The 57,671-nt window shown below is 71.5% G+C and carries 49 protein-coding genes (1 of these 49 running past the window's edge); 29 read left to right on the forward strand and 20 right to left on the reverse strand.

The window, feature by feature from the left end; translation table 11 throughout:
• Together RIN75_RS04350 and RIN75_RS04355 are read left to right on the forward strand one after the other, a co-directional pair.
• A partial coding sequence (locus tag RIN75_RS04350) for a hypothetical protein (RefSeq protein WP_309110446.1) occupies positions 1 to 185 on the forward strand: 185 nt, incomplete at its 5' end.
• Between the two features lie 625 nt (positions 186 to 810).
• Positions 811 to 1,266 (forward strand): DinB family protein, encoded by a 456-nt coding sequence (locus RIN75_RS04355; RefSeq protein WP_309110447.1) that lies wholly within the window; start codon positions 811 to 813, stop codon positions 1,264 to 1,266.
• Positions 1,267 to 1,330: 64 nt separating this feature from the next.
• Here the strand turns inward: RIN75_RS04355 and RIN75_RS04360 are convergent, their stop codons facing one another.
• Positions 1,331 to 2,917 (reverse strand): hypothetical protein, encoded by a 1,587-nt coding sequence (locus RIN75_RS04360; protein WP_309110448.1) that lies wholly within the window; start codon positions 2,915 to 2,917, stop codon positions 1,331 to 1,333.
• Positions 2,918 to 3,085: 168 nt separating this feature from the next.
• On the opposite strand from RIN75_RS04360, the gene RIN75_RS04365 reads away from it, so the two are divergent.
• The 3 genes from RIN75_RS04365 (at position 3,086) to RIN75_RS04375 (ending at position 9,395) form a co-directional block, all read left to right on the forward strand.
• The gene (locus RIN75_RS04365; RefSeq protein WP_309110449.1) at positions 3,086 to 4,288 is read left to right on the forward strand and encodes an MFS transporter; all 1,203 of its coding nucleotides are present in this window, start codon (positions 3,086 to 3,088) and stop codon (positions 4,286 to 4,288) included.
• An 861-nt stretch (positions 4,289 to 5,149) separates the two neighbouring features.
• On the forward strand, positions 5,150 to 8,191 hold the full coding sequence (locus RIN75_RS04370; RefSeq protein ID WP_309110450.1) for a discoidin domain-containing protein: 3,042 nt from the start codon (positions 5,150 to 5,152) through the stop codon (positions 8,189 to 8,191).
• A gap of 352 nt (positions 8,192 to 8,543) precedes the next feature.
• Positions 8,544 to 9,395: a class I SAM-dependent methyltransferase gene (locus RIN75_RS04375; protein ID WP_309110451.1), complete on the forward strand. Its 852-nt coding sequence runs from the start codon at positions 8,544 to 8,546 to the stop codon at positions 9,393 to 9,395.
• 13 nt (positions 9,396 to 9,408) lie between these two features.
• Here RIN75_RS04375 and RIN75_RS04380 read toward each other — a convergent pair whose 3' ends face one another.
• Positions 9,409 to 9,825: a DUF3995 domain-containing protein gene (locus RIN75_RS04380; protein WP_309110452.1), complete on the reverse strand. Its 417-nt coding sequence runs from the start codon at positions 9,823 to 9,825 to the stop codon at positions 9,409 to 9,411.
• 130 nt (positions 9,826 to 9,955) lie between these two features.
• On the opposite strand from RIN75_RS04380, the gene RIN75_RS04385 reads away from it, so the two are divergent.
• Positions 9,956 to 10,981, forward strand: a complete 1,026-nt coding sequence (locus tag RIN75_RS04385; protein WP_309110818.1) for an LLM class flavin-dependent oxidoreductase — start codon at positions 9,956 to 9,958, stop codon at positions 10,979 to 10,981.
• Positions 10,982 to 11,069: 88 nt separating this feature from the next.
• Positions 11,070 to 13,448: an excinuclease ABC subunit UvrA gene (locus RIN75_RS04390; protein WP_309110453.1), complete on the forward strand. Its 2,379-nt coding sequence runs from the start codon at positions 11,070 to 11,072 to the stop codon at positions 13,446 to 13,448.
• Positions 13,449 to 13,537: 89 nt separating this feature from the next.
• On the opposite strand, the gene RIN75_RS04395 is transcribed toward RIN75_RS04390, so the two are convergent.
• Complete coding sequence (locus RIN75_RS04395; protein ID WP_309110454.1) at positions 13,538 to 14,101, reverse strand: TetR/AcrR family transcriptional regulator; 564 nt, start codon at positions 14,099 to 14,101, stop codon at positions 13,538 to 13,540.
• 92 nt (positions 14,102 to 14,193) lie between these two features.
• On the opposite strand from RIN75_RS04395, the gene RIN75_RS04400 reads away from it, so the two are divergent.
• Complete coding sequence (locus RIN75_RS04400) at positions 14,194 to 14,679, forward strand: DoxX family protein (protein ID WP_309110455.1); 486 nt, start codon at positions 14,194 to 14,196, stop codon at positions 14,677 to 14,679.
• 291 nt (positions 14,680 to 14,970) lie between these two features.
• Positions 14,971 to 16,005, forward strand: a complete 1,035-nt coding sequence (locus tag RIN75_RS04405; protein ID WP_309110456.1) for a medium chain dehydrogenase/reductase family protein — start codon at positions 14,971 to 14,973, stop codon at positions 16,003 to 16,005.
• Here RIN75_RS04405 and RIN75_RS04410 read toward each other — a convergent pair.
• The 4 genes from RIN75_RS04410 to RIN75_RS04425 all read right to left on the reverse strand — a co-directional run bounded on the left by RIN75_RS04410 (position 15,986) and on the right by RIN75_RS04425 (position 20,397).
• Positions 15,986 to 16,495, reverse strand: a complete 510-nt coding sequence (locus RIN75_RS04410; RefSeq protein WP_309110457.1) for an SMI1/KNR4 family protein — start codon at positions 16,493 to 16,495, stop codon at positions 15,986 to 15,988. The genes RIN75_RS04405 and RIN75_RS04410 overlap by 20 nt on opposite strands.
• Before the next feature lie 117 nt (positions 16,496 to 16,612).
• Positions 16,613 to 17,455 (reverse strand): NAD(P)-dependent oxidoreductase, encoded by an 843-nt coding sequence (locus RIN75_RS04415; protein ID WP_309110458.1) that lies wholly within the window; start codon positions 17,453 to 17,455, stop codon positions 16,613 to 16,615.
• Between the two features lie 43 nt (positions 17,456 to 17,498).
• Positions 17,499 to 18,392 carry a bile acid:sodium symporter family protein gene (locus RIN75_RS04420; RefSeq protein ID WP_309110459.1) on the reverse strand — a complete coding sequence of 298 codons (894 nt, stop codon included), beginning with the start codon at positions 18,390 to 18,392 and terminating at the stop codon, positions 17,499 to 17,501.
• A gap of 118 nt (positions 18,393 to 18,510) precedes the next feature.
• The gene (locus RIN75_RS04425; protein ID WP_309110460.1) at positions 18,511 to 20,397 is read right to left on the reverse strand and encodes a primary-amine oxidase; all 1,887 of its coding nucleotides are present in this window, start codon (positions 20,395 to 20,397) and stop codon (positions 18,511 to 18,513) included.
• Positions 20,398 to 20,539: 142 nt separating this feature from the next.
• On the opposite strand from RIN75_RS04425, the gene RIN75_RS04430 reads away from it, so the two are divergent.
• The 4 genes from RIN75_RS04430 to RIN75_RS04445 all read left to right on the forward strand — a co-directional run bounded on the left by RIN75_RS04430 (position 20,540) and on the right by RIN75_RS04445 (position 25,042).
• Positions 20,540 to 21,646 carry a class II histone deacetylase gene (locus RIN75_RS04430; protein ID WP_309110461.1) on the forward strand — a complete coding sequence of 369 codons (1,107 nt, stop codon included), beginning with the start codon at positions 20,540 to 20,542 and terminating at the stop codon, positions 21,644 to 21,646.
• Positions 21,647 to 21,982: 336 nt separating this feature from the next.
• Positions 21,983 to 23,137, forward strand: a complete 1,155-nt coding sequence (locus tag RIN75_RS04435; RefSeq protein WP_309110462.1) for an ABC transporter substrate-binding protein — start codon at positions 21,983 to 21,985, stop codon at positions 23,135 to 23,137.
• 35 nt (positions 23,138 to 23,172) lie between these two features.
• The gene (locus RIN75_RS04440) at positions 23,173 to 23,919 is read left to right on the forward strand and encodes a dienelactone hydrolase family protein (protein WP_309110463.1); all 747 of its coding nucleotides are present in this window, start codon (positions 23,173 to 23,175) and stop codon (positions 23,917 to 23,919) included.
• A 121-nt stretch (positions 23,920 to 24,040) separates the two neighbouring features.
• On the forward strand, positions 24,041 to 25,042 hold the full coding sequence (locus RIN75_RS04445) for an alpha/beta hydrolase (protein ID WP_309110464.1): 1,002 nt from the start codon (positions 24,041 to 24,043) through the stop codon (positions 25,040 to 25,042).
• Between the two features lie 301 nt (positions 25,043 to 25,343).
• On the opposite strand, the gene RIN75_RS04450 is transcribed toward RIN75_RS04445, so the two are convergent.
• Positions 25,344 to 26,768, reverse strand: a complete 1,425-nt coding sequence (locus RIN75_RS04450; RefSeq protein WP_309110465.1) for an aldehyde dehydrogenase family protein — start codon at positions 26,766 to 26,768, stop codon at positions 25,344 to 25,346.
• A gap of 98 nt (positions 26,769 to 26,866) precedes the next feature.
• Positions 26,867 to 27,832 carry a helix-turn-helix domain-containing protein gene (locus RIN75_RS04455; RefSeq protein ID WP_309110466.1) on the reverse strand — a complete coding sequence of 322 codons (966 nt, stop codon included), beginning with the start codon at positions 27,830 to 27,832 and terminating at the stop codon, positions 26,867 to 26,869.
• Positions 27,833 to 28,089: 257 nt separating this feature from the next.
• Here RIN75_RS04455 and hpaD point away from each other — a divergent pair, with 257 nt between their 5' ends.
• Genes hpaD through RIN75_RS04495 form a run of 8 tightly spaced genes read left to right on the forward strand, consistent with a single transcriptional unit; the run spans position 28,090 to position 35,344 of the window.
• Entirely contained in the window at positions 28,090 to 28,953 is an 864-nt protein-coding gene (gene hpaD / locus RIN75_RS04460; RefSeq protein WP_309110467.1) for a 3,4-dihydroxyphenylacetate 2,3-dioxygenase, read from the forward strand.
• A complete protein-coding gene (locus RIN75_RS04465) occupies positions 28,950 to 30,347 on the forward strand; it encodes a fumarylacetoacetate hydrolase family protein (protein WP_309110468.1) in 1,398 nt (465 codons plus the stop codon). The genes hpaD and RIN75_RS04465 overlap by 4 nt, the downstream gene beginning before the upstream one ends.
• Positions 30,344 to 31,006 carry a GntR family transcriptional regulator gene (locus RIN75_RS04470; protein ID WP_309110469.1) on the forward strand — a complete coding sequence of 221 codons (663 nt, stop codon included), beginning with the start codon at positions 30,344 to 30,346 and terminating at the stop codon, positions 31,004 to 31,006. The genes RIN75_RS04465 and RIN75_RS04470 overlap by 4 nt, the downstream gene beginning before the upstream one ends.
• On the forward strand, positions 31,003 to 31,935 hold the full coding sequence (gene dapA, locus RIN75_RS04475) for a 4-hydroxy-tetrahydrodipicolinate synthase (protein WP_309110470.1): 933 nt from the start codon (positions 31,003 to 31,005) through the stop codon (positions 31,933 to 31,935). Before RIN75_RS04470 ends, dapA begins: the two co-directional genes overlap by 4 nt.
• Positions 31,932 to 33,410 (forward strand): 5-carboxymethyl-2-hydroxymuconate semialdehyde dehydrogenase, encoded by a 1,479-nt coding sequence (hpaE, locus tag RIN75_RS04480; protein WP_309110471.1) that lies wholly within the window; start codon positions 31,932 to 31,934, stop codon positions 33,408 to 33,410. The genes dapA and hpaE overlap by 4 nt, the downstream gene beginning before the upstream one ends.
• On the forward strand, positions 33,407 to 34,201 hold the full coding sequence (locus tag RIN75_RS04485; RefSeq protein ID WP_309110472.1) for an SDR family oxidoreductase: 795 nt from the start codon (positions 33,407 to 33,409) through the stop codon (positions 34,199 to 34,201). The genes hpaE and RIN75_RS04485 overlap by 4 nt, the downstream gene beginning before the upstream one ends.
• 12 nt (positions 34,202 to 34,213) lie before the next feature.
• A complete protein-coding gene (locus RIN75_RS04490) occupies positions 34,214 to 34,951 on the forward strand; it encodes a MoaF C-terminal domain-containing protein (protein ID WP_309110473.1) in 738 nt (245 codons plus the stop codon).
• 6 nt (positions 34,952 to 34,957) lie between these two features.
• Positions 34,958 to 35,344, forward strand: a complete 387-nt coding sequence (locus RIN75_RS04495) for a nuclear transport factor 2 family protein (RefSeq protein ID WP_309110474.1) — start codon at positions 34,958 to 34,960, stop codon at positions 35,342 to 35,344.
• Between the two features lie 38 nt (positions 35,345 to 35,382).
• Here RIN75_RS04495 and RIN75_RS04500 read toward each other — a convergent pair whose 3' ends face one another.
• Entirely contained in the window at positions 35,383 to 37,452 is a 2,070-nt protein-coding gene (locus tag RIN75_RS04500) for an EAL domain-containing protein (protein ID WP_309110475.1), read from the reverse strand.
• A 1-nt stretch (position 37,453) separates the two neighbouring features.
• On the reverse strand, positions 37,454 to 38,308 hold the full coding sequence (locus RIN75_RS04505; protein WP_375295906.1) for an SAM-dependent methyltransferase: 855 nt from the start codon (positions 38,306 to 38,308) through the stop codon (positions 37,454 to 37,456).
• Between the two features lie 120 nt (positions 38,309 to 38,428).
• On the opposite strand from RIN75_RS04505, the gene RIN75_RS04510 reads away from it, so the two are divergent.
• From RIN75_RS04510 to RIN75_RS04525, 4 genes are all read left to right on the forward strand, one after another.
• Positions 38,429 to 39,754: a cytochrome P450 gene (locus RIN75_RS04510; protein WP_309110477.1), complete on the forward strand. Its 1,326-nt coding sequence runs from the start codon at positions 38,429 to 38,431 to the stop codon at positions 39,752 to 39,754.
• 14 nt (positions 39,755 to 39,768) lie between these two features.
• A complete protein-coding gene (locus tag RIN75_RS04515) occupies positions 39,769 to 40,767 on the forward strand; it encodes an alpha/beta hydrolase (RefSeq protein WP_309110478.1) in 999 nt (332 codons plus the stop codon).
• A 273-nt stretch (positions 40,768 to 41,040) separates the two neighbouring features.
• Complete coding sequence (locus RIN75_RS04520; protein WP_309110479.1) at positions 41,041 to 41,940, forward strand: bifunctional DNA primase/polymerase; 900 nt, start codon at positions 41,041 to 41,043, stop codon at positions 41,938 to 41,940.
• A gap of 83 nt (positions 41,941 to 42,023) precedes the next feature.
• Positions 42,024 to 43,205, forward strand: coding sequence for an SGNH/GDSL hydrolase family protein (locus tag RIN75_RS04525; protein ID WP_309110480.1), 1,182 nt, complete (start codon positions 42,024 to 42,026; stop codon positions 43,203 to 43,205).
• Between the two features lie 55 nt (positions 43,206 to 43,260).
• On the opposite strand, the gene RIN75_RS04530 is transcribed toward RIN75_RS04525, so the two are convergent.
• Both RIN75_RS04530 and RIN75_RS04535 read right to left on the reverse strand, forming a co-directional pair.
• Positions 43,261 to 43,641: a hypothetical protein gene (locus tag RIN75_RS04530; protein WP_309110481.1), complete on the reverse strand. Its 381-nt coding sequence runs from the start codon at positions 43,639 to 43,641 to the stop codon at positions 43,261 to 43,263.
• Between the two features lie 142 nt (positions 43,642 to 43,783).
• Positions 43,784 to 44,659: an SDR family NAD(P)-dependent oxidoreductase gene (locus tag RIN75_RS04535; RefSeq protein WP_309110482.1), complete on the reverse strand. Its 876-nt coding sequence runs from the start codon at positions 44,657 to 44,659 to the stop codon at positions 43,784 to 43,786.
• An 80-nt stretch (positions 44,660 to 44,739) separates the two neighbouring features.
• On the opposite strand from RIN75_RS04535, the gene RIN75_RS04540 reads away from it, so the two are divergent.
• From RIN75_RS04540 to RIN75_RS04550, 3 genes are all read left to right on the forward strand, one after another.
• Positions 44,740 to 45,327, forward strand: coding sequence for a TetR family transcriptional regulator (locus tag RIN75_RS04540; RefSeq protein WP_309110483.1), 588 nt, complete (start codon positions 44,740 to 44,742; stop codon positions 45,325 to 45,327).
• Between the two features lie 43 nt (positions 45,328 to 45,370).
• Positions 45,371 to 48,289, forward strand: a complete 2,919-nt coding sequence (locus tag RIN75_RS04545) for an AAA family ATPase (RefSeq protein ID WP_309110484.1) — start codon at positions 45,371 to 45,373, stop codon at positions 48,287 to 48,289.
• 915 nt (positions 48,290 to 49,204) lie between these two features.
• Positions 49,205 to 50,182, forward strand: a complete 978-nt coding sequence (locus RIN75_RS04550) for a 2OG-Fe(II) oxygenase family protein (RefSeq protein ID WP_309110485.1) — start codon at positions 49,205 to 49,207, stop codon at positions 50,180 to 50,182.
• A 43-nt stretch (positions 50,183 to 50,225) separates the two neighbouring features.
• Here RIN75_RS04550 and RIN75_RS04555 read toward each other — a convergent pair whose 3' ends face one another.
• The 6 genes from RIN75_RS04555 to RIN75_RS04580 form a co-directional block, all read right to left on the reverse strand.
• The gene (locus RIN75_RS04555) at positions 50,226 to 51,068 is read right to left on the reverse strand and encodes an ABC transporter permease (protein WP_375295907.1); all 843 of its coding nucleotides are present in this window, start codon (positions 51,066 to 51,068) and stop codon (positions 50,226 to 50,228) included.
• Entirely contained in the window at positions 51,065 to 52,012 is a 948-nt protein-coding gene (locus RIN75_RS04560) for an ATP-binding cassette domain-containing protein (RefSeq protein WP_309110486.1), read from the reverse strand. Before RIN75_RS04560 ends, RIN75_RS04555 begins: the two co-directional genes overlap by 4 nt.
• Positions 52,013 to 52,026: 14 nt before the next feature.
• Entirely contained in the window at positions 52,027 to 52,575 is a 549-nt protein-coding gene (locus RIN75_RS04565; protein ID WP_309110487.1) for an NADPH-dependent FMN reductase, read from the reverse strand.
• Between the two features lie 117 nt (positions 52,576 to 52,692).
• The gene (hisG, locus tag RIN75_RS04570) at positions 52,693 to 53,556 is read right to left on the reverse strand and encodes an ATP phosphoribosyltransferase (protein ID WP_309110488.1); all 864 of its coding nucleotides are present in this window, start codon (positions 53,554 to 53,556) and stop codon (positions 52,693 to 52,695) included.
• A gap of 96 nt (positions 53,557 to 53,652) precedes the next feature.
• A complete protein-coding gene (locus tag RIN75_RS04575) occupies positions 53,653 to 54,780 on the reverse strand; it encodes an acyltransferase (RefSeq protein WP_309110489.1) in 1,128 nt (375 codons plus the stop codon).
• 40 nt (positions 54,781 to 54,820) lie between these two features.
• On the reverse strand, positions 54,821 to 55,600 hold the full coding sequence (locus RIN75_RS04580; RefSeq protein WP_309110490.1) for an alpha/beta fold hydrolase: 780 nt from the start codon (positions 55,598 to 55,600) through the stop codon (positions 54,821 to 54,823).
• Positions 55,601 to 55,738: 138 nt separating this feature from the next.
• On the opposite strand from RIN75_RS04580, the gene RIN75_RS04585 reads away from it, so the two are divergent.
• Complete coding sequence (locus RIN75_RS04585) at positions 55,739 to 57,013, forward strand: hypothetical protein (protein ID WP_309110491.1); 1,275 nt, start codon at positions 55,739 to 55,741, stop codon at positions 57,011 to 57,013.
• Between the two features lie 5 nt (positions 57,014 to 57,018).
• Here RIN75_RS04585 and RIN75_RS04590 read toward each other — a convergent pair whose 3' ends face one another.
• Positions 57,019 to 57,671 carry the 3' portion of a response regulator transcription factor gene (locus tag RIN75_RS04590; RefSeq protein ID WP_309110492.1) on the reverse strand. Its footprint extends 10 nt past the window's final position, so only the last 653 of its 663 coding nucleotides appear in the window; its start codon lies beyond the right edge, outside the window; its stop codon occupies positions 57,019 to 57,021.

Raw genomic sequence — 57,671 nt, forward strand, 5'->3', positions numbered from 1 at the left:
CCAGGTGCTACGGGAAAGCCACACCCGCCGCGCAGGGCATCAGCCTCAACCTCCACCGCGACAGCAAGAACGAAAGGTGTGGCACCGAGCGGGGGTCCAATCTCTTCGCCGCGCCGTCCAAGGACCGGAAGACGTTGGACATCGTCATCGCCGGCCGCGGGCACACGTTGGTGCGGGAGTCCTGAGAACCCCGAAGTGACAACGGCCCGCACCGAGAGCGGCACGCGGGTGCGGGACGGCGAAGTTCGTGCGCTCAAAGGACGTGGTGGCACCACAAGAGCGGTTCGGGGACGCGAGCGTGCACTACGGAGAGCGCACGGCGCAAGATTGTCTTCGGTCACATTCCCACCTCGGGGCGGGCCGGCCGGCGGGACACCCGGAGGGCCGACTGGGACGTCCGGAGGGCCGACTGGAGGGGCTCCGATGGGCTGCCGACGGGGCGGTCTGGAGGGCGAGGCGTCTGGAGGTCTGGCCAGCGGGGCGTCCACGGGGTCCGGCGGGGCATCCGCTAGGCGGGGCTCGCGGGTCATCCACTGGGTCGGCCGATGGAGACTTCCGCGCGACGTCGGGGTGGGGCATGCGCTCGGGGTCGAGAAGCGGCACATCGCGGGATCGAGGGAAAGCGCACCGGTGGGCCGCCCGGTTCGCGGCGGGTGCGGCCGTGGTGGAACTTGTTGACGGGGCGAGGTGGTGGGTCTTGGGCTGCGATGATCTGGGGTTGTGAGCGGTTTGCGGCGTCGGGCTGAGATGTTTGTCGGTGGCGGGAGCGACTCGCGGTGTGCGGGGCCGACTACGGGGGATGAAAGGGCGGTGTTGGAGGGGTTTCTTGCTGATCAGCGGGCGACGCTGGAACTGAAGTGTTCCGGGTTGGGCAGCGAGCTGGTGGTGCGGGCGGTTGAGCCGTCTTCGTTGTCGTTGTTGGGGCTTGTGCGGCATCTGGCCGATGTTGAGCGGCGGTGGTTTCGGTGTGTGTTGGCCGGGGAGGATTCGCCGGCGCGGTTTTCGTCCGTCGACGAGCCCGATGGGGATTTTGACGGGGCTCGGGTCGAGGTGATTGAGGAGGCGTGGGCGGCTTGGCGGGAGGAGGTTGCGTTTGCCGAGAAGTTCGTGCGGGAGGCGGCTGATCTCGACGTCCAAGGGGTGGACGGGTGGCGTGGGACGGTGTCGTTGCGGTGGGTGATGGTGCACATGATCGAGGAGTACGCGCGGCACAACGGACACGCCGATCTGCTGCGGGAGCGGATCGACGGGGCGGTTGGGCTCTGATGGTTCGGGGTCAGCGGGTAGTGGGCACCTAGTCGGGCGGGAAGGGGTCGGTTCAGCAGGAGGGTCAGTCGCGTACCAGGCGGGGGGTTGGGCCGAACGTCAAGGACAAGTGCAGCGGGTGGACGCCCCAGTGGTCCATCGCGTACATCGCCAGCAGGCCGCCGGCCTCGATCGTCTCGGGCGACGCCGGGCTGTTCATCGACGGGTTCCCCGCCCACACCGGCACCTCCGGACCCGGCACGGGCGCCGTCTGCACCACGGAGATCCGCTGCCCCTCGAACTCCTGCACCACCATCAGCACGTACGGCTCACTGAGGACGTCGGTGTTCGCTGCCCGCTCGAGCGCAACGTACTCACCACGCTCCGCCGCCGCCGCGTTCACCCGCCCGACCCAGCGGAACGCCTCGGTCAACGTCTCCGCCGTCAACGCCTCGTGCACCTCCTGCCCACCAACGGGCTCCAGCTGCACGACGTCCGCGGGGACACCACCGTCGCCCCCGCGGAACCGGGAGAACAGGGTCAGCGTCCCGGACTCCCGGTCCAGCCCCACCACGTCCCGGAATCTGTTCTCCGCCAACGGAGTCCGCGCGAGGACGCCGTGTGAGAGCTTGCCCAGCACCGCCCCGGGATCGGTCATCCGCCAGAACGTGCACTCGCCGTCGACCCACAGCGGCAGGTAGCCGGCCATCGGAATACCGGGCACGACCGTCGTGATCGTCGACCCGACGGATGGGACCGGCTTGGACAGCACCGTCGTCACGGACTGGTCCGCGGTCGGCACGGGGGTCGCCGGGGGTGCGTCGGGGCCTGACGGGGCGAAGCCGGCCGGGGCCTCCTTCATGTGCACGGTCGGTGATTCGGTTGGTCGGCTGGTGATCACTCTGGTGGGGCCTTCGGAGGCCCGTGCCGTGGGCGCTTCCGAGGACGAGAGGAGCACGGTCGTCGAGTCGCTCGGCACCCGGTTCCCGGGCGAGGCCGGGGGCGGGGCCGGCGTCGAGGTTGGGGTCGGCGTTGGGGTTGGGGTTGGGGTTGGGGTTGGGGTTGGGGTTGGGGTTGGGGTTGGGGTTGGTTGGAACGGTGGCAGGGCGGCGAAGCGCGGGTCGACCTGGGCCGTGCGGATGATGTGGTGCGCCCACGCCCGGACCCTCGTCAGCGGGTGGTCGGCGAACTCGGCGTCCCAGCGCGGGTCGTCCCCGACGTGGAACGGCAACCTGCCCTTCAACTGCGGCGCGTAGGGGTGCGGCTGCACCCACCGGTCGAACCCGACGCGCGCCATCAACACCGCCTCGCGGGCCCCTGTCATGCCCCGCTCGGCCGCCTGCAGCTTCAGCACGGCGCTGCACGTCGCCCGCGGCACGGTCAGCGACGCGATGAACGCCTGCCCGGTCGGCTGGTTCGGCAACGGCACCTTCACCACCTGGAACACCGCCGGCACCCCGCCCAGCGGCACGACGTGCGCCTCGATCAGGCAGCCCACCTCACCGGTGGTCACGGCCAGGTCGTGCCGCAGCCGCGCCAGGTCCTCCAGCGGGGCGGGCAGGTCTGGCACCAGGTCGAAGTACGTGAGGCTCACCTGGTCCCCGGTCGCCGGGTGGAACCAGGTGCTCTGGTCGTGCTGCAGGAAGCCGGTCGTGTCGAATGCGATGGGCACGGGCAAACCCTATTGCCCTTCCCCCTCCAGAGCGTGGATCAACGCCCACGCGGCTGTGAGTGACTGCACGTCGGGATGCGGCCGAACGGCCTATAGGATCGTTTCAGTAGCTAACCATCGGTCGCGGTCAGCGTGGACGCGGGACACCCTGGCGAGGAGCGCAACCGCATGACTGTCACGGCCACCCGGGTTCACGGCACCACCGCCGCGATGGGCGCGCTGGCGCTGGGCGGGTTCGGGATCGGTACCACCGAGTTCGCCACGATGGGTCTTCTGCCGCAGATGGCGGAGACCTTCCAGATCTCCATCCCGACCGCTGGACACGCCATCTCGTTGTATGCGCTCGGGGTCGTGGTCGGTGCGCCGGTGATCGCCGGTCTGGCCGCACGCCTGCCGCGCAAGGGTCTGCTCATCGGGCTCACCATCGCGTTGGCGGTCGGTAACGGTTTGTCGGCGATCGCACCGTCTGCGACGGCGCTGATGGTGGCCCGGTTCGTGGCCGGGTTGCCGCATGGCGCGTACTTCGGGATCGCCGCCGTGGTGGCTGCGGCGCTGGTCCCGCCGGAACGTCGCGGCACGGCTGTGGCTCGGTTGATGGTGGGGTTGACCGTGGCGAACCTGGTGGGTGTGCCGCTGGCGACCGCTGCGGGGCAGCAGATCGGGTGGCGGACGGCGTACCTGGCGGTGGCGGTGATCGCGGGTGTCACGGCGCTGGCTCTGTCCAGGTGGCTGCCGCACATGGCGGCACCGCAGGGTGCGGGCGTTGGGGCGGAACTCCGGGCGTTCCGGCGTCCGCAGGTGTGGTTTGCGCTGGTGACGGGCATGGTCGGGTTTGGTGGGATGTTCGCGGTGTACTCGTACATCTCCCCCATCACGACCGAGGTCGCCGGGTTGCCTGCGGGGGCGGTGCCGTGGATGCTCGCCGCGTTCGGGCTGGGGATGACGCTCGGGGCGACGCTGGGTGGGCGTTTCGTGGACCGTTCGGTGACGGGTTCGGTGTTCGGGTCGTTGGTGGCGGTGACCGGGGTGCTGGCATTGTTCGGTCTGACGGCGCGGGTGGCGGTGGCGGCGTTCGGGACGGTGTTGCTGCTCGGGTTCGTGGCGCAGGTGTTGGCGTCGGCTTTGCAGGTGCGGTTGATGGACGCTTCGCCGGACGCGCCGTCGCTGGCGTCGTCGTCGAACCACTCGGCGTTGAACATCGCGAACGGGGCGGGGGCGTGGCTGGGCGGGTTGGCGATCGCTTGGGGGTGGGGGTACACGTCGACGGCTTGGGTGGGGGTGGGGTTGAGCTTGGCGGGGCTGGTGGTGGCGGGGGTGTCGACGGTGGTGTCGGGTGGATCTTTTCGGGGCCGGGTGGGTGGAGTCGGGTAAGATCGAGTTGGTGGGGTGACTGGTTGGCGCAGGTCGGGTGTGGTGTCCGGCGGATCACCCCATCGAGTGACATGCGGGATCTGCGACCTTTCGGCGGCTCGCGCGTCCCGTAAACAAGGAGCGCGGACAACGGCCCCGACCTGTCGGTCACGGCCACCCCTGGGGCGGCTGGTGGTGCCCTGGGGCGGGCTGCGGTCCGGGCGGACAGCGGCTCCTCAGCGATGGCCTTCTGCGACGGCCTGCGGCGACGACAGCGCGGTGGCTGGCCGCTGCGGCGAAGCCCGGCGGCCTGCCTCGGTGGCCGGCGGCGACGAGAGGCGGTCGGCCAGCGGCGGCGAGGGTCCGGCGGCCGGCAGAAGTGGCGACGACGCGCGGCGGTTCAGCTGGCCCAGGGGTAGGCCCTGAGCGACGGGTCGGGGCGGGCTCAGCGGTGAGGCGCACGGGCAGTCGGCAGTGGGCGGCGGGCGTGCGGCGCGGCGGCGGCCGGGTGGCGCGGCGGCCGGGTGGCGCGGCGGCGGCCGGGTGGCGCGGCGGCGGCCGGGTGGGTGGTGTGGTGGTGGTGGGAAAACGTTGCAGCACAGGGGGTTGCGGCATCTGTGGGCAGCCGGGTGTCGACGGCGGTGTTGGCCGGACGGGGCCGATGGGATGCGGTGTGGGTGAGGGGTGACCGGGATTTGTGGTGGTCGGCGGGTGCGCGGTTAGAACTGCGGAGAACGCCGGGTTGCGGGAACCGGCGCACATGGCCGGAACAGTGCGGCGGATGCTCGGAAACCGGTTTCCCACAGCCTTGACGTTGCCCGGCGACCGGCGGTTCGCTGAGTGGGAGAGCGCTCCCACCTGCCATTCCTGCCTGGAGTCGCCATGCCGCGCCCGCGAACTCTCCTGACCGCCCTCCTCGCCGCACTCCTGCTCGCCACCCTCCTCACCGCGACCGCCGCCCAAGGCCAGGCGGAAGTGCTGCTCTCGCAAGGGAAACCGACCACCGCCTCCTCCGTGGAGAACGCGAGCACCCCTGCCTCGGCGGCCACCGACGGCGATCCGGGCACGCGGTGGTCCAGTGCGTTCAGCGATCCGCAGTGGCTCCAGGTCGACCTCGGCGCACCGGCCGTGCTCAGCCGGGTGAACCTCCAGTGGGAAAGCGCTTTCGCGAGCGCGTTCTGGATCGAGACCTCGCCGGATGCCACCAGTTGGACCACCGTTCACACCACGACCAGCGGCACTGGCGGCGTGCAGGATCTGGCCGTGTCGGGCACGGGGCGGTACGTCCGGATGGTCGGCACCACGCGAGGTACCGGCTGGGGCTACTCGTTGTGGGAGTTCCGCGTCTACGGCACCACCGCCCCGGACGCCGGCACCCCGATCTCCCAGTACAAGCACGTCACCGCCTCGACGTGGGAAGGCGGCAACGCCCCCGCCGCCGCGCTCGACGGCCGCACCACCACGCGCTGGTCCAGCCAATTCACCGACAACCAGTGGCTCCGCATCGACTTCGGCGGTGTCGCCACCGTGCGCGAGGTGCTGCTGGTGTGGGAAAGCGCTTTCGCGTCGGCATATCGCATTGAGTTGTCGGCCGATGGCAACGCGTGGAGCACTGCCTACAGCACGACCACGGGGCGGGGTGGCGCGGAACGGCTGACCGTGCAAGGTACCGGGCGCTACCTGCGGCTGTTCGGGGTCACGCGGGCCACCGGATACGGGATTTCGCTGTGGGAACTGCAAGTCCTCGGCACGGTCGACACCTCGGCCACCACTCCCCCGCTGCTGTCGCCGCCGACCAAGGCCCCGGCCAACCCCGGCCGGTTCGCGCTCACGGCACCCGCCGACAACGCGATGGTCACCTCCACCCGCCGCCCGGCGTTCTCCTGGGCCGCCGTGCCGGGCGCGACCCGCTACGAGCTGTGGCTCAACCTCAGCCGCACCGACTACGACTTCACCGCCTCGGGCAACCTGATCGACCTCTACACGAAGGTCGCAGAACCCACGGGCACCACTTACACGCCCACATGGGACATCGCTGATAGGTGGACATACAAGTGGTTCGTCGTCGCAGTAGACGGATCGGGAGCCACACAAGTGTCTGCGATCCGCACGTTCAGCCTGTACCTGCCGCAACTGTCGACGGTCGAGGACGGCATCAGGATCGTCAACGGCAGCCGTGACCTGAACAAGAACGGCACCATCGAGGCGTATGAAGACTGGCGGAGGCCCGTTGAGGCGCGCGTAGAAGACCTGCTCGGGCGTATGACGGCCGAGGAAAAGGCCTTCCAGATGTTCTACAACGCGCAGGCGTTCCCGAGGGCGGGCTGGCACTTCGGGCCGGCAGACGCGCAGGACCTGCACAACGCGTTGCTGGCGTCGTCGGGCACGCGGTTGGGCATCCCGTTCGTGTCGGCGGGCGACACCATCGCGGGGTACAAGACCACCTACCCGTTGCAGAGCGCGCTCGCGGCGGCCAAGAACTACCCGTTGGACTACCGGCTGGGCGACATGCAGCGCCGTGAGCAGCTGGAGGTCGGGACGCGCGGTGTGCTGGGTCCGCTGGCCGAGGTGGGCACGAAGGTGATCTACCCGCGCATCCAGGAGGGCAACGGCGAGAACGCCGACGTGGCCGCCGCGCAGGTCCGGGCGCTGGTCGCCGGGTTGCAGGGCGGGCCGGAGCTGAACCCGGCGTCCGTGCTGGCGACGGTGAAGCACTGGCCCGGCGAGGGCGCGGGCGGTGAGGCGCTGATCGTGTTCGACGAGGTGACGATCAAGTACCACCTGCTGCCGTTCCGGGCGGCGATGGAGGCGGGCGCGGTCAACATCATGCCGGGGTACGCGGGCAGTTCGCTGCTCGACCCGGGCGGTCCGGGCGCGGGTGACAGCCCGAAGATCCTGGCCTACCTGCGGCAGAACCTCGGCTACACCGGGCTGATCACGACCGACTGGCTGCCGTCGGGGTCGTGGATCGGCGCGGCCAACGCCGGTTCCGACGTGATGGGCGGTGCGGACCCGGGTGCGGCCGGGTTCTCGTTGGCGCAGTTCACGGCCGGGGTGCCGGCGGCGCGGATCGACGACGCCGTCCGGCGGGTGCTGCGGTTGAAGTTCAAGCTCGGGATCTTCGAGAACCCTTACGGGGACCCGGTGAACGGGCCGTACCGGTTCCACAAGCCGGAGTACGCGGCGCTGGCGAACCAGGCGTCGCGCGAGGCGATGACGTTGCTGAAGAACAACGGGGTGCTGCCGGTGCGGCTGGGTGTCGGGGACAACATCGTGGTCACCGGGCCGCGGGCGGCGGACACGGCCGGGTGTTGCATCTGGACCAGCTACTTCCACCAGGAGTACGGGTCGCAGACGATCTTGGACGCGGTGCGGTCGCGGGCGGCCCGGGCGGGGGTGAACGTGTACCGGGACAGCGGGCCTTCGCCGAAGTTGGCGGTGGTGGCGGTCGGGGAGGCGTCTTACACGCACGCGACGAACTGGGTGAAGGAGCAGCCTTACCTGCCGGCGGACCAGTTGGCGCTGATCCGGGGGTTCCGGGAGCAGGGGGTGCCGGTGGTGGTCCTGCTGGTGATGCCGCGGCCGTACGTGATCACGGAGTGGCACGACCTCGCGAGCGCGATCGTGGTGACGTACCGGGGTGGGGAGGAGATGGGGCCGGCGGCGGCTTCGCTGCTGTTCGGGGATTACGCGCCCGGCGGGGAGTTGCCTTGGCAGTTGCCGCGGGCGTTGGGCGATGTGTTGCGGCCGGGTGGGACGGATGTGCCCGGGGATGCGGTGGAGCACTGGGACTTGCCGTACGACTTGGGGGCCACGGCGGGGCAGCGGGCGGAGATCCGGGGGCACATCGAGGCGGGGCGGGCGGTGCCCACGGGGTACGGGAGTCCGCTGTACGGGTATGGGGCCGGGCTGACCGGGTGGTGAGGCTGGGGCTCGCGCGGGTCTCCGGGTTTCGGGGGCTCGCGCGGGCCTCGCTCGTTGGCGGGTTGGGCGGCTTCCGGTTTGCCGGGGCTTGGCGCGGGCCTCGGGGGCTCGGAGGCCCTGGGCTCGGGTGCGCCTCGGCCGACCGGGGACTCGGGGCTCGGGCGGGCCGCGGCGGATCGGGTATCTAAAGGACTGGGGCTCGGGTCGACGGGCGGCCCTGGTGGCTCTGCCTGCGGTTTTGTGGCCCGGCAGCGAGTGGTGGCGGCCTCCGGCCCCCGGTTTCCATTGTCCCATGGGGGTACGACAGTTGTCCGGGTGCGACGGGTGGAGGGGCGCGTGTCAAGCTGGGGGTGTGACGATCATCGACGCTTTGCGCGCGCTGACCCGGGGGGAACGGGAGCGGGCGCGGGAGGTGGCTGCGGCCGGGAGTGGGGAGTTGGACCGGGCGTTGGCGGCTTACCTCGGCAGTGATGCCGACGGGACCGTGTACGACCAACCCGCCGCGTTCACCGCGTTCATCGACGGGGGCGGCAACGTCGGGCTCTACAAGGCGGTGACCCGGGCGTTGGCGCGGATCTACGACGAAGAGCGGCCCGTGCGGGTGTTGGACGTCGGGTGTGGGGACGGGCGGGCGTTGGTGCCGTCGTTGGTGAAGGCCGAGCATCCGCCGCGGCACGTGACGGTGGTCGACCCCTCGGAAGCCCTGTTGAGCGGTGCGGTGAAAGCGCTTGAGGGGGTGAAGAACCTTGCGGTGGACGCGCGGAACACGCGGGTTGAGGAGTTCCTGGCGCGGGACGACTCTCGGTTCGACGTTGCCCAGTCGACGTTCGCGTTGCACGCCATTCCGCACGAGGAGCGGGATGGGGTGTTGGCCGGGCTGGCGCCGCGGGTGAAATCGTTGGCGGTGGTGGAGTTCGACGTGCCGGATCTCGACGACGAGGAGCGGCTGGAGTTCCTGGCGGAGACCTACGAGCGGGGGCTGGCCGAGTACGACGAGGACCGCGAGCTGGTGGCCCAAGGGTTTCTGATGCCGGTGCTGACCGGGCAACTGCTGCCGGGGGCGAAGCGGTCGACCTGGGAGCAGCCGGCCACCTCGTGGGCGGCGCAGGTGGGGCGGGCGGGGTTCGGTGACGTCCGGCTGACGCCGTTGTTCGACTACTGGTCCTCGCCCGCGTTCCTGCTCACGGCGTCGGGCACCGCCTGACCCGCCGACCACCTCAGCCGCTGAAGGCGACCAGTGCGGTCGACGCGGCCAGGGCCAGGCACAGCGGCGAGTAGACGCGGACGTCCAAGCGGGCGTACGCGGTGTTCTGGCGCGTCGACGACACCAAGCCGCCCGCGCCGCGCAGGAGGAACACCGCGGCGACACCGGCCGTGCCGACCACCGGAACCCAACCGGGGCCGGGCACGCCCAGCCACCCCGCGCGCCCGGCGACCAGGTAGGCCGCCAGGCCGAGCGCGACCGCCACGGCGGCGGTCAAGGGCTTGGACGGCAGGCGGTCCACCGACACGTTCACCACCCGGGCGGCGAACTCCTCGCGCGTCTTCAGCGGCCACGGGGAGAACATCCACACCACGTGCAGAACGCCGACCGCGACCAGCACCAGCGCCGTGACCAGGGCCAACACCGTCATGCCACACCTCGCTCAACCTCTCCGTACGCCACCGTACGGAAACTGACCGTACGCTAGCGCACGGTTCCTGAGAGCACTCTTAGCTGAACTCTCAACTATCTCGTGTTAGAATGTTCTCGTGTCAAACAGCATGCAGCTCGGCGTCTACAGCTTCGCCGACCGCACCCCGGACCCGGCCACCGGCGAACAGGTGTCCGTCGCCGACGCCCTGGCCAACCAGCTGGAGCGGATCAGGCTCGCCGACGAGCTGGGCCTGGGCTTCTACGGCCTGGGCGAGCACCACCTGCCGCAGTACGCGATCTCCAACCCCGGCACCGTCCTCGCCGCCGCCGCGAGCGTGACCTCGAACATCACGCTCAGCAGCGCGGTCACCGTGCTCAGCACCGAGGACCCGGTGCGGGTCTACCAGCAGTTCACCACCCTCGACCAGCTCAGCCGGGGCCGTGCCGAACTGCTGGCCGGGCGCGGGTCGTTCACCGAGTCCTTCCCGCTGTTCGGCGCGAACCTGGAGGACTACGACGAGCTGTTCGAGGAGAAGCTGGCCCTGCTGCTGCGGCTGGACCGGGAGAACCCGATCACCTGGTCGGGCCGCTTCCGCGCGCCGCTGGAGGACGCCCACGTCTACCCGCGCCCGTACCGGGACCGGCTGCGGATCTCGGTCGGCACGGGCGGCAACCCCGAGTCGTCGGTGCGCGCGGGCCTGCTCGGGCTGCCCGTGGTGTACGCGATCATCGGCGGCATGCCCGAGCGGTTCGCGCCGCTGGTGGACCTGTACCGGCAGGCGGGCGAGGCCGGCGGGCACACCGGCCTGGAAGTCACCATGAGCGCGATCGGGCTGATCGCGCGCCGCTCGCAGGACGCCAAGGACTCCTTCTACCCGTACTGGCTGGAGACCATGAAGTACGGGGCACGGGCACGCGGCTGGACCGTGCCGTCGCGGGCCGAGTACGACGCGTGGACGGCCGGCGCGCAGTCGATCTTCGCGGGCAGTCCGCAGGAGGTCGCCGAGCGGCTGATCTCGGTGGGCCGGCTGGTCGGCGCCGACCGGTACGCCATGCAGATGGACTGGTCGGGCGTGCCGCACAAGCTGGTCATGGAGTCCATCGAACTGCTGGGCACCGAGGTGCTGCCGCTGGTGCGGGCCGAGCTGGGCTGACCGATCAGGATTCGAGAAGCGTCCCCATCTGCGCGTATATAGCCTGGCGTCCGCGAGCGCGACGCGAGCCGGAGCAGATGGAGACACGATGGGCAAGCCCAAGGGGAAGACCGAACCGCACCCCGCCGACAGCCACGAGATGATCCGCGTGCACGGCGCGCGCGTGAACAACCTCAAGGACGTCAGCCTGGAAATCCCCAAGCGGCGGCTGACCGTGTTCACCGGCGTCTCCGGCTCGGGCAAGTCGTCCCTGGTCTTCGACACCATCGCGGCCGAGTCCCAGCGGCTGATCAACGAGACCTACAGCACCTTCGTGCAGGGCTTCATGCCGACGCTCGCGCGGCCGGACGTGGACGTGCTCGACGGGCTGACCACCGCGATCATCGTGGACCAGCAGCGGCTGGGCGCCGACCCGCGCTCCACCGTGGGCACCGCCACCGACGCGAACGCCATGCTGCGCATCCTGTTCAGCAGGCTGGGCAAGCCGCACATCGGCTCGCCCGCCGCGTACTCGTTCAACGTCCCGTCGGTCAAGGCCAGCGGCGCCATCACGGTCGAGCGCGGCGGCAAGACCAAGGCGGAGAAGGCGACGTTCTCCCGGCTGGGCGGCATGTGCCCGCGGTGCGAGGGCACGGGCGCGGTCACCGACTTCGACCTGACCGCGCTCTACGACGACGCCAAGTCACTCAACGAGGGCGCGCTGACCGTCCCCGGCTACAGCATGGAGGGCTGGTACGGCCGCATCTTCCGCGGCTGCGGGTTCTTCGACCCGGACAAGCCGATCCGCAAGTACAACAAGCGCGAACTGCACGACCTCCTCTACAAGGAGGCGACGAAGATCAAGGTCGACGGGGTCAACCTGACCTACCTGGGCCTGATCCCGCAGATCCAGAAGTCGATGCTGGCCAAGGACAAGGAGGCGATGCAGCCCCACATCCGCGCGTTCGTCGACCGCGCCATCACCTTCGCCACCTGCCCCGACTGCGACGGCACCCGGCTGAGCGAGCACGCCCGGAAGTCCAAGATCGCCGGGATCAGCATCGCCGACGCGTGCGCCATGCAGATCTCCGACCTGGTCAAGTGGGTCAACGGGCTGTCCGAGCCGTCGGTCGCGCCGCTGCTGGCCGCGCTGCGGCACGCGCTCGACTCGTTCGACGAGATCGGGCTGGGCTACCTGTCGCTGGACCGGCCGGCGGGGACGCTGTCGGGCGGCGAGGCGCAGCGGGTCAAGATGATCCGGCACCTCGGGTCGTCGCTCACCGACGTCACCTACGTGTTCGACGAGCCGACCATCGGCCTGCACCCGCACGACATCCAGCGGATGAACGACCTGCTGCTGCGCCTGCGGGACAAGGGAAACACCGTGCTGGTGGTCGAGCACAAGCCGGACGCGATCGCGATCGCCGACCACGTCGTGGACCTCGGTCCGGGCGCGGGCGGGGCGGGCGGCACGGTGTGCTTCGAGGGCACTGTGGAGGGTTTGCGCGCCAGCGGCACGACCACCGGCCGTCACCTGGACGACCGGGCGCGGCTCAAGGACACCGTCCGCGAGCGCACCGGCGTGCTGGAGATCCGGGGCGCGACCCGGCACAACCTGCGGAACGTGGACGTGGACATCCCGCTCGGCGTGCTGGTCGTGGTGACCGGCGTGGCCGGGTCGGGCAAGAGTTCGCTGGTGCACGGGTCGATCCCGGCCGGGCACGGCGTGGTGTCGGTGGACCAGACCGCGATCCGCGGCTCGCGGCGCAGCAACCCCGCCACCTACACCGGGCTGCTGGACCCGATCCGCAAGGCGTTCGCCAAGGCCAACGGCGTGAAGCCGGCCCTGTTCAGCGCCAACTCCGAGGGCGCGTGCCCGACGTGCAACGGCGCGGGCGTCACGTACATGGACCTGGCGATCATGGCCGGGGTGGCGATCACGTGCGAGGAGTGCGAGGGGAAGCGCTTCCAGGCGTCGGTGCTCAAGTACCACCTCGGCGGGCGGGACATCAGCGAAGTGCTCGCCATGCCGGTGACCGAGGCGGAGGAGTTCTTCGGCTCCGGACCCGCCCAAACCCCCGCCGCGCACGCGATCCTGCGGCGGCTGGCGGACGTCGGCCTCGGGTACCTGTCGCTGGGGCAGCCGCTGACCACGCTGTCCGGCGGTGAGCGGCAGCGGCTCAAGCTGGCCACGCACATGGCCGACAAGGGCGGGGTCTACGTGCTGGACGAGCCGACCACCGGTCTGCACCTGGCGGACGTGGAGCAGTTGCTGGGGTTGCTGGACCGGCTCGTGGAGTCGGGCAAGTCGGTCATCGTCATCGAGCACCACCAGGCGGTCATGGCGCACGCGGACTGGATCATCGACCTCGGTCCGGGCGCGGGCCACGACGGCGGCAAGGTCGTCTTCGAGGGGACGCCGGCGGAGCTGGTCGCCGCGCGCTCGACGTTGACCGGCGAACACCTCGCGGACTACGTCGGCGCCTGACCCGGGTTGACCACCTGGGGCGCCTGACCCGGGTTGTTGACCACCTGGACGCCTGAGCTGGGTTGACCGCCTGGGCGCCTGACCCGCGCCTACTGCGCCCGACCCGCGCCGAAGAGGGTCCGGGCGACGGACCTGGCCAGCTCGACCGGCTCGACACCGGGCCGGTCGAGCGCGCCGGTGTTCCACAGGGTCGCGAAGCCGTGCACGAACGACCACGCCGCGACCAGCGCCAGCTCCGGGTCCGGCTGCCCGGACGACCCGGCCCGCAACGCGTTCCCCGCACGGGTGTTCGCCGCCTCCACCACCGGGTCGTCCTGGTGGTAGAGGTCGGGGCGGAACATCACCTCGAAGTGCGCGCGGTGCTCGATCGCGAAGCGCACGTAGGTCATGCCGAGGTCGACGAAGTCCCCGCCGGCGGCTTTGGTCTCGTCCAGCCGGTCGGCCAGCAGGGTGAAGCCCTCGGCGGCTATCGCGGTCAGCAGGCCGGCCTTGTCCTTGAAGTGGTGGACCGGTCCGGCGTGTGACACCCCGACCCGGCGGGCGAGGTCGCGCAGTCCCACGCCGCCGGGGCCGTGCTCGGCGATGACGTCGAGGGCGGCGTTGAGGACGGCTCGGCGCAGGTCGCCGTGGTGGTACGGGCGGTCCGTGGTCACGGGGGGAGGGTAGCGGATCTAGACATTGACAAGTTGGTGGGGCGCGAGCAATCTTGACAGTGTCAAGTTTGCGTTGCCGAAGGAGTTCTTTCATGGCCCCGCTCGTGATCCTTGTGCTCGTGACCCTTGTGCTTCTTGGCCTGCGCGCGGTCGGTGTCGTGCGGATACCGGCTTGGCCGTTCGCGGTGCAGGGTGGGGTCGCGGCGATGTTCGTGGCGACCGGGATGGCGCACTTCATCGGGATGCGGGAGCAGTTGATCGCGATGGTGCCGCCGGCGATCCCCGCTCCCGGGCTGGTGATCACGGTGACCGGGGTGCTGGAGATCGCGGGCGCGGTGGGGGTGTTGTGGCGGCGGACCGCGATGTGGGCGGCGGCCGGGTTGACGGCGATGCTGGTGGGGATGTTCCCGGCGAACGTCTACGCGGCGATCAAGGGCATCTCGCCGTCGTTCGGGGATGCGTTGTTGCCGCGGACGCTCATGCAGATCGTCTTCCTCGCCGCCACCGTGACCATCCTGGTGCACTACGCCCGAGCCCGCCGCGTAGCCACCCACTCCGCCACCACCATCGCCGCATAGCACCACCGCCCACACCGCCACCGCAGAGCACCACCGCCAACACCGCCACTGCCACCCCCAGCGCCCTCATCACCGACGCCACCCCCACCGGCACCGCCGCCACCCCCCACCACCGCCGCCACCCCCACCGGCACCGCCCACCGCCGCCACCACCGCGCCCAACCACACCCGCCGCTTGACCGAACCCAAAGTGTGAGTGTTTAATCACTTACACCTCCCTCAACCTGACTACTCAAAGGCCAGGTCGCGAGGTGAAGAGTGATTGATTGACCACACACTTGGAGTCCCGGGATGCGTGCGCTGGAAGTCGTTCTGCCAGGGATCGTCGAGCCGGACGGGCTCGAATTGCGGCACCGCGAACTGCCCTCCCCCGCTGCCGGGCACGTCGTGGTGCGGGTCGAGGCCAGTGGGGTGTCGTTCGCGGAGCAGCAGATGCGGCGGGCCAAGTACTACGACCAGCCGGCGTTCCCGTTCGTCCCCGGTTACGACCTGGTCGGGACGGTGGTGGAGACCGGGCCGGGTACCGAGGACCTCGCCGGCCGCAGGTTCGCGGCGTTGACCAAGATCGGTGGGTGGGCGGACCACGTGCTGCTCGACGCGGCGGATCTCGTACCCGTCCCGGACGGCGTCGACCCGGCGGAGGCGGAGGTGTTCGTCGTCAACGGGATCACGGCGTGGCGGATGTTGCACCACATCGCGCGTGTCCGGAAAGGACAGACCGTCCTGGTGCACGGCGCCAACGGCGGGGTTGGGTCGACGCTGGTCCAACTCGCGCGGCTCGCTGGGGCCACCGTCATCGGCACCGCCTCGACGCGGCACCACGACGCCGTCCGTCGGCTGGGCGCGACGCCGGTCGACTACCGCGACCCCGACCTCCCCGCGCGGGTCAGGGAACTCGCGCCGAGCGGGGTGGACGCGGTGTTCGACCACGTCGGTGGTCCCGGCATCGTCGACTCCTACCGGCTGCTCGCCCCGCGCGGCACGCTCGTCGCCTACGGCACGGCGTCCACCCGCGACCAACCCGGCTCGTCACGCCTGCCGGTGCTCAAGCTGTTCGCCCGGCTGATGCTGTGGAACGCCCTGCCCAACGGCCACCGCGCCACGTTCTTCAACATCTGGGCGGGCAAGCGGCGGCCGGACGCCTTCCGCGCGGCCCTGCGGCGCGACCTCGGCGAGGTGTTCGCCCTGGTGGCACAAGGGAAGCTCCGGGCACAGGTCGCGGCACGGGTCCCGCTCGACCAGGTGGGTCGCGCGGTGGCGTTGGCCGAGTCCGGGACGGTCACCGGGAAGGTGGTGCTGGTGCCCGCTAACGGCACCACGCGGTGACGGTGGACTCGAAGTCCGGGAACTCGCGGCGCACGTCGGCCAGGACGTCCACGCCGGACTGCCGGCGGTCGGCCGCGAACTTCTCCGCGACCTCCCGCAGCTCCTCGCTCGGGTCGCCGTCGTGGTCGGCGTACTCGACGACCTCCATCGGCCCGAGCCCGTCCGCCAGCAGCCACAGGAACGCCGCCAGGTCGCGCGCGACCACGCCCACCGCGCCCTCGGACCCGAAGAACACCACCGGCTGGTCGACCAGGTCGGCGCCCTCGCGGACGGTCCAGAACATGGCCAGCCCGCCCGTGCCGTCCTGCCCGAAGACGCGGAACTCGGACCCGTCCAGCTGCTGGTTGCCGGTCCACGCCCGGATCCAGGACCGGGTCTCCTCGGCGGAGGAGAACTCGGTGAACGGCTCGAAGTCGATGCCGTCGTCGTAGTCGAAGGCGCACTCCGCCACGGCGGCGAGGGCGGGCGGGAACCGGCGGTCTTCCGTCACCGCCCAAGGTTAACCGCCCGCAACGCCACCACCCGTGATCAGGTCCCGGAAGGCCGCCGCCGCCCCGGATCAGGTCCCGGACGCGCGCCTGTGGTCAGGTCCCGGACGCGCCTGTGGTCAGGTGCCGAAGGCGCGGACGACGGCGGCCATGTCCTCGGCGCCGCGGTGGTCTGCGGCCACCCGGTACTGCTCGTGAAGTGCGCGCATGACCCGGTCGTCGGTGCCCGCCGCGCGCATGGCCTCCAGGATCAGGTCCGCGTCCTTCACCGCCCCGTCGATGCCGAACGACGGCGTGAAGTCGCCCGCGATCATCGCCCGCCCCTTGACCTGCGCGTACGTGCTGTCCGTCGGCCCACCGGCGATGACGTCCAGGAACGCCTCCGGCTCCAGCCCCAACCCGCGCGTCAACGCCACGGCCTGCGCGGTCGCCGCAGTGATCGACAGCACCCACGAGTTGGCCGCCAGCTTCAGCCGGTGCCCGTCGCCGGGCCGCTCCCCCGCCCACACCGTCCGCGACCCGATCGCCTCGAACACCGGCGCCACCCGGTCCCGCAGCGCCAACGGCCCCGCGGCCAGCACGGTCAGCTTGCCCTCCTCGGCGGGCTTGCGGGTGCCCAGGACAGGCGCGTCCACGAACGGCGTCGAACCGGCCAGCTCGACCAGCCGCTCCGTGCCCTCCAGGCCGACCGTGCCCGACTGCACCCACACCGCGTCGGACAGGTCCAGCCCGCGCACCACCTCAGCCGTCGAGTCGGCGTCGAACAGCACGGTCAGCACGACGTCGACGCCGGCCACCGCCTCCTCCGGCGTGTCCGCGACGCGCGCCCCGTCCTCGCCCAGCGGCCGGGCCTTGTCGGCGCTGCGGTTCCACACCGCCACGTCCAGCCCCGCCCGCAGGAGGTTGCGCGCCATGCCCGCGCCCATGATCCCCGTGCCCAGCACCGCCACAGACTTCGTCACCGTGGAAACCCCTATCCCTTGTCCGGCAACGACGAATCTGCCATCAGGACACGGAATCCGCATCTTTCGCGGTCGCCGGGGCCTGCGCCCGGGTGAACAGCCACCCGGCGACGGCCGCGATCGGGAACATGATCACCCCGTACACCGCCGCCGGCACGGCCAGCCGCTCGCTGCCCATCACGGTCACCGCGATGGTGATCGCCAACGTGCTGTTGTGGATGCCGACCTCGAACGCCGACGCCACCGCCTGCCGGGAGGACACCCGCGCGAGCCGCGGCAGGAAGTACCCGGCGGTCAGGCTGCACGCGCAGAACAGCGCCGCGATCAGCCCCACGTCGGCCAGGTAGCCGGCCAGGTTCTCCCGCTCGGCCAGCAGCGCGCCCGCGATCACCGCGACCAGCACCACGGCCGAGATGATCCGCACGGGCCGGTCGGCGCGGTCGGCGAACGCGGGTGACCAGCGGCGCACCAGCATGCCCAGCACCACCGGGACCAGGACGATCGCGAACACCTGCGCGACCTTGCCGAACTCCAGCCCCACCGAGCCGTCGCCGATCGCGGGCTCGTAGACCGAGATGGCGAGGTTCACCACGATCGGCAGGGTCAGCACGGCGAGCACCGAGTTGACCGCGGTGAGGGTGATGTTGAGCGCCACGTCGCCGCGGAACAGGTGGCTGAACAGGTTCGCCGTGGTGCCGCCGGGCGAGGCCGCGAGCAGCAGCATCCCGACCGCGAGCACCGGGTCCATCCCGAACGCCGAGACCAGCCCGAAGCACACCGCCGGCAGCAGCACCAACTGCGTCGCCAACGCCACCGCGACGGCCTTCGGCTCGCGGACGACACGGGCGAAGTCGGCGACCGTGAGCGACAACCCCAGTCCGAACATCACCACAGCCAGCGCGATCGGGAGTCCGACACTCGTCAACGCTGTGCCCATGAGGAACCACCCTTCTGTGTCGATTGCGCCGCCACCGGCGTCGCGGGCTAGCAGTGATGAGTGGGCGAATCTTCCTCCATGTCCGGTCCGCCGAACAGTGGTCGTTATCGAACAGCCGTCAACGGCCGCAGTGGCACGCCCCCTGCGGGCAGTGGGCGCACCCGGACAGGTCGGGCACGTCCAGGGTCGGGTTGCGGTCGTGGAAGCCGACCGGGCGGAACAGGAAGCCGCTGTAGTCCACCGGCATCACCGGCCAGTCCTCCGGGCGCGGCAGGTGGGTGGGGCCGAAGACGTGCCACAGCACCACGTCCTCGTCCACCAGCGGACGGTCCTGCGCGCTCCACAAGGGCAGGCCCGCGCCGCCGGGGTGCTGGTTCGGGTACTCCCCCGCCGGGTACCGCTCGTCCTCGTGGAACCTGGTCACCCACAGGTGCTTGGACGCGAACGCGGCCCGTGCCGCGACCGTGGCCTCCGGCTGGGCCAGCAACACCGGACCTGGCCTGGGGACCAGCTGGTAGGAACGGCGTTGGCCCAGGCGGTTGGTGTCGGTACCGCGCACCAGCCACGTCCGGCCGCGCAGCGGGTCGGCCAAGCGGGCCGCCGAAGACTCGCGGTCCAGCACGGTGGTCGTGGTGGTGAAGGCGTTGCCGCGGGGGTTGGCCGGACCGGTCGGCACGCCGACGAAGTCGACCTCCTCCACGGTGTTCAACGGCCCGGCGACCTCGGTGTCCAGCCGGGCGCAGAACAGGTGCTGGTGCACGGGTGCGACCAGGCCCGGCGCGACGAGTTCGCCGTAGGGGCCTGGTTCGCCCGCGCCGCAGAACACGACCCCGGTGGCCTTGGCCTCCAGCTCGATCGTCCCGTCGAGGTGGAAGTACCAGAAGAAGCCGTAGTCGTAGTTGCCGATCGTGCTGAACGAGGACACCACCAGCCGCCGCGACCGCCGCACGTCGGACGCCCCGGTGAGGATGTTGGTGTGCTTCCACAGCACCCCGTAGTCCTCCTCGTGCATGCAGACGGCCTGCGGGATGGTCAGCGGGTGGCCGTGGTCGTCGGCCAGGACGGCGTCGAAGTAGTGGATCACGCCCAGGCAATCGCAGCCCAGCCGCAGCGAGTTGGCGTTCTTGCCGAGCAGGTACTCGCCCGCGTCGAAGTAGCTGATCCAGTTGCGCCACGGCGCCGGGTCGCCGTACGGGACGACCATCTCGGCCACCGACGCCCGGTACACCACGGGGTCGCCGCCGAACGCGATCCGGTGCAGCGTCAGGCCTTCGCGGGCGTTGAACCCGATCCGGAACGTCCAGCCCTCCCACGTGACCTCGCTGCCGGAGACGGTGAAGCTCACGCCCTCGGGCTGGGTGATGGAGATCGGCTTCAACGTCGTCCGCGGCTCGACGCCGGTGTAGTTGCCGTGCTCGACCGGGACCGGCACGTCACCGGAGTCGGTCACCGCCAGGACCTCGCCCGCGATCAGGTCCACTTCGCACAGCAGCCCCTCCACGGGGTGCGCCCACGGGCTGTCGTCCACGTGGTCGCGCAGGAACGTCAACGCGCGCAACACCCGCCGCCCGCGCAGCAGCGGCTCGTCGAAGGACCCCGGTGACAGGGGCGCGACGAACGCCGGCGACCAGTCCTCGATACCGCGCCGCCGCATCGCCGCCTGCCAGCGCGGGTCGGCCCGGACCAGGTCGGCGCTGCGGTCGTACTCCTCGAACAGCACCGCGGGCTGCCCGTGCTTCTCCGGGTCCAGCGGCCGGTGGGACTCCTCCACGCCCGCCGTCGCGTCCACCACCGCCTCGGCCACCTCGCCGGTCGCGGTGTCCAGCAGCACCGCCCGCACCCGCCGGGGCGTCGGCAGGCCCAGCCGCACCGCGTCCTTGGGCGGCTCGACGGGCAGCACGCTCGGGAACCGGGTCGTCGGACCCACCCGACCCGCGGCCACGAGCACCGCGCGCACCCGGGCGATCTCGGCCGCGGTCAAGGGGTCGAGGGGATGTGTGGTCATGGCCCGAGTATTCGAGGGACCCGGTCGCGCGGTCTTGCGCCGGCGCGTACGGGAGTTGCGTTGGAGCGCACGTTCGCCGACGGTCAACCGCCGGGCGCTGCGGGACAAGCGCTTTGCCCTTGGCGGGACCAGTATTCGCCGCATGTCGACGGGTTACGTGTACCACGAGCTCTACGGCTGGCACGACACCGGAACGCACGCCGGCCTGCTGCCCGCCGACCCCCGGCGGGGCCTCCAGCCGCACCGCCACTTCGAGAACGCCGAGGCCAAGCGGCGCGTGCACGAACTGGTGGTGGTCAGCGGGCTGGTCGACCGCCTGACCCGGCTGTCCCCGCGACCGGCCACCGACGAGGAGATCCTGCTGGTGCACACGCCCGGCCACCTCGCCCGGCTGGTCGCGGCCAACGGCACCGGCGGCGACGCGGGTGACGGCGGCAGCCCGTTCGGTCCGGGTGCCCTGGACATCGCGCGGCTCGCGGCGGGCGGTGTCGTGCGCGCGGTGGAGGCGGTGGTGGACGGCGAGGTGGACAACGCCTACGCCCTGGTCCGCCCGCCCGGCCACCACGCGCTGGCCGACACCGGCATGGGGTTCTGCCTGCTGGGCAACCTCGCCATCGCGGCGGCCTCGGTGCGGCGATCGCGGGGCGTGGCGCGGATCGCCGTGGTGGACATCGACGTGCACCACGGCAACGGCACCCAGGCCGCGTTCGCCGACGACCCGGACGTGCTGACCATCTCGGTGCACCAGGACCGCGTGTTCCCGCCCGACTCGGGGCACCTGACCGAGCGGGGATCGGGCGCCGGGTTCGGGTACGCGCTGAACGTGCCGCTGCCGCCGGGGACGGGCAACGGGGGTTACCTGGCGGCGATGCGGCGGGTGGTGCTGCCCGCGCTGCGCCGGTTCCGACCGGAGTTGGTGCTGGTGGCGGCCGGGTTCGACGCGAACGCGGTGGACCCGCTGGCGCGGATGATGGTGACCGCCTCGGGGTACCGGGAGATCGGGCGGGTGCTGGTGGACGCGGCGGCCGAGCTGTGCGGGGGTCGGATCGCGTTCGCGCACGAGGGCGGGTACGACCCGGTGTACGTGCCGTTCTGCGCCCACGCGGTGATCGAGGTGCTGGCGGGTGTGGAGGAGCCGCTGGAGGACCCGTTCGCGGTGAACTTCGACAACCAGGGGCAGCAGGAGTTGCAGCCGCACCAGGCCGTTGCGGTGGAGGCGGCGGAGAAACTGGTCGCCGACATCGGGTGAGCCGGGGATGATCGGGGCGTGTCTCGCGCTGAGGGCGACTGCCGCCGCTGCGACCGGCCCGACGCGACCCGTCGGCCTTCGCCGGCTTGCGAGTAGTCCTCACCTGCGTCAACAGCGGACTTCAGTATTTCTACGGACCGCTGAACAGCTCCGCCCCGACCACGCTGTGAGAGTGCTGTCCATTGAGGACGTCTCGGTCGCCGGCAAGACGACGTTGCAGGGGGACGCCGGCGTGTTGAACGGCGCAGCCTCCGGCGTCGCCGCGGGGCCGCCTGGAAGTCGGCTGCCCCGGCGCTTACCCGGGTTCCGCAGCCCACTGAACACCGAGAGGAACACATGAGAAGGCACCGAGCGGTCCTCGTCGCCGCCGCCTTGGCCGCCTCCGCGCTCACGGGCTGCGGCAGCGGCGGCGACGACACGATCAAGATCGGCGCGATCGCGGGGCTGACCGGCCAGTTCGTCACCGCCGAGGTGGTCAAGACCGCGCAGCAGGTGTTCGACGACGCCAACGAGGCCGGCGGCGTCAACGGCCGCAAGATCGAGTACATCGTCAAGGACGACGCGGGCGACCCGCAGCGCACCGCCCAGGTGGCGCGCGAACTGGCCGACGCGGGCGTGGTCGCCATGGCCGGGTCGGCCAGCTTCACCGACTGCGACGTCAACGACGCCTTCTACCGCCAGGCCCGGATCAGCTCGGTCATGGCCGTCGCGGCCACCCCCAAGTGCTTCCAGACCCCCAACATCGCCCCGGTCAACGTCGGCCCGTTCACCCTGATGACCGCCGTGCTCCTGCACGCCTCGCAGAAGCTCAAAGACAAGAAGATCTGCAACTTCACCGTCGTGCTGCCCGGCAGCGAGGAGGCGGTGAAGGTCGCGCTGGAGCGGTGGGAGCAGCTCAGCGGGCAGAAGCTGGTCATCAACGACATGACCGTCCCGCAGAGCGGTGACCTCACCCCCTACCTGCTCAAGGCCAAGCAGGCGGGCTGCGACGCGGTCCTGTTCAACCCGGCCGAGTCGCTGGTGGTGCCGTGGCTGCAGGCGGCCAAGACGCTGGGCATGGACGACGTGGACTTCCTGCTGCTGGCCCCCGCCTACACCGACGGCGTCGCCAAGGCGGTCGGCGGGCTGGGCCTGAACGTCTACGCGGGCAGCGAGTTCGAGCCGTTCACCTCCGACAGCCTGGCCAACAAGGGCTGGCGGGCCACGGTGACCCGGGCCGACGCGCAGGCCACCGCGTTCTCGCAGGGCGGCTACCTGGCGGCGAAGTTCACCCTGGAGGTGCTGGAGACCATCCAGGGCGAGGTCACCCGCGACTCGGTGAACGCGGCGCTGCGCGACATGACCCCGATCGAGGACCCGATGCTGGGCACGCCGTGGGAGTTCGGTCCCGGCGAGAGCCACGCGCCCAACCAGGGCTCCAAGATCGTCCGCCTCACCGGGCTGCGCTGGGTGGTCGTGGACGACACGTTCATCACCGTGCCGGGCGCCTGACCGTGCGCAGCTGTCAACACCGAAGGGGAATTTCCATGTGTCACACCGACGAGTCGCGCCCACCGGCCCCGCCCGAGACCACCAGCGCCGTCGCCGAAGCCGGTGCGCTGCGGCTCACCTCGGCCGACGGGGCCGGATTCCTGGCCTACCAGGCGGTCCCGGAAACGCCGACCGGGGCGGGGGTCGTGCTGCTGCCCGACGTGCGGGGCGCGCACGAGTTCTACCGGGACCTGGCGCGGCGGTTCGCGTCCACCGGCGTCGCCGCGCTGGTCATGGACTACTACGGCCGGATCGCGGCGGACGACGTGCGCGACGCCGACTTCGACGGGTTCGCGCATGTGTCCAAATTGGACCGTGAACGGGCACAGGACGACGTCGTCGCCGCCGTCGACCACCTCGTGTCGGGGGCTATGGGACCGGTGACCTCGGCGTTCACCGTCGGGTTCTGCGTGGGTGGCGCGATGTCGTGGGCTCAGTCGGCGTTGCAGCCCCGGCTTGCCGGGGTCGTCGGCTTCTACGGGCGGCCCGCCGAGTGCCGGGAGCTGATCGACCGGATGACCCGGCCGCTGCTCGTGCTCGCCGCCGGCGCCGACGTGCTCACCACCGTCGAGGACAACCGGGCGTTCGAAATCGAGCTGTCGGAAGCCGGTGTGCCGCACGAGTTCCGGCTCTACCCCGACGCCCCGCACTCCTTCTTCGACGGCGCCCTGCCCGACCAGGCCGACAACGCCGCCGACGCGTGGGCCCGGGTGCTGGCGTTCCTGCGCGCCACGGCGGGCTGAGGTGCGGCCGGGTCGACGCGGGTGGCTGCCGATCGTGCCGGGGCACGAGATGGTGGGGGTGGGTGATGGTGGCGGGGACTGTGCCGCCGATCGGCGGTGGCCAGTTGCTGAGGAACGCGTGATGGGCCTGCACCCCGAAGCCCGCGCGGTGATCGAGGACAGCGCCGCGCGTGGCGGGCTGGGGCCGTTGGACGAGCCGGCCGAGGTGCGGGCGCGGTTCGCCGCGGTGTGGCAGTCGTCGGGGCGGGGCGAGGTCGTGGATTCCGTGGTCGACCGGACCGTCCCGGGGCCGGCGGGGGCGATCCCGGTGCGGGTCTACCGGCCGCACGGCGACGGGCCGTTCCCGGTGCTGCTGTGGTTCCACGGCGGGGGGTGGGTGGTCGGCTCGCTGGACGCGAACGACGCCACCTGCCGCGCCCTGTGCAACGCGGTCGGCATGGTCGTCGTCTCGGTCGCCTACCGGCTGGCGCCCGAACACCGCTACCCCGCCGCCGCCGAGGACGCCTACGCCGCGTTGACCTGGGTGGCCGGGCACGCCGGCGAGATCGGCGCGGACGGGCGGATCGCGGTCGGCGGGGAGGGCGCCGGCGGCAACCTGGCGGCCGTGGTCAGCCTGATGTCCCGCGACCACGACGGACCGCGGATCTCGCTGCAACTGCTGGCCTCGCCCGTGCTGGCCCCGCCCGCCGACCGGCAGTCCTATGTGGACTACGGCGAGGGGCACTTCCTCAGCCGGGCGGACGTGGAGTGGTTCTTCCGCCAGTACCCGCGCGACGAAGGCGACCTCGACGACCCCTACCTGTCCCCGCTGGCAGCGTGCCACCTGCGCGGACTCCCGCCGGCGCTGGTGCTGACCGCCGAGTTCGACCCGCTGCGCGACGAGGGCGAGGAGTACGCGCACCGGCTGCTGGACGCGGGTGTGCCGGTGACGTTGCTGCGTTACGAAGGCCAGATCCACGGGTTCTTCGCCCTGCTGGTCGACCACCTGTCGATCTCCGCCCAGGCCCACGCCCGCGCGGCGGCAGCCCTGCGGGCGGCGTTCGCGCAGGAACCTTCGGCGGACGGCGACGAGGTCGGCCCGCTCGCCCGGTTGACGCGCGGAGCCGACCCTTACTGGATCTAGGTTCGACTGGAACGCGCTTCGCGCTCTTAAGATCAAAGCCAAAAAGCTCAAAAGCGGCGCTCGCCGCGCGGCACGCCCCCGGCGGTGGAAGGGCGTCGGTTCGTCCCCCGTACGGCCTGCCGGAGGCAACCGCGCTTTGGTCTTCTCCGCAACCGGAAAAGCGTGGTTGCGGAGAAGGGCGAAGCGCGGTTGGGCTGCGCCCAGGCCGTACGGGGGACGAACCGAGGCCCTTCCTGTGGCTGATAGCCCATCGGCGCGCCTGCGGCGCAAAAGCAGGCCGCTGCGCGGCGAAGAGCGTGAGCTAGCCGTGGTGCATCCAGATGCCCTTGACCTCGGTGTAGGCGTCGATCGCGTAAGGCCCCATCTCCCGCCCCCACCCGCTCGCCCGGAACCCGCCCCACGGGGCCGCCGCGTCCGGGATGCACGCCATGTTCACGAACACCGCGCCCGCGCGAATACCGTCCGCCAGCCGGTGGGCGGTGCGCAGGTCGTTGCTCCAGACCGACGCGGCCAGGCCGTACGGTGAGTCGTTGACGCGGTGCAGCAGTTCGTCCTCGTCGTCGTACGACAGGACCGCCAGGACGGGGCCGAAGACTTCCTCACGCGCGATGGTCATGGTGTCGGCGACGGACCCGAACACCGTCGGCTGGTAGAAGTGGCCCGGGCCGTCCGGGATCGTGCCGCCGGTGACCAGGTCCGCGCCCTCGGAGATCGCGCCTTTGACGAAACCGTCCACGCGGGAACGGTGTTCGGCGCTCACCAGCGGGCCCAGATCGGTGTCGGGGTGCAGGCCCGCGCCTAGGCGGAGCTTGGAGGCGGCCGTGGCGAGTTTGGTGGTGAACTCGTCCTGGCGCTCGTGGTCCACGTAGAGGCGGGCGTAGGCGGCGCAGACCTGGCCGGTGTTGAGCAGGCCGCCGGCGATGGTGCCGGCCACGGCCGCGTCGACGTCGGCGTCGCGGGCCACGACCGTGGGGGTCTTGCCGCCCAGTTCCAGCGTCACCCGCTTGAGGTCGTGGGCGGACGCGGCGACGATCTCCCGGCCCACGGCGGTCGAACCGGTGAACGACACCTTGTCCACGCCGGGGTGGCGGACCAGTGCCTTGCCGGTCTCCGGGCCGCCGGTCACCAGGTTGACCACACCGGGCGGGAAGCCCGCCTCCACGCACAGCTCGACCAGGCGGATGGTGGTGAGCGGTGTCTGTTCGGCGGGCTTGATGACGGTGGTGTTGCCGCACGCGAGAGCGGGAGCGAGTTTCCACGCCATGATCATGAGCGGGAAGTTCCACGGCGCGATGAGCGCGCACACGCCCACCGGGACCCGCTTGTCGTACTGGAGGGTGTCCGGGAACGACACCTGCCGCACCGCGCCCTCGATCTTGGTCGCCCAGCCCGCGTAGTAGCGGAAGTGCTCGACGGCCCCGGTGACGCTCACGCCGCGCGCGACCGGCAGCGGCTGGCCCTGGTCGCGGGTCTCCAGCTCGGCCAGCTTCTCGGCGTCCGCCTCGATCAGGTCGGCCAGCCGCCACAGGAGGGTGGCCCGCTCGGTCGCGGGCAGCGCTTCCCACGCCGGTTGGGCCGCGCGGGCGGCGGCCACGGCGTCGTCCACGTCCCCGGCGGTCGCGTCGGCGACCTCGGCCAGCGGCTCGCCGGTCGCCGGGTCGGTGGTGGTGAAGGTGTCCGTCGCCGCCACCCACCGGCCGCCGATGAAAAGACCTGTCGCGCGCATGTCGACTCCCCTCTGACTGGCTGAACGCGGCCAGTGTGGGGGCTGCCGGACCCAGCGGGCTTGGCTCCGGGTGCACTGCGGTTGTCGGTCTGTGCGCGTCAGGCGGTGCGGTGTTCGACGCTGCGCCGGCGGTATTCCGACGGGGAGAGGCCGTATTCGGTTTTGAACGCCCGGCTCAGGTAGGAGGCGTCCACCAAACCCCACCGCGCGCCGATGACGCCGATCGCGAGTTGGTGCTTGCCGGGATCGGCGAGGTCCTGGCCGCAGCGTTCCAACCGGCGGTGTCGGATCCACGCGGAGACCGTCGTGCCGGCTTCGCTGAACAACTTGTGCAGGTACCGGGTGGAGATGTGGTGCGCCGCCGCGATGTCGCCCGGGGAGAGGTCCGGGTCCTCCAGGTGCGATTCCACATAGGACTTGATTTTCAGCAGCATCGCGGCGCGCGAGGTTTCCGCCGGCACGTCCGGGAAATCGACCTGGTCGGCCAGCGCGGTGCCGAGCAGGTCCACCACGTTCCGGGCCAGTCGGACACTTCCGTGGACCTGCGGGTCGTCGAGGTTGCGCGCCAACTGGACCAGGGTCGTGCTCACGATGCCGCTCACGCCCTGCCCGCCCGCGAACCGGATCGCGGTCAACTGCTCCACCTGACCGGTCGGCAGGCACAGCATCGAGCGGGGGAACATCAGGACCAGCGTGGACGACACGTCGTCGAAGGCCAGCGAGTACGGCCGGGTCGTGTCGTAGATGGCGAAGTCGCCGGGCCGCAACGCCGCCTGACGGCCGTCCTGGCTGAGTTTCGCGGTGCCGTGCAGTTGCAGGCTCAGCTTGTAGCACTCCGGCGCCGCACGGGAGATCATGCGGCTCGTCCGGCGGACGGTGTGCGGGTCCGCCGAGGCCTCGTACACCCCGACGCTGCCCAGGTTCCGGCCGCGCAACCGGCCCCGGAACGCCGAGTGCTCGCCGGTGGTGGCCTCCAGGGGCACGAACGTCTGCGAGACCGCCGACTGCCAGAGGTCGAACTGCTGGGTCGCGGGCACCCCCGCGGTCGTCAGCACGTAGGACATCGTCGCCCTCCAGGGGACCGTGACGCTGCGTGAGATCGGTGACAGGCACGGTCGTCCGCGTTCCGCCGTTCGTCAAGGGGTCGTTGCCGAGTCGTAAAAAGTTCAACCAGCCGGTGCGCCGAGCGTCAAAGACCGTGCGCCGGCGGTCAATCGCAGGTCAGGACCGTCCTGTTAGACCTGGGGAGGCCGGTGCGCGGACACGTGCCGGACGCGGATCGTATTCGATCCGCTACACGATCCCCGATGCGGAGGTGACCATGGGTGAGGTCGTGCTGGCCGCCAAGATCACGCATGTGCCGTCGATCTGGCTGTCCATCCACCCCGGCAGGCACCACGGCATCCGCAGGCCCGCCGAGCTGGGTCTGGCGGAGGTGGGGCGGCGCGCGAAGGAGCGCGGCGCGGACACCTTCGTCGTGGCCGACTCGCACTGGATGAACAGCATGAGCTTCCACGTCAACGGAAAAGCTCGCCACCAGGGCAGTTACGCCTCGCACGAACTGCCGCACTTCATCCGGGACCTGGAGTACGACTACCCCGGCTGCCCGGAACTGGCCGCGCTGATCGGCGAGGAGATCACCGCGGGCGGCCAGAAGGCGATGGTCCACGACGTCAAGGACCTGGGGCTGGAGTACGCGACCCTGGTGCCGATGCACTTCATGAACCGGGACGGCGACCCGATCGCCGTGGTCCCGGTGGGGTGCAACATCTACTCGTCGATCGACGAGAACCGGCGGGTCGGCGAGGCCATCGCGCGGGCGGTGCTGCGCAGCGACCGCAAGGTGGCGTTCCTGGCCAGCGGGTCGCTGTCGCACCAGTTCCCGCCCAACGAGGTGTCCTCGCAGTACCTGGACCGGATCAGCAACCCGATCAACGAGCAGGCCGACCGGCTGGTGCTCCAGCAGTGGGGTTCCGGGCGGATCGCGGAGTTCCTGGCCGCGCTGCCCGCCTACAACGAGCGGTTCACCGGCGAGGCGGCCATGGCGGACACCGCGATGCTGTTCGGCATCCTGGGCTGGGACGCCTACACCGGTCACGGCGAGCAGCTGTGCGACTACTTCCCCAGCAGCGGCACCGGCCAGGTCATCGTGGACTTCCCCATCCCGGACGGGCTCAAGGCATGACACACCCTTTGGGTCTACAACCGTCGAAAATCATCGCGGTGCACCTGAACTTCCGGAGTCGGGCGGCGGAACGGGGCCGGTTCCCCGAAGAACCGTCCTATTTCCTGAAACCGCCGTCGTCGTTGTCGTGGACGGGGCGGGACCTGGTTCGGCCGGCGGGCACGGAGTTGGCCGCGTTCGAGGGCGAAATCGCCGTGGTGATCGGGAAGCGCGCTTCGCGAGTGGCCAGAGAAGACGCCGTCGAATACATCGGCGGGATCGCCGCCGCGAACGACTTCGGTGTGCACGATCTGCGTTACGCGGATCGCGGGTCCAACCTGCGGTCCAAGGGCGCGGACGGGTTCACGCCGATCGGTCCGGTGTTGTTGGACCCGCGCGAAGTGGACCTGCACGACATTCGTCTACGAACGTGGATTAATGGCGAATTGGCGCAGGACGACAACTCGGGCGGGTTGTTGTTCGACTTCGCTTATCTGATCGCCGATCTGAGCCGGAACGTGACGTTGGAGGCCGGGGACGTCATCCTGACCGGCACGCCCACCGGGGCGACCGTGGTCTCCCCCGGCGATGTCGTCGAGGTGGCGCTCAACGACACCGAGCGCCTGCGGAACGTGGTCCGGGAGGGCGCCAACCTCGACGGACCCGGCGCACGGCCGCGCGTGACGGTCGCCGACCGGGCTGCGGCCGTGGGCGGCGAGGTGCCGGCCATCAAGCCGGAGACCGAGGCGGCGTTGCGGCAGGTGTCCACGGCGACCCTGTCCAGCCAGTTGCGCAAGCGCGGGCTGAACCACACGTTTCTGACCGGGTTGACCCCTGCCCGGCCCGACCTGCGGATGGTCGGGGTCGCGCACACGCTGCGGTTCCTGCCATTGCGGGAGGACCAGTTCGCCGAGCGCGGCGGTGGCATGAACGCGCAGAAGCGGGCCGTCGAGGCGATCGGGCCCGGCCAGGTGCTGGTCATCGACGCCAGGGAGGACCACGGCGCGGGCACCCTCGGCGACATCCTGGCCATGCGAGCGCTCAAGCGCGGCGCGGCCGGGGTCGTGACGGACGGGTGCCTGCGGGACAGCCCCGCCTTCGCGGAGTTGGACCTGCCCGCCTACAGCGCCGGGGCGCACGCGGCGGTGCTGGGGCGGCGGCACGTGCCGTGGGAGGTCGGCGTCGACGTGGCCTGTGCGGGAGTGCTGGTGCGGCCCGGGGACGTGCTGGTCGGGGACGCCGAAGGGGTCATCCTCATCCCGCCCGCGCTGGTGGACGAGGTGGCCGCCGACGCGCTGGAGATGGAGCGCGAGGAGCGGTTCATCCTCGACCGGGTCGCCGCCGGGGCGTCCGTGGACGGCCTGTACCCGCTGGGGCCGACCGCGCGCGCCGAGTACGAGCGGTGGGACGGATGACCGCGCCCACGAAGTCCAAGACCCAGTACGCGTACGAGACCCTGCGCGACCGGATCGTGCAGGGCCGGTACGGACCCGGCGCGCGACTCGTGTTCGACCGGATCGCCCGCGAACTGGGCGTGAGCCCCGTGCCGGTGCGCGAGGCCGTGCGGCGGTTGCAGGCCGAGGGGTGGGTGGTGTTCGAGCCCAACGTCGGCGCGCAGGTCGCCGAGTTCGACCCGGACGGCTACCGGCACACCATGGTGACCCTGGCCCTGCTGGAAGGTCACGCCGTCGCGAACGCCGTCCTGACGCGCGGCCTGCTGGACCGGGCCACGCACCTCAACGACCTGATGGCCGCGTCGTTGGTGGAGTTCGACCCGCTGGGCTTCACCCGGCTCAACCGCGAGTTCCACCTGCTGCTGTGCGGGGCTTCGCCCAACCCGCGGCTGCGCGAGCTGATCAGCACCGAGTGGTCACGGCTGGACCTGAGCCGGCGCACCACGTTCACCCTCGTGCCCGGCCGGGCGCACGAGTCCGTGGCCGAGCACGCCGAACTGCTGCGGCTGCTGCGCGCGGGCGCACCCGCCGACCAGGTCGAGCGCTTCGCCCGCGACCACAAGCTCAACACCCTCCGGGCCGTCACGGCGGCCGGCGTTCCCAGGGAGTTCCCGACATGAGGTTCCGTTCCGACCCGGCGGCCATCCGCGGCTCGATCGCGCCGGTCGTCACCCCGTTCACCGCCGAGGGCGAGCTGGACACCGACAGCCTGCGCGCGCTGGTGCGCTGGCAGAAGGAGTCCGGTTCGCACGGCGTGTCCATCGGCGGCTCGACCGGCGAGCCCGGCGCGCAGTCGCTGGAGGAGCGGATCACCGCGATGCGGGTGGTGGCCGAGGAGACCGGTGACGCGATCCCGTTCCTGCCCGGGACCGGCGCGGCGACGCTCAAGCACACGCTGGAGCTGACCGACCAGGCCCGCCGCCTCGGCGCGGACCTCGCGCTGGTGATCACGCCGTACTACAGCAGGCCCACCCAGGAAGGGCTGTTCGCCTGGTACGACGCGGTGGCGCGGGAGTTCCCCGACCTGCCGATCGTGATCTACAACGTGCCGTCGCGCACCGCCGTCGACATCGCGCCCGACACGGTGGCCAAGCTGCGGCACGCCCACTCGAACATCGTGGGCATCAAGGAGACCACCAAGGACTTCGAGCACTTCTCGCACGTGCTGCACCGGTGCGGGCGGGACTTCCTGATGTGGTCGGGCATCGAGCTGCTGTGCCTGCCGCTGCTCGCGATCGGCGGCGCCGGGTTCGTCAGCGCCCTGGCCAACCTCGCACCCGCCGCCGTGGCCCGCATGTACGAGCTGTACGCGGCGGGCGACCACGACGCCGCGATCGACCTGCACTACCGCCTGCACCCGCTGGTGGAGCTGCTGTTCGTGGAGACGAACCCGGCTCCCGCCAAACACGTCCTGGCCGACCTGGGGCGCATCGCCTGCGGCCACGTCCGCCCGCCCCTGGTCTCCCCCACGCCCGCCGGCCTCGCCCGCATCGACGCGCTGCGCGCCCAGGCCGCCGACCTCCTCGAACCCGCCGGAGCCACCGCATGAACATCCCCAACGAACTGCTGCACCACATCGACGGCAAGGACGTGCCCAGCGTCGACGGCGCCACCTTCGGCGTCAGCGACCCGGTGACCAACACCGAGTACGGCCGCGTCGCCGCCGGCGGTCCTGCCGACGTCGACGTCGCCGTGGCCGCCGCGCGCCGGGCCTTCGTGGACGGGCCGTGGCCCCGGTTGTCGCTGCGGGAGCGCGCGAAGGTCCTGGTCCGGATCGCCGACGCCGTCGAGGCCCGCGCCGAGCGGCTGGCCGAGCTGGAGACCTTCGACACCGGCCTGCCGGTCACCCAGGCGCGCGGCCAGGCGCATCGGGCGGCGGAGAACTTCCGGTACTTCGCCGACGTCATCGTGGCGCAGCACGAAGAGGCGTACCTGGTCGGGGACAAGCAGGTCAACTACGCGATCCGGCAGCCGGCGGGCGTGGCCGGGCTGATCACGCCGTGGAACACGCCGTTCATGCTGGAGACGTGGAAGCTCGCGCCGTCGCTGGCGGCCGGGTGCACGGTGGTGCTCAAGCCCGCCGAGTGGTCGCCGCTGTCGGCGAGCCTGCTGCCCGGCATCATGGCCGAGGCGGGCGTGCCGGAGGGCGTGTTCAACCTGGTGCACGGCATCGGCGAGTCGGCCGGCGCGGCGCTGGTGGCGCACCCGGACGTGCCGCGGCTGTCGTTCACCGGGGAGAGCGGCACCGGGCAGATCATCATGCGCACGGCCGCCGAGCACCTCAAGGAGGTGTCGATGGAGCTGGGCGGGAAGTCGCCGTGCGTAGTCTTCGCCGACGCCGACTTCGACCGGGCCGTGGACGCGGCCGTGTTCGGCGTGTTCTCCCTGAACGGTGAGCGCTGCACGGCCTCCTCGCGCGTGTTGGTGCAGCGGGAGATCTACGAGTCCTTTGTGGACGCTCTGGCGGCGCGGGCGGCGGCGGTGCGGGTCGGGCTGCCGTCGGACCCGGCGACCGAGGTGGGCGCGTTGATCCACCCCGAGCACTACGCGCGGGTCATGGAGTACGTGGAGACCGGCAAGCGGGAGGCCCGGCTGGTCGCGGGCGGCGGGCGGCCCGCAGACCTGCCGGAGGGGAACTTCCTGTCGCCCACCGTGTTCGCCGACGTGCCGGTGGACGCGCGGGTGTTCCAGGAGGAGATCTTCGGGCCGGTGGTGTGCGTGACGCCGTTCGACACCGAGGAGGAGGCGGTCGCGCTGGCCAACGCCACCAAGTACGGGCTCGCCGGGTACGTGTGGACCTCGGACCTCCAGCGCGGGCACCGGGTGGCGTGGGCCGTGCAGTCCGGGATGGTGTGGGTGAACTCGCACAACGTCCGGGACCTGCGGACACCGTTCGGCGGCATCAAGGCCAGCGGGGTCGGCCGGGAGGGCGGTGCGCAAAGCATCGACTTCTACAGCGACCTGCGGGCCGTGCACGTGGCGGTCGGCGACCTGACCCCGCCGCGGTTCGGGGCGGCCCGATGAGCGCCCGCTTCGCCGGCCGGGTCGCGCTGATCACCGGCGCGGGCACCGGGATCGGCGCGGCCACCGCCCGCCGGATCGTCGCCGAGGGCGGCCGGGTGGCGCTGACCGGACGCCGTCCCGGGCCGTTGGAGGAGGTCGCCGGCCCGCTGGGCGATTCCGCCTTGGCCCTGCCCGCAGACGCGGCCGACGGTCCCGCGATGGCGGCCGTGGTGGCACAGGCGGCCGAACGGTTCGGGCGCGTGGACGTGGTCGTGGCCAACGCGGGCGGGCACGGCATCGGAGCCGCCGCCGACACCACCGACGAAGCGTGGCAGTTGTCCTTGGACGCCAACCTGACCAGCGCGTTCGTCACCATCCGCGAAGCACTTCCCCAACTGGTCGACGGCGGTGGCGCGGTGGTGCTGGTGTCGTCGCTGGCCGGGCTGTTCGCCGGTCCGGGAGTCGCCGGGTACACGTCCACCAAGCACGCTCTGGTCGGGCTGAGCCGGTCCATCGCCCGCGACTACGGCCGACACGGCGTGCGGGCGAACGTGGTGTGCCCCGGCTGGGTCCGCACCACCATGGCCGACGAGCAGATGGACCGCTTCGCCGCCACCAAGGGCATCGACCGGGAGGCCGCCTACGCCCTGGTCACGTCGAACACCCCGCTGGGCAGGCCCGCCGAGGCCGACGAGGTCGCCGCGCTCATCGCGTTCCTCGCCTCGCCGGAGGCCTCGATCATCACCGGCGCCGTGGTCACCGCGGACGCGGGCGCAAGCGCCGTCGACCTGCCCACCATCGCACTGGTCTGAGAGGACGCACCCATGTCGGAGTGGAAGACCGTCGACGACTTCGCGAAGGGCATCGACGGCAACCGCTTGCCCCGCAGCACCGCGCTGACCGGCCTCACGTGGACCGTTCGGCACGACGACGGCGACAGCGCGGTGATCTCGTTCGAGGACGAGAGCGACCACGAGGCGGTGGAGGGCGCACCGGGGATCTTCTTCGTCGAACGCACGTTCCGCGGCACACCCCGGCGCGCCGAGGTCCTGATCGCGGACCTCAACACCCTGCGGACGCTGACCGTCGAGTCCACCATCGCCGAGGAACCCACCCCCGGCGTTCCCCAGGTGTCCCAAAGGTTCCGTCCCGGCGTCCTCGACACCGGCGACAGCGCGGAGCCGTCCGGACCGCCCCCGGAGGAGACCCGGGACCTGATCGGCTGGCGCGCCCTCTACAGGTACAGCCCGAACCACCTGTACGAGCACGTCTACCTCAGCTCCCAGCGCTACGCCTGGCAATGCCTGGTGGGCGAGCAACGCGGGCACGGTGACGTCGACCTGGCGACCGCGTGGAAGCTGGCCGAGAACCGGTACGTCTTCACCTTCCGCGAGTTCCGCATCCCGGTCGCCACCACCTGGCTGTACGACCTGGACGCCATGCGCACCACGGGCGTCTTCTTCGGCCTCAACGGCGAGGGCGAGATCCGCCACGCGCCCGGCGGCGCGCACATCATCCCGCTCGGCCGGGTCACCTACCCCGGCGACGACCAGCCCGTGTGAGGAAGAATGTCTGCATTGGAAGTCGTCAAAGCCCACTACGCCGCCTCGGAACGGGGTGACCTCGACGGGATGCTCGCTCCCCTGGCCCCGGACGCCCGGTGGACCGAAGCGGCGGGCTCCACGTACGGCGGCACGTACGTCGGGGTGGACGCGATCCGGGAGAACGTTTTCCACCGCATCGGCGCGGACTGGGCCTCGTTCAGCGCCGACGTCTCCGACCTGCTGGACGCCGGTGACACGATCGTGGCCCTCGGCGACTACGTCGGCGTGCACCGCACCACCACCAAGGCGATGACCGCCCGGTTCACCCATGTCTGGCGGGTCGAGGACGGCCGCGTCACCGCGTTCGAGCAGGTCGCCGACACCGCCCTGATCCTGGCCGCCGAGTCGTAGTTTCGAAGTGCCGCGCGTGCCCTCGGGCGCGCGCAGCCTCACAGCTGGTCCGCGATCGCCTCCGGCGGCCCGGCCGGCGCGAACAACGGCCCGGACGCGGTCTCCGCGCCCACCTCCCGCCACCACTCGGCCTGCGCCGAGGTCGACACGTCCGCCACCGACACCGCGATCCCCGCCGACCGCACCACGGCCAGCAATTCGGCCAACGCGCGGGCCACCAGCGGCGCGGGCTGGTCGGTCAACGGCCGGTGCACCCGCACCGCCCGAGCCGGGAAGTTCGCCACCGCCACCAGGTCCGCCGGAGCGGCGGTGAACCCGTCGACCTCCACGCCCACCCCGGCCTCGGCCAGGATCCGCAGGTTGTCCGCCGCGTCCGTGTCCGCCAGCACCACCTCGGCGGGCGCGCCCAACCACAGCGACCCCGGCGGCAACCCGGTGTCCGCCAACGCGGACCGCACCTCGCCGACCAGGTCGGGATCGCCGGCCTGCCGCGCGGTCAGCGACACCCGCACCGGCGCGGACCACTCCGCCGCCTGCGCGCACGCCGCCCGCAGCAACCAGGTCCCCAGCGGCACGGTCAGGCCGGTGTCCTCGGCCAACGCCAGGCACTGCTCGTGCGGCACGACACCCAACCGCGGGTGGTCCCACCGCAGCAGGGCCTCACCGCCCACCACCTGACCGTCCGACAACAGCACCAAAGGCTCGTACAGCACCGCGAGTTCGCCGGACTCCCACGCACCCGCCATCGTCGCCGCCAGGCTGAACATCCGGCGGTCGCGGGTGTCCTGCGCCGGGTCGGCCAGTTCCCACTGCCGACGGCCGTTGCCCTTGGCCCTGCGCAGGGTCAGAGCCGCCGAGTCCAAGAGATCATGGGGTGAGGCGTCGCGCGGCGGCCGGTGCACCACGCCGATCGTGGCCGAGCACGCCACGCGGTGGCCGCGGACGTCGAACGGTTCGGAGAGCTTGTCGTTGATGCGCCGGACCATCGTCACCACGTCCGGCGTCGCCGGCGAGTTGCGCACCAGCACCGCGAACTCGTCGAACCCGAACCGCGCGACCATCGCGTCCTCGCCGGCCACGACCTGCTCCAGCCGCTGGCCCACCACCTTCAGCAGGTGGTCGCCCGCCGGCCGCCCCAACCCGCCGGTCAGCAGCGAGAAGCCGTCCAGGTCGAGGTGGTAGACGGTGACGCCGAGCGCCGGGTCGGCGTCGCGCAGCGCCTGCTCCAGCCGGCTGGTGAAGTACTGCCGGTTGGGCAGCCGGGTCAGCACGTCGTGCAGCGACTGGTGGTTGAGCTGGCCCTGCAACAGGTTCACGTCGGTGGCGTCCTCGGCCAGCACGACCACCTGGTTGCCGCCCTCGTGGCGGCGCAGCGGGGAGAGCGTGAGCGCGACCCACGCGAGTTCGCCGTCCGCGCGCAACAGCCGGTTCGGCTGGGTGATCGACGTGGTCCCGCCCGCCGCCAGGTCGGCGAAGTCGGCCCGCAGCAACTCCCGCTCGTCCTCGTGCACCAGGTCGAACAGCGACGTCCCGGTCAGCTCCGCCGGCGGGCGGTCGACGATGCGGCCCAGCGCGCCGTTGACCCGCACCAGTTCGCCGGACACGTCCGCGGTGGCGATGCCGGTGGACGTCCCGTTCTCCAGCACGTCGTAGCGGCTCTGGCTGACCTGGAGTTCCAGCTGGACCTGCCGCATCGCCCGGTACAGCGAGCGGCCCAGCTGCTCCTGCTGCTCCAGCGTGGTCGCCTTGACCCGCTGCACGAACCCGGCGGCCAGCGCGGCCACCACGTCCACGACCCGGTCGCGCGGCCCGTCCCCGGCCATGCCCAGCAGACCGCGGGCGACGACCTCTACCGAGCATTGCAACCCCTCGGGGCCGGTGCAGTTGAGGTCGACCAGGGCCCCGCCGACCTCGTGGCCGACCTTCTGCGCCAGGGCGTCGCTGCCGACCGCGACCCACAGCCGTTCGACCAGCCCCAGCAGGTGCCGTTCCAGTTCGGGCGTGCTCAGCGGGATGAACGTCCGCGCGCTGAGCAGGTAGGCCCACTTCTTCGCGAGCTTCGCTCTGGCCCGCGGTCCGTCCGCGTCCTGGGGAAGCGCAGCGGTCATCTCAGCGGCTCCCGCCCCCGGGTTTGCGGCCGACGCCGACGTAGACCTGGCTGTTGTCGTCGGGGTCGTCGGAGATGTCGCCCATGCCGTCCGGGCGCCACAGGGCGACGCCGACGACGCCGGGCTCCACCAGGTCGAAGCCGGTGAACAGCTCGGTCACCTCGGCGTGCGCGCGGTAGACGAGGTTGTCCTGGGAGTTGCTGCGGCGCACGGTCGCGGCGGCCTCGCGCATGGTGTCGACCCGGCGGTCGGCGGTGGCGTGCGAGATGACCAGGGCGCTGCCCGGCGCGAGCCGGTCGCGGTAGCGGGCCAGGTAGCCGACCGGGTCCTCCGAGTCCGGCGAGAAGTGCAGCACCAGCAGCATGAGCACGGCGATGGGGCGGTCGAAGTCCAGCAGCCCCACCACTTCCGGGCGGGACAGCACGTCCTCCGGTTCGCGCATGTCGGCCTGCACGACGGTGGCGCGGTCGCAGCCCGAGAGGATGAGCCGGCTGTGCGCGACCGCGACCGGGTCCTTGTCGACGTAGACGACCTTCGCGTCGGGCGCGATCTCGTGGACGTTGCCCACGGTCGGGATGCCGGAGCCGATGTCGAGGAACTGGTCGACGCCCTCGGCGACCAGGTGGGTGACCGCCCGGCGGAGGAAAGCGCGGTTGATCCGGACCAGTCTTCGCGCGCCGGGCAGCACTTTCAGCATTTCGTCACCCATTCGGCGGTCCACCGCCAGGTTGTGCGCGCCGCCGAGCAGGTAGTCGTATGTGCGCGCCACGCTGGGAACGTTGATGTCGATGCCGTCGGGCACCCAGTCGAGATCGGTCACGGCGCACGCTCCTGGGGATCGGGGGAACCTGAACATCCAACCGTCTCGCGCGCGCGGAAGCCAGCCGATCCAGCAACTTGACTCGAATGCGCGATCCCCACGGCCTCCGAACGGCGCATAGAGTGCAGGCGGTCAATCCCCGGCTGGAGGCCAAAGATGACCGCCGGTACCCGAAAACGTGAGGCACCCACAGTTCCCGGACGATTACCCCTGATCGGCCACACCCCCGCCATGCTGCGACAACGACTCGCCTTCACCGCCGAACTGCGGTCATACGGCGATGTGGTCCGGGTGTGGCTCGGCCCGCTGCCGGTGCACTTCGCGACCACTCCGGAATTGGCCCACCAGGTGCTTTCCGGGCCGGGCGAGAAGTTCCACAAGGGCCTGCTGGTGGACAAACTGCGCCGGGCTTTCGGAAACGGCCTGGTCAGCACGGACGGCGATTTCCACCGCCGGCAACGTCGGATGGTCCAACCCGCCCTGCAGCGGCCCGCGCTGGAACGGCACGCGGCGGTGATGACCGAATCCGCCGCCCGCCTGGTCGATTCCTGGCGACCTGGACAGGTCCTGGAGTTCGACCGGGTGGTGCAGGACTTCACCATCGGCGTGGTGGGCCGCACGTTGTTCTCCACCGATTTCGACGAGACCGTGAGCGCGGAGATCCGCCGGCACACCGCGACCATGATCCGGCTGGGCGTGGTCCGCGCGCTGGCGCCGGGGTGGCTGGCGCTCCCGGTCAACCGCCGCTTCGACACCGCCGTCGCGCACGTCCACCGGGTCGTGGACGACGTGGTCGCGAACCGCCGCACCGACCGGGACGACCTGCTGTCCACCCTGGTCGAGGCGCGCGACGAGCACGGCCTGCCGATGAACGCCCGCCAGGTGCGCGACGAGGTGGTGACCCTGCTGGTCGCGGGCAGCGAGACCACCGCCGTGGCGCTGTCGTGGCTGTTCCACGAGTTGGCCGCGAACCCCGATGTGGCGGACCGCGTGCAGGCCGAGGTCGACGAGGTGGTGGGGCGGCGGCCCGCGACCCTGGCCGACGTCCCGGACCTGCCCTACACGCGGCGGGTGATCAGCGAGGTGCTGCGCAAGTACCCGCTGTGGATCATGATGCGCCGGACCGCCACCGAGGTGACGCTGGGCGGCGTCGACCTCCCGGCGGGCACCGATGTCGCGTTCAGCCCGCACGCCCTGCACCACGACCCGCTGTCGCACCCCGCGCCCGAGCGGTTCGAACCCGACCGCTGGCTGCCCGAACGCGCGGCCCTGGTGCCGCGCGGCGCGTACGTGCCGTTCGCGGGCGGCCTGCACCACTGCCCCGGGCACCAGTACGCCCAGGCCGAGATCGCCATCGCCGCCGCGACCGTCGCGGCCCGGTGGCGGCTGGTCCCGGTGCCCGATCACCGCGTGCGCCCCAAGGTGGTCGGCCTGATCTACCCCGACCGTCTGCCCATGACCGCCGTTCCCCGCTCTCACTAGGAGGTCGTTCTTCCTTGCGGTACTCACTGGCCGCCGGCGCCGTCGCGCTGCTCGTGGCGTCGTCCCTGACGACCGCGTCCGCCGCCGGCGCGACCTGCCGGGACGTCTACGCCCCGGTCCACGTCCTCGGGCAGCGGCACACGATGCACGGCGAGCTGTGCACACCCGCCGGCGGCGCTTCGACCGTGCAGGTCCTGGTGCCCGGCGCGACCTACAACAGCGCGTACTGGAACTACTCGGACGGCAAGCACTCCTTCCGCGCCGCGCAGAACGCCGCGGGCTTCGCCACGCTCACCGTGGACCGGCTGGGCACCGGCGCCAGCTCGCGGCCACTTGCCGTGACGCTGACCGGTTTCGTGCAGGCCGACGCCCTCCACCAGGTGGTGCGAGGGCTGCGGTCGGGCGCGTACGGCCGGTCGTTCAGCAAGGTGATCACCGGCGGCCACTCGCTGGGCGCGGCGATCGCGGTGCTGGAGGCGGGCACGTACCGCGATGTCGACGGCGTCCTGGTGACGGGTATGACCCACCGGGTCAACCCGGCCGGGGTGGCGGCAGCGTTCGCCAACTTCGTGCCCGCCAACCTGGATCGGAAGTTCGGCCTGCTCTACCCGGTGGGCTACCTGACCACCGCGCCGGGCACCCGGTACGAGAGCTTCCACGCCCCCGGTCACCTCGACCCATCGCTGGAAGAGCTGGAAGAGTCCACAAAGGACGTCTTCTCCGCGACGGAGGCGGCGGACGGCCTGGGTGCGGCCGTGCTGCTGCCCTACAGCCTGCTCATCGACGTGCCGGTGATGGTCGCGGTGGGCAGCCGGGACACGGCCGTGTGCGGCCCGCTCGCCACGGATTGCTCGACCGCGGAGACCCTGCTGGACGCCGAGGCCCCGTACTACGGCGGCCCGGTGCGCGCGTTCAGCCTCCCCGACCACGGCCATTCGATCAACCTCGCCCCGAACGCGGGCGAGTACTACGCGGCCGCCGCCGCCTGGGCCGCCCGGGAAGTCGGCCGGTGACCGCTGTGCGGGGTCCGCACGCGCCGCGGACCCCGCACAGCGCGAGGCCGCCGTCGGCTTGTCGCGTCGCCTTTCCCGACGATCAGCTTTTCCGATCGGCGGAAACGCGGCGCGACGAGCCGACCTCCAGGGCGGCCGAGCCGCGCGACGGAGTCGCGCCAATAGACACTGCTTTGCCACCGATCGGACGCCTGTACGCGTGCGCTGCCACCAGGGAGAATGGTCGTAGCGGCGCGCTTCCCCCACGCCGAAGAACGAGGGCGGGGGTGTGGCGTGGGCGCGTTCGAGGCGAGGCTGGCGGCGGCGATGGCCGCGGTCGAGCGGGGTTGGCCGGTGTTCCCGTTGCGGCCGTTGGGGAAGGTGCCGGCGCTCAAGGACTGGGACCGGCGGGCCACCCTCGACGTCGAGCAGGTGGAGGGCTGGTGGCGGCACCGGCCGTACAACATCGGGATCTCGTGCCGGGCCGCGAACCTGCTCGTCGTGGACCTCGACCAGGGGATTCCGCACGGCCGGGACGTGCTGGCGGAGTTGGCGCGGCGGTACGGCGCGGAGGACCCCGTCGACACCTACACCGTGTTCACGCCCAGCGGGGGCGAGCACCGGTACTTCACCGCGCCCGAAGTGGCTCTGCGCAACACGGTCGGCAAGCTGGGACGGCACGTGGACACCCGGTCCGCGGGCGGGTACGTGGCCGCCGCCGGGTCGATCCGGCACATGACGAGCGGCCTGCGGCTGTACAAGGTGGTGCGGGACGTGCCGCCCGCGCCCGCCCCGGGATGGTTGGTGCGCCTGCTGAGCCCCCCGCCTCCTCCCCCGGTGGTGCAGACCTCGACTCCCGCGCCCCGGCGGGTCCGGGCCTACCGCGCCGCCGCGCTGGACGGCGAGGCACAACGGGTGCGCGCCGCCCTGCCGGGAACACGTGCCAACGCGGTGTTCACCGCGGCGTGCCGGCTGGGCGAATTGGTGGGCGCCGGGTGGTTGGACGAGCAGGACGCCCTGATCACCCTGCTCGACGCCGCCGCCCGGCACAACGGGGTCGAGGGCTGGACCGAGCGGGAGGCCCGGCACCACATCACCAACGGCCTGGCCACGGGTCGGCGCAACCCCCGGGTCATCCCCGACCGGTCCGTGCCGGCGCCGCGCGCACCCGAGCCGGGACGGGTAGATTGGTGATCGTCGATCATCGACTCGCGTGTACTTGGGGGCGCACGGCAACGAAGAAGCTGGCAACACTCCTGCTCACGGCCGTGGCGGGAGTGGCACTGACGCCTGCCGCCGCGGCCGACCACGGGCGCGGGTTCACCGCGATCTGGGGCGCGTCGGCGCACGCGCCGAGCGACGCGTTCGGCCCGAGCTGGGGGCCGACCGGGTTCGAGAACCACACCCTGCGCCAGGTGGTCCGGCTCAACGGCGGCGGCCCGGCGCTGCGCATCCGCCTGTCCAACACCCACGGCACGCGCCCGCTGGAGGTGACCGGCGCGACCATCGCCCGCACCGACGCGGGCGCGGCGGTGAAGCCGGGATCGGTGCGGCACCTGAGCTTCCGGGGTGACCGGTCGGTCGTCGTGCCCGCCGGGGCGGAGGCGGTGAGCGACGTGGCGGCGTTTCCCGTCGCGCCGCTGTCCAAGCTGACCGTCACGCTGTACCTGGCGGCGCCGACCGGCCCCGCGACCGGTCACGCGTTCGCGAGCGCCACGTCGTACCGGGCGGTCGGCGACCACCGGTCCGCCGTGGGCGGTGAGGCGTTCACCGAGACGTCGGAGTCGTGGTTCTTCCTCAGCGGCGTGGAAGCGGTGGACACCTCGCCGCGCCGGGACACCGTGGTGGCGTTCGGCGACTCCATCACCGATGGCACGCTGTCGACCGTCAACGCGGACAACCGCTACCCCGACGAGCTGGCCGAACGGCTGCGCGGCCGCAAGAACGTGGTGAACGCGGGCATCGGCGGCAACCGGGTGCTCAACGACTCGTCGTGCTTCGGCGAGCGCGGCACGGCCCGGTTCGCGCGCGACGTGCTGGCCCAGCCGGACGTCCGCACGGTGATCGTGCTGGAGGGCATCAACGACATCGGCTTCCCGGCGTTCGAGCACCCGTGCACGGTCCCGACCACGAGGGTGACGGCGGCGGAGCTGATCGCGGGTCACCGGGAGCTGATCCGCCAGGCGCACGCGAAGGGCGTGCGCATCATCGGCGCGACTTTGTTGCCGTGCAAGGGCGCGGCGTACTTCACGCCCGAGGGCGAGGCGACCCGGGACGCGCTGAACGAGTGGATCCGGACGTCGGGCGAGTACGACGCCGTGGTGGACCTGGACCGGGCGCTGGCCGACCCGGCGGACCCGGACCGGATGCTGCCGGCCTACGACAGCGGCGACGCCCTGCACCCCGGTGACGCGGGGTACCGCGCCATGGCCGAGGCCATCGACCTGTCCCTGCTCTGAGTCGCCGGGCGCGCTGCGCGTTCCGCGGTGGACGCGCAGCGCGCCCGGTCGGTGGTCAGAGGCGTTCGGCGGGGCGTTTGCTCAAGTCCGTGTAGTCGTGTTCGGGGAACAGGCGCGGGAAGTACTCGATCATCCCCTCCAGCCCGTCGGCACATGAGCTGAAGCGCAGACCGCAGTCGGCCGGGTCGCAGTACAGGTACTGCCAGCCGATCACGCCCTTGGTGACCAGCACGGCCTCCAGGTAGCCGGGGTAGTCCAGCTCCATCTTCACGGTCTTGGTGTCCGCGCGCATGTCGAAGAACCAGACCTCGGGGTCCGTCGCGCCGGGGGTGGCGCGCAACAGGGCGCCCCGGCCCGAGCCCGTCATCGGCGTGTCGTCGATCCAGCGCAACTCCGCGTAGAGCGCGATGATCTCGTCGAACCTCGCCCGTCCCACGTCGAACCCGGCGGTCTCCCTGATCTGCCGGAGGACGCCGGCACACGTTCCTCGAAGGGATGACGGAATTCGCTGTCACCTGACATGGCGGACAACGCATCCGAGTCCCGAGTGGACTGTTCACGCGTTCGGAGAACTCGGCTCAAGCCGAAGTGCCGACCTGGCAGAGGGTGTCGGCGGTGCGCCACAGGTCTTCCTCGCGCTCCACGTCGTAGGACTCGGCCGAGGACGGGATCACGCGGCCCTTGTCGATGTACGCGCCGCCCTCCGCGGGCCTGGGGCCGGTCATCGTCTCCGCCATGATCCGCCCGGCCCGGACCTGCCCCATGGCGATCGGGGTCAAGCGCAACACCTGCCCGATCGACGCGACCAGCGCCCTGCTGACCGGGTCGGCGTCGCGGACCAGACCCGTCCCCGGGACGAAGCCCGGGTTGTAGGTGTAGGCGTCCACGCCCGCCGGCAGCCGGCGTTGCAGCGCGTGCACCAGGTAGATCACCCCCAACTTGCTGGTGGCGTAAGCACGTCGGCCCTCCCGTGTGCCGCCCGGACGGGGAGCGGCCAGCTTCGTCACCTTGTCCCAACGGGGTGCCGGGATCGCGCCGAGCCCGTGCCGCCAGGTGCCGAAGTGGACGTCACTACCCACTACGACAATGCGTGAGCCGCTGACAAAGCGATCCATCAGCAGGTTGAGCATGAGGTGGTAGGCGAGCACGTTGACACCGAACGTCCGCTCGAAACCGTCAACAGTCGTGTCCGAAGTGGACGTTTGCTGCACTCCCGCGTTCCCCAGAAACCCGGTCAACGGCGGCAAGTCGAGACGCGAGAACTCAGCGCACGCCCGCCGGATGTCGGCGAACGACGTCAGGTCGCAGGGAATCACCGTCAGGTTCGGCCCGGTCAGCGGGACCTCACCGCGGGCGAACACGACCAGGTGGTCGTCGGGGCGGGAGCGCAGGAGGTGGGCGGCGGCGTGGCGGCCGAGGCCGCGGGTGGCGCCGGTCATCAGTGTGGTGCCCATGAGGCAGCTCCTGGTACGTAGTCCTAAGTGGTACTGAGTACCATAACGGACCAAGTCCCGGGAGCGCTATGCTGCCCGCCATGTCGATCCGACCCCCGCTGCGCCAGCGCAAGCGGCAGCGCGCCCGCGACCAGATCGTCGCGGCGGCCTTCGAGTTGTTCGCCGAGCGCGGGTTCGCCGAGGTCACGGTGGCCGACATCGCCGAGCGGGCGGAGGTCGGCCGGACCACGTTCTTCCGGTACTTCGGCGACAAGCAGGAGGTCGTCTTCTCCGAGGAGCAGACGCTCATGGACGACTGGGTGGCCCGGCACCGCGCGCTGCCGCCCGCCGAAACCCTCGACGACGCCCTCGCGCAGACCCGCGAGTTCACCGTCGCCCTGGTCCGGGAGATGACCGCCGACGCCGAGCACTTCCTCCAGCACGAACGCCTGCTCGCCGCCAACCCGGAGCTGAACGACCGCGCCATGCGCAAGTACCAGCGCCTGGTCGAGGCGATGAGCGACAACCTGCGCGCCAAGGGCACCCCCGAACCGGCCGCCACGCTCGTGCCCCAGCTCGCCCTGGCCTGCTACCGGACCGCCCGGCACGTCGCCGGCCCCGACCCGGCCGCCCTGCCCGCCGCGCTGGAGGACGCGTTCGAACAACTGATCGGCTTGTCGCGCCGATAACCGCCGTCCCGGACCACCCGGGTGGACTAGGTTCGTGCCTGTCATGCGACTCATCGGACGGGACCACCCCAGTGGCGTGCTGCGCGCGGAGGTCGAGCGCGCCGCGCACAGCCACGGCGGGCTGGTCCTGGTCGCGGGCGAGGCCGGGATCGGCAAGACCACGCTGGTCACCGGTGCCGCCGAGCAGGCCCGGAGGCAGGGCGCGCTGGTGCTCGCCGGGTCGTGCTGGGACTCCGACACCGCGCCCGGCTACTGGCCGTGGGTGCAGGTGGTCCGGGCGCTGCGCCGGGCCGCGCACGACGACGAGTGGCACCCCCGGCTGTCGGCGTTGCTGGGCGAAGGGACCTCCGAGCACACGCCGGAGAGCTTCCCGCTCTACGACGCGGTGGTCTCCGCGCTGGTCGCGGTGTCCCAGCGGCGGCCGGTCGTGGTGGTGCTGGAGGACCTGCACTGGGCCGACCCGGCGTCGTTGAAGCTGCTGGAGTTCGCCGCGCAGCACACGTGGTTCGAACGGGTCCTGCTCGTCGGCACCTACCGGGACGTCGAGGTCGAGGCCGACGGTCACCCGTTGCGCCCGCTGATGACGCCGCTGGTCAGCCGGGCCACCGCGGTCACCCTCACCGGGCTGTCGGCGGACGAGGTGGGCGAGCTGATGACCGCCACCGCGGGCCGCGCACCGGACGCCGACCTGGCAGCCGACGTGCACCAGCGCACCGGCGGCAACCCGTTCTACGTCGAGCAGACCGCGCGGCTGTGGCAGGGCGGCAACCCGGTCACCGCGATCGCGCCGGGCGTGCGGGACGCGTTGGAGCGCAGGCTTTCCCTGCTGCCGCGTCCGGTGGGTGGCCTGCTGACCGCCGCCGCCGTGCTGGGCCGCGAGTTCCACCGGCAGGTGCTGGCCGCGACCGCCGGCCTGCCCGTGCCGCACGCGGACCGCCTGCTCGACCAGGCCGCGCGGGCCCGGCTGGTGCGAGCGCTGGGCGGTGGCAAGTTCGCGTTCACGCACGACCTGGTCCGCGAAACCCTCTACGACTCGGTGGTGGACAAGGAAGTCCGGCACGCCGCTGTGCTCGACGCGGTCACCGGGGACCTGACCGCGCACGTGCTGCCCACCGACCTGGCCCGGCACGCCCACCTCGCGGGCGACCGGTTCCCCGTCGAACGCGCCGTCGAACTGATGGTGGCCGCCGCGCGCGACGCCAGCAGCCGGCTCGCCGTCGAGGAGGCCATCGGGCACTACCGACGCGCCCTGGACCGGGCCACCGACCCTCGGATGCGGATGACCCTGCAACTGAGCTTGGGCCAGGAGCTGTTCCACTGCGGTGCGCCGGACGACTCCGCACGGGCGTACGCCGCCGCTGTCGAACTGGCCCGCACCCTGGGCGACCCGGTCGCGCTGGCCCGGGTCGCGCTGACCCGCATCCGGTTCGCCGAAGCCGACGACGAGACGCGGGCGCTGCTGCGCGACGCCTACGCCGGGCTGATCGGCCCGCCGCCGGACGAGGCCGACGACGTGTTGGCGCGCGCGTTGAGCGTCAGGGTCGCCGACCTCGCCCGTTCCGGCCAGGACGACGACGCGCTCGCGGACGGCCTGTGGGCCGCGCACGACATCGCGTGGGGGCTGGGCACCGCGGCCAAGCGGCTGGCGCTGACCTCCGAGCTGACCGACGTCGCCCGCCGCACCGCCGACCACAGCGCCGAGGGCTACGCGGCGTCCCTGCGCTGGGTGGCGCTGCTGGAACTGGGCGACCCGCGCTACCGCGAGCAGTTGCAGACCTTCGTCGCCCAGACCGACCGGTGGGCGCTGCCGCGCTTCATGTTCGCCTCGGCGGTGGACCAGAGCATCATCGCCACCTTCCAGGGCCGGTTCACCGAGGCCGAGGCCCTGCTGGCCCGCGCGGAGAGCCAGGGCGTGTCGCACGAGAACAGCGGCTACTCGATGATGCACGTCCACCTGCGCTGGGCTCCGCTGGTGCTGCAAGGCCGGTTCGCCGAGGTGGACGAGCTGGACCTGAGCGGGCACCCCTACCCCGGGCTGTTGCGCGGGATCACCGCCGTGCAGCGCGGGGACCTGGCGGCAGCGCGCACCCACCTGGCCACGTACGACCCGGACGACCTGCGGTTCCAGCGGCTGTTCGAGCCGTTGTGGCAGCGGTTCCGGGCGCACTACGCCTATGCGTCGGGCGACCGGGCGCTGGCGGCGGAGATGCGCCGGCAGTTGGCGCCGCACCGGGGGCAGTGGCTGGTGGGCCTGTACGGCTGCGACATCTCCGGCCCGGTGGACCTGTGGCTGGGCCTGGTCGACCTGGCGCTGGGCCGGTGCGACGAGGCCGTGGCGGAGCTGACCGCCGCGTTGCAGTCAGCGGAGGCGATGCGGGCACGGCCGTGGGCGGACGAGGTGCGCCGGCACCTGGTGGCCGCCACCGGCGAGACTTCCACGCCGGCCAATGAGTTCCGTCGTGACGGAGACGTGTGGTCGTTGTCCTACAACGGTTCCACGGTCCGGATGCCGGACTCCAAGGGCCTGCGGGACTTGCACGTGCTGCTGGGCAACGCGGGTTCACCGGTCCCGGCGGTCCGCCTGCTGGACCCGGAGGCCGTGCCGTCCGCACGGCTGGGCGGTGACCCGGTGCTGGACGAGGAGGCCAAAGCCGCGTACCGCCGCAGGTTGGCCCACCTGGACGAGCAAATCGACCAAGCCCCCACCGACGCCCGCGCCGCCGAACTGGACCGAGAACGCGCCGCTTTGCTCGACGAACTGCGTGCCGCGGCGGGGTTGGCGGGCCGCACGCGCCGTTTGGGCGACGAGGCGGAGCGAGCCCGGAAAACTGTCACGGCGCGCATTCGGGACACGTTGCGCAAGCTCGCCGAACGGCATCCGGAGTTGGCGGCACACTTGCGGGAGCATGTTTCGACGGGCAGCACGTGCGCATACTCGGGCGCGGACCGCTTCCGGCTATAACCGGCACCCTGCAAGCCTCGCCGCGCAGCGGCTGCTTTTTCGCCGAAGGCGCTGCTTTTGCTCGGGCTGCCAAGCCACAGGAAGGGCCTCGGTTCGTCCCCCGTACGGCCTGGGCGCAGCCCAACCACGCTTTGGCCCTTTGTGCAACCACGCTTCACCGGTTGCGGAAAGGACCGAAGCGTGGTTGCCTCCGGCAGGTCGTGCGGGGGACGAACCGACGCCCTTCCACCCCCGGGGGCCTGCCGCGCGGCGAGCGCCGCTTTTGATCTTGAGAGCGCGCCAGCGCGTACGTCCTGAGAGCGCGCCAGCGCGTACGTCCTGAGAGCGCGCCAGCGCGTTCAAGAGCGCGAAGCGCGTTCGAGCGTGCGGAAGCGGAGCGCGTTGCGTCTACACGCGCGAAGCGTGGATTTGAGCGGGTAAGCGCAATTCCAAAGATTAAAAGAGCCTCGCCGGCGGGCGAGCCGCCAAGGATGACACAACTGCAAGAGCGGGGGCTTCTTGCTTGTGTCATCCCCGCATGACCCGGCAAAGCCGACCACAGATTTCCCGGGTGCCGCTGAAAACTTTTGCTCGTGCCTCGCAAAACTTTTCGGCTGCACCCGGGAAATCTGTGGTAGCCCTTCGGGCGGGCCATACGGGGATGACACAAGCAAGAAGCCCGGGTTGGGGTGTGTGCCCCGGCGGCACTGCCCGACGGCGCTGCGCGCCGAAGAACAGGCGCTGCGCGCCGAAGAGCGGGGCGCCACGCACCGAAGAGCGGGGCGCCACGCGCCGAAGAGCGGGGCGCAGCGCGCCGAAGAGCAGGACCGGTCGGTTGGTGCGGTGGGGTGCGCGAGTGCGGGTTGGAGATCCACAGCCTGCGTGTTACCGGGCAATTACCGAGCACTCCTTATATTCCTCCCAGGGAGGAATAACATGAGCGAAACAATGGTTGTCGACGATTTCGTGCCGGTCATCGACCTGTCGTCCCGCACCACCCCGGCCGGCCGGCGGCGGATCGCCGAGGCGATCGGGAAGGCGTGTCGGCGCTCGGGGTTCTTCACGATCGTCGGCCACGGTGTGTCGCAGGACCTGGTGGACCGGATGTACCGGGCCACCAACGGGTTCTTCACCCTGCCCGAGGACGAGAAGGACCGGTCGGCGAGTGTGGCCGGTGTGTCCGGGCTGCGTCGGTTCGGTGGCACCGGGGACACCCCGCCCGGCCTCTACGAAGCCTTCGCCGCGCACGTGACCGGTGACCTGCCCGAAGCCGAACGGGCCGCGCTCGGCGACTACCCGGCGACGTGGAAGGTGGCCAACGTCTGGCCCGACTCCCCCGCCGGCTTCAAGGACACCTGGCACGAGTACATGTCCGCCATGGCGGACCTGTCCGCCGACGTCATGCGCCTGTTCGCGCTCGCGCTGGACCTGCCGGAGGACTTCTTCGACGCCAAGTTCGACCGGCACGTGTCCCTGCTGCTGGCCAACTTCTACTACCCGCAACTCGCCGTGCCGCCGTCCGGCCAGATCCGGCGCGAGTCGCACACCGACTGGGGCACCCTGACCATCCTCTACCAGGAGGACGACCTGAGCGGCCTCCAGGTGCTCACCGACACCGGAGAGTGGCGCGACCTGCCCGCCATCCCGGGCAGCTTCGTGGTCAACATCGGGGACCTGATGGCGTTCTGGACCGGCGGCCGGTGGGCGTCGACCGTGCACCGGGTGGTCAACCCACGGCAGGGCGACACGGCGTCGCGGGTGTCGATCCCGTTCTTCCACCTGCCCAACCACGACACGTCGATCGAGCCGATCCAGCCGTTCCGGACCGGGGACGCCGAGTTCGAGCGGGTCACCGTGGGCGAGTGGTTCTCGCACAAGATGCGGCAGACCTTCGCCCCGAAACTGCCCGCCTGAAACCCCGAAGGGTGCCGGGCCACGCGGCCCGGCACCTCAAGGGTCACTTGCGGTTGTAGAGGCGCATGGTCCACGCGCCGAACACGATCGTGAACACCGTCGCGTACCCGGCCGTCCACATCATCGCGTCACCGTCGAACTGCCCCGCCATCAACGCCCGCACCGCCTCCACCAGCTTGGTGATCGGGTTGACGTTGACGAACGCCTGCAACCAGCCCGGCATGGTGGTCGGGCTGACGTAGACGTTGGACAGGAACGTCAGCGGGAACAGGAACAGCATGCTCACGCCCATCACGGACTTCTCGCTGCGCATCATCAGCCCGAACATCGTCCACACCCACGAGAACGCGAACGAGAACCCGATCAGCACGGCGATCCCGAGCAGCACGCCGACGAACCCGCCGCCCGGCCGGAAGCCCAGCACCAGGCCGACGACCAGGATCACCGCCGAGGCCAGGGCGTAGCGCAGCAGGTCGCCCAGGATGTAGCCGACCATCGGCGCGGGCCGCCAGATCGGCAGCGTGCGGAAGCGGTCGAACACGCCCTTGCCGATGTCGGTGTTCACCGCGACACCCGTGTACATGGTGATCATCACGACGCTCGTCACCGTGATGCCGGGCAGCAGGTACTGGAGGTACTCCCCCGGTGACCCGGCCAGCGCCCCGCCGAACAGGTACGTGAACATCAGGATCATCATCACCGGGAACGCGGTGACGTCGAACAGCTGCTCCGGCACGTGCTTGATCTTCAGCACCGCCCGCCAGCCGAAGGTCAGCGACGCGGACAGCGCACTCGGCCTTCGCGGCGTGCTCGACTCCAGCAGCAGTTCGGCCAGGTCCTCCGGCCGGGGCGCGGTCAGGGCATCGGGCTCCTTGGTGACGGTCACGCCGCCGCCTCCTTCCGGTCGGTCAGGGCCAGGAACACCTCGTCGAGGCTGGGCTGGCCGAGGGAGAAGTCGTCCACCGTGATGCCCTCGCGGGCGAGCTGGGCCAGCGCCTCGGCGGCCTGCTCGGTGGCCCGGCCGGACAGCCGGGCGGTCAGCGCGACCGGGTCGGCGTCCAGCAGCACGTCCGCGTCCAGCACGCGGGACAGCAGCGCCTGAGCGGTGGTCCGCTGGTCGGCGTCGCGCAGCCGCAGGTGCACCGCGCCCACGCCCACGGACGCCTTCAGCTCGCCCTTGGTGCCCTCGGCGATGACCTTGCCGTGGTCGATGACGGCGATCCGCGAGGCGAGCTGGTCGGCTTCGTCGAGGTACTGGGTGGTCAGCAGGACGGTCGTGCCGTGCTGGACGACCGCCCGGACGATGTCCCACACCTGGTTGCGGCTGCGCGGGTCCAGGCCCGTGGTGGGCTCGTCCAGGAACAGCAGCTTCGGGGTGTTGAGGATGCTGGCGGCGATGTCCAGCCGCCGCCGCATGCCGCCCGAGTAGTGCTTGACCTGCTTGCCGGCGGCCTCGGTGAGCCCGAACGCGGCCAGCAGCTGGGCGGCGCGGTCCTTGGCGTGCCGGCGGGAGTGGCCCAGCAGGCGGCTGAGCAGGAGCAGGTTCTCGGTGCCGGTGAGGTCCTCGTCCACCGAGGCGTACTGGCCGGTCAGGCTGACCAGGCTGCGGACCTTGTCGGGGTCCGCGCGCACGTCGTGGCCGAAGATCCTGGCTTGTCCGTCGTCGGGCCGCAGCAGGGTGGCCAGCATCCGGACGGTGGTGGTCTTGCCGGCGCCGTTGGGGCCGAGCAGGCCGTACACGGTCCCGGCGGGCACGGTGAGGTCGACGCCGTCCACCGCGCGGGTGTCGCCGAAGACCTTCACCAGTCCCGCTGTCTCGATCGCGTTCACTTGGTGTCCCTTCCTCACTTGACGTAGGGCCGCAGGCCACGGGCCTCCCGCAGGGCGACCGCCCACCAGACGAGCTGGTCGAGCATCGCCACCGCGGCCAGCCTGCGGTCCTCCGTGTCCAGCGGGTCGGCGTCGCACAGGTCGACGCCGACGGTGTTGCGCACTGTCATGACGTGCAGCTCGGTGAAAACTGTTCGCAGCTGCTCCACGGCGTGCAGGCCGGCCGACCGGTAGCCGTAGGAGACGAACCCGGCGGGCTTGGCGTGCCACTCGTCGTAGGCGAAGTCGATCGCCTGCTTGAGGGAAGCGGGGAAGCTGCGGTTGTACTCGGGCGTGACGACCACGAACCCGTCCGCCCGGCCGACGTGCCCGGCGAACCGCCGCACTTCCGCGGTCGGCTGGCGCGGGTAGTGCGCGGGGAAGTCGAAGTCGACGAGGTCCACCACGTCCACCTCGCACTCGGCCCGAGCCGCGGCGACGTCCGCGATCCACCGGCCGAACGCGTTCCCGACGCGCCCTTCCCGGGTGCTCCCCACGATCACGGCCAGCCGCACCGGTCGCATCCGCCACCTCCTCTCGACCAGGAGGCGCTAGATCGGGTGCGAGACGGGATCTAGCGGTGCCGCCGGCACGAAAAAGGCCCCGCGCTGGGTGCGCGGGGCCTTCGGGTGGTCAGCGGGTCAGATCCGGCAGGTGTCCAGGGAGCTGACGAGGATGGCGCGCGCGCCGACCTGCCAGAGCTGGTCCATGATGAACGGCGCGTCGTCGCGCGGCACCAGCGACCGGACGGCCACCCAGCCCTCGCGGGCCAGCGGGGACACCGTCGGCGACTCGATGCCGGGCACCAGCTTGAACGCCTCTTCCTGCGCCGACACCGGGCAGTCGAAGTCCAGGATCACGTACCGCCGGGCGATGAGCACGCCCTGGAGCCGCCGGTGCAGGATCTCCACCGAGTGGACCGCGCCCGGCGTCTCGGCCACGGTGTCGCCCTGGATCAGCACGGCTTCCGACTTCAGGATCGGCTTGCCGAAGGTCTCCAGGCCGGAGGTCTTCAGCGTGATGCCGGTCTCGACGACGTCCGCGATGGCGTCGGCCACACCCAGTTCGACGGCCGTCTCGACGGCGCCGTCCAGGCGCACCAGCTTGGCCTTGATGCCCTGCTCGGACAGGTACTCCTCGACCAGGTTCGGGTAGCTGGTGGCGATCCGCCGGCCCTCCAGACCCGCCTGGTCGCTGATGCCGCCGGGCTTGGAGGCGAAGTAGAACGACGCCTTGCCGAAGCCCAGGGGCAGGATCTCCTTGGCCGACACGGACGAGTCCAGCAGCAGGTCCCGGCCGGTGATGCCGACGTCGAGGGAGCCCTCGCCGACGTAGACGGCGATGTCGCGCGGGCGCAGGAAAAAGAACTGCACATCATTCGCCGGATCGGCCACGATCAGCTCGCGCCCCGACCGATGGACCCGGTACCCCGCCTCGGCCAGCATTTGCGCCGCGGGAGCACTCAGGGAGCCCTTGTTGGGCAGGGCGAAGCGAAGAGGAGCCATGGCGGGCAGTCTCCCACACCGGCCGACGCGCTCTGACCTGGGGCCGGGCCTCCCACGGAATGGGAAGTGAATGGCATTCGAACCATTCGGGAATGGTCAGAAAATACGACCCAATCGCGTGTGCGCGGTCACCACTCGGCCCAACGCGAACGACACCGCGATGGCCGCCCCGGCGACCACGAACGCCTTCACCTCGGCGGGCAGCGGCAACGGCCGCGCGGCCACGGCGAGCAGGACCAGCACCGGTCCCTGCACCACGAACGCCACGAACGCCGACCGGGCCAGGGCGCGGGCGAGTGCGCCGCCACCGGTCAGCCGGCGCTGCGCCAACCCCAGCAACCACACCGAACCGCCGACCACCAGCACCGACTCGACCACCGCGAGCAGCAGCGCCTCCCACCGCCACCCGCCCAGGAACGGCCCGGACTGCCCGGACAGGTCCGACACCCCGGCCGCCACCGCGACCACCGGCACGGACGCGAGCGCGGCGTACGCCACCACCCGGCTCGTCCGCCACATCCGCTCCGGCACCCGCTCCGCGAGCCCCGACCGCGCCCCGGCGATGCCCAGCCCGAACAGCGCGACCAACTGCGGCCACCACCAGACGTGCAGGTCCCCCACCTGACCGCTGCGCGCGGGCACCCACAGCCGCACCGCGAACGTGGTCACCGCGACCCCGGCGGTCAACGCCGCCAGGTGCCCGGTGGTGATCGTCAGCGGCGTCTCCGAGGGCCGCCCGACCACCGCGTAGACCAGCGAGAACAGCAGCAGGATCGCCACGAACCACAGCGACCCGGAGTCCAGCAGCGGGTCCCGGTGGGTGAAGACCCACCACGGCGACACGTCGTGCCCGGCCGCCCGGTAGGCCACCCACAACGACAGCGGCCACACCACCAGCGCCGACAGCACCCACGGCACGCCCAGGCGCAACAGCCGTTCCCGGACGAACCGGCTCCGCCCCTTGCGGGCCAGCGAGCCGGGCGTGAACAGCCCGGACAGCAGGTAGAAGGTGCCCATCAGGAACAGTCCCGACGGTCCGAGGACCGCCGCCAGCACGGTTTCCACGCGGGGCGCGAACGTGACCTCGTTGACCTCGTCGTAGGGCCACCCGCCCACGGCGGAGTACCCGAGCAGCGCGTGCCCGCCGATCACCCAGGCGACGAGCACCACCTTCAGGTTGTCCACCGCGGCCAGTCGCGACCGCTGTTCCACCTGCGCGGTCATCCCCCCACGGTAGCGCCGGGGACGTCGCCGGCGTCAGTGCTCAAGCGAGTGCTGTGATGGCCTCGACCAGTTCCGGACCGTCGAGCAGGACCGGGTCGTTGTGGTCGGCGCCGGGCACCTCCACGGTCCGGGCGTGGGCGGCCTCGGCCACGGCGCGGCTCTGCTCCGGCGGCACGATCGTGTCCGCGCTGCCGTAGACGACGGTGACCGGCGCGGTGGTGCGCGTGACGTGCTCCCGGGTCGGGAAGCGGTCCAGCAGGAGCCACCGCACCGGCAGGTACGGGTAGTGCACGCGGCCCACGTCGGCCAGCGCGGTGAACGGCGAGCGCAGCACGAGGCCGGCGGGCGGGTCCTCGGTCGCCAGTTCCGCGACCACCGCCGAGCCCAGGCTCTCGCCGAAGTACACGACCCGGCCGGTGAGGTGGGCGCGGGCGGCGCGGATGTCGCGGGCCAGGCCCTCCTCGGTGGGCGCGCCCGGGTTGCCGCCGTAGCCCCGGTAGTCCACCAGGAGCACGGACAGGCCGCGCGCGGTCAGGGCGCGGGCCAGCGGGACGCGCAAAGCCCGGTTGCCCGCGTTGCCCGGCGCGACCAGCACGGTGGCCCGGGCGTCGGCGACCGGGAAGTGCCACGCGGTCAGCTCCAGGCCGTCGGAGGTGGTCAGGGTGACGTCCCGGCCGCCGGGCAGGACGTCGCCGGCGGACGGCAGCGGCCCGCCGGTCGGCAGGTAGACGAGCTTGCGCTGGAACGCGAACAGACCGCCGAGCACCACGGCCACGATGGTGACAACCACCGCGGACCGGATCAACACCCGCCTGCGCACCCGTCCATGATGGGCCGGCCCCGCGTTCCGGCCCGCACAAAAACCATTCGGCCGCGATTGATGGTGAATTCCCCGGAACCCGCCCCGATCCGTTCACCTCGCCCCACTAACCTGTTTCGCCGAATGGCGGTGAGTGCGGTGGACAGAACCGACGCGTTCCTGAACGGAATCGCTCGCGCGATCGACGCGGACGAGCGCGCCGCCGTGTCCGCTGCCCGGGTGGAGCCGCCGTACCCGTTCCGGTTGGGGCCGGACGGCAGGTTCGTGGTGACCGGTGCGCACGTGCCCGACGTGGGTGCGGTGGTGCGGTTGGGCGGTGTGCGCGGCCGGGTGACGCGGGTGGACGTGCGGACGGTGGCGGTCGGCTTCGAACGCCCCGTGAACCCGCCGCTCGCGGGTGTGCTGGAGCCGGGCGTTCGTTCCTTCGCGCCCCAGCGGGCGGCGTTGACCGCGTTGGGTTCGCACCCGTTGCTCGGGCCGCTGGCGGAGGGTCGGGTGGCGGCGTTCAGCCCGGCGGCGGACGTTGACGCGGGCCTCGACCCGGATCAGCTCGACGCGTTCCGCCGGGCGCTGGCCGTGCCGGACCTGCTGGTGGTGCTCGGTGGGCCGGGGAGCGGCAAGACCCGGTTGGCCGAGGCGCTGACCGCCCGCGGGGTGTCCACTGTGGACGATGCGGATCGGTTGAGCCTGCCGGACCTGGTGGTGCGGCTGGTGCGCGTTGAGCGGGCGGTGCTGCTGGGTGACGCCGCCGGGGGGCTCGCGGTTGTGGCCGCGCGGCTGCCGGAGTGCAACGTCGTGCGGCTGACCCGGCGGCGGGCGGTGCCGGCGGAGATCGCCGAGTTCTGCGCGCGCCTGGCCGGCCGTCACGTCAACCGGGCCGGCCCGCACGTGCACCGCGACGCCGTGTTCGCCGGTCCGCTGGCTTTCGTCGACACCTCCGGCCTGCCCGCGCGGCGGCGTCGGGAACGTCCGGCGAGGCAGCGCGACCGCGGCCGGCCGGGCTTCTACAACCCGGTCGAGGCGAACCTGCTGGCCCGGCTCGCCGCGCACTACGAGGCCGCCGGCCGCGACTGGGCCGTGGTCGTCCCGTACGCCGCGCAGGCCGCGGAGGTGACGGCGCGGATCGTGGCGATCGTGGGCGGGGAGGTTCCGGTCCGGCGCAACGTGGGGGCGGAGGACTTCCGGGGCGGTGACCGGCAGGTGGTGCTCTACGGCTTCACGCGCGACCGGGCGGACCTGCGGCGGACGGGCGCGGCGCTGGCGTCCACCCGGGCCGGCGAGCAGTTGGTGCTGGTCGGCGACCTGCCCGCACTGGCCCGCGACTCCCCGGTGCTGACCCTGCCCGAGGCACGCGGCCACGACGAGGTCCTCGCCTCGCTCGCCGCTCTGGACCCGCCGCCTGGTCTGTCTTAGGCCGTTCAGGAGTCGCCAGGCGCGACCAGGCCAGTCTCGTAGGCCGCGATCACCGCCTGCACCCGGTCCCGGAGCCCCAGCTTGGCCAGGATGCGGGCGATGTGGGTCTTCACCGTCGCCTCGGACAGGTGCAGCCGTCCCGCCAGTTCCGCGTTGCTCAACCCGCGCGCCAGCATCCGCAGCACCTCCAACTCGCGCGGGGTGAGCGCGGCCAGGTCCCGGTGCACCGCCGCCGCGTCGGTGTCCCGGTGGGCGAACCGCTCCACCAGCCGGCGGGTGATGGTCGGGGCGAGCAGGGCGTCCCCGGTGCGGACCAGGCGCACCGCGGCCACCAGCTGCTCGGGCGTGACGTCCTTGAGCAGGAACCCGCTCGCCCCGGCGGCCAGCGCCGCGTACACGTAGTGGTCCAGGTCGAACGTGGTCAGCATGACCACGCGCGGCTCGTCGGGCCGGCCGGTGAGGATGCGGCGGGTGGCCTCCAGGCCGTCCAGCTCGGGCATCCGGATGTCCATCAGGACCACGTCCGGCTTGGTCCGCCGGACCGCCTCCACCGCCTGCGCCCCGTCCGCCGCCTCGGCCACCACGTCGATGCCGTCGGCGGACAGGATCATGGTGAACCCGGTGCGGACCAGGACCTGGTCGTCGGCGACCACGACCC

The sequence above is a fragment of the Saccharothrix sp. genome (assembly GCF_031180885.1).
GTDB lineage: Bacteria > Actinomycetota > Actinomycetes > Mycobacteriales > Pseudonocardiaceae > Actinosynnema.

Excerpts from the sequence above, each read along its gene's own strand:
- RIN75_RS04365 (WP_309110449.1), top strand. The coding sequence starts at position 3,086 with ATGACTGTCACGGCCACCCGGGTTCACGGCACCACCGCCGCGATGGGC.
- RIN75_RS04370 (WP_309110450.1), top strand. The coding sequence starts at position 5,150 with ATGCCGCGCCCGCGAACTCTCCTGACCGCCCTCCTCGCCGCACTCCTG.
- RIN75_RS04380 (WP_309110452.1), bottom strand. The coding sequence starts at position 9,825 with ATGACGGTGTTGGCCCTGGTCACGGCGCTGGTGCTGGTCGCGGTCGGC.
- RIN75_RS04385 (WP_309110818.1), top strand. The coding sequence starts at position 9,956 with ATGCAGCTCGGCGTCTACAGCTTCGCCGACCGCACCCCGGACCCGGCC.
- RIN75_RS04390 (WP_309110453.1), top strand. The coding sequence starts at position 11,070 with ATGGGCAAGCCCAAGGGGAAGACCGAACCGCACCCCGCCGACAGCCAC.
- RIN75_RS04400 (WP_309110455.1), top strand. The coding sequence starts at position 14,194 with ATGGCCCCGCTCGTGATCCTTGTGCTCGTGACCCTTGTGCTTCTTGGC.
- RIN75_RS04405 (WP_309110456.1), top strand. The coding sequence starts at position 14,971 with ATGCGTGCGCTGGAAGTCGTTCTGCCAGGGATCGTCGAGCCGGACGGG.
- RIN75_RS04420 (WP_309110459.1), bottom strand. The coding sequence starts at position 18,392 with ATGGGCACAGCGTTGACGAGTGTCGGACTCCCGATCGCGCTGGCTGTG.
- RIN75_RS04425 (WP_309110460.1), bottom strand. The coding sequence starts at position 20,397 with ATGACCACACATCCCCTCGACCCCTTGACCGCGGCCGAGATCGCCCGG.
- RIN75_RS04430 (WP_309110461.1), top strand. The coding sequence starts at position 20,540 with ATGTCGACGGGTTACGTGTACCACGAGCTCTACGGCTGGCACGACACC.
- RIN75_RS04435 (WP_309110462.1), top strand. The coding sequence starts at position 21,983 with ATGAGAAGGCACCGAGCGGTCCTCGTCGCCGCCGCCTTGGCCGCCTCC.
- RIN75_RS04440 (WP_309110463.1), top strand. The coding sequence starts at position 23,173 with ATGTGTCACACCGACGAGTCGCGCCCACCGGCCCCGCCCGAGACCACC.
- RIN75_RS04445 (WP_309110464.1), top strand. The coding sequence starts at position 24,041 with ATGGGCCTGCACCCCGAAGCCCGCGCGGTGATCGAGGACAGCGCCGCG.
- RIN75_RS04450 (WP_309110465.1), bottom strand. The coding sequence starts at position 26,768 with ATGCGCGCGACAGGTCTTTTCATCGGCGGCCGGTGGGTGGCGGCGACG.
- RIN75_RS04455 (WP_309110466.1), bottom strand. The coding sequence starts at position 27,832 with ATGTCCTACGTGCTGACGACCGCGGGGGTGCCCGCGACCCAGCAGTTC.
- hpaD (WP_309110467.1), top strand. The coding sequence starts at position 28,090 with ATGGGTGAGGTCGTGCTGGCCGCCAAGATCACGCATGTGCCGTCGATC.
- RIN75_RS04465 (WP_309110468.1), top strand. The coding sequence starts at position 28,950 with ATGACACACCCTTTGGGTCTACAACCGTCGAAAATCATCGCGGTGCAC.
- RIN75_RS04470 (WP_309110469.1), top strand. The coding sequence starts at position 30,344 with ATGACCGCGCCCACGAAGTCCAAGACCCAGTACGCGTACGAGACCCTG.
- dapA (WP_309110470.1), top strand. The coding sequence starts at position 31,003 with ATGAGGTTCCGTTCCGACCCGGCGGCCATCCGCGGCTCGATCGCGCCG.
- hpaE (WP_309110471.1), top strand. The coding sequence starts at position 31,932 with ATGAACATCCCCAACGAACTGCTGCACCACATCGACGGCAAGGACGTG.
- RIN75_RS04485 (WP_309110472.1), top strand. The coding sequence starts at position 33,407 with ATGAGCGCCCGCTTCGCCGGCCGGGTCGCGCTGATCACCGGCGCGGGC.
- RIN75_RS04490 (WP_309110473.1), top strand. The coding sequence starts at position 34,214 with ATGTCGGAGTGGAAGACCGTCGACGACTTCGCGAAGGGCATCGACGGC.
- RIN75_RS04495 (WP_309110474.1), top strand. The coding sequence starts at position 34,958 with ATGTCTGCATTGGAAGTCGTCAAAGCCCACTACGCCGCCTCGGAACGG.
- RIN75_RS04500 (WP_309110475.1), bottom strand. The coding sequence starts at position 37,452 with ATGACCGCTGCGCTTCCCCAGGACGCGGACGGACCGCGGGCCAGAGCG.
- RIN75_RS04505 (WP_375295906.1), bottom strand. The coding sequence starts at position 38,308 with ATGTTCAGGTTCCCCCGATCCCCAGGAGCGTGCGCCGTGACCGATCTC.
- RIN75_RS04510 (WP_309110477.1), top strand. The coding sequence starts at position 38,429 with ATGACCGCCGGTACCCGAAAACGTGAGGCACCCACAGTTCCCGGACGA.
- RIN75_RS04535 (WP_309110482.1), bottom strand. The coding sequence starts at position 44,659 with ATGGGCACCACACTGATGACCGGCGCCACCCGCGGCCTCGGCCGCCAC.
- RIN75_RS04540 (WP_309110483.1), top strand. The coding sequence starts at position 44,740 with ATGTCGATCCGACCCCCGCTGCGCCAGCGCAAGCGGCAGCGCGCCCGC.
- RIN75_RS04545 (WP_309110484.1), top strand. The coding sequence starts at position 45,371 with ATGCGACTCATCGGACGGGACCACCCCAGTGGCGTGCTGCGCGCGGAG.
- RIN75_RS04550 (WP_309110485.1), top strand. The coding sequence starts at position 49,205 with ATGAGCGAAACAATGGTTGTCGACGATTTCGTGCCGGTCATCGACCTG.
- RIN75_RS04565 (WP_309110487.1), bottom strand. The coding sequence starts at position 52,575 with ATGCGACCGGTGCGGCTGGCCGTGATCGTGGGGAGCACCCGGGAAGGG.
- hisG (WP_309110488.1), bottom strand. The coding sequence starts at position 53,556 with ATGGCTCCTCTTCGCTTCGCCCTGCCCAACAAGGGCTCCCTGAGTGCT.
- RIN75_RS04575 (WP_309110489.1), bottom strand. The coding sequence starts at position 54,780 with ATGACCGCGCAGGTGGAACAGCGGTCGCGACTGGCCGCGGTGGACAAC.